The sequence below is a fragment of the Glutamicibacter sp. NPDC055354 genome (assembly GCF_053644955.1).
Genome location: NZ_JBSHMB010000001.1, coordinates 1954551 through 2009456, shown reverse-complemented (window position 1 = coordinate 2009456; position 54906 = coordinate 1954551). Strand labels below are relative to the sequence as shown.

General features: G+C 61.3%; 56 protein-coding genes and 1 pseudogene (1 of these 57 cut by a window edge). 35 read left to right on the top strand and 22 right to left on the bottom strand.

Annotation, left to right across the window (positions count from 1 at the left end):
• Positions 1–159 precede the first annotated feature (159 nt).
• Genes ACWICV_RS09315 through ACWICV_RS09305 form a run of 3 tightly spaced genes read right to left on the bottom strand, consistent with a single transcriptional unit; the run spans position 160 to position 3178 of the window.
• The gene (locus tag ACWICV_RS09315; RefSeq protein ID WP_454090370.1) at positions 160–2418 is read right to left on the bottom strand and encodes a heavy metal translocating P-type ATPase; all 2259 of its coding nucleotides are present in this window, start codon (positions 2416–2418) and stop codon (positions 160–162) included.
• Between the two features lie 56 nt (positions 2419–2474).
• Positions 2475–2789 (bottom strand): heavy-metal-associated domain-containing protein, encoded by a 315-nt coding sequence (locus tag ACWICV_RS09310; RefSeq protein WP_365942782.1) that lies wholly within the window; start codon positions 2787–2789, stop codon positions 2475–2477.
• A 59-nt stretch (positions 2790–2848) separates the two neighbouring features.
• Entirely contained in the window at positions 2849–3178 is a 330-nt protein-coding gene (locus tag ACWICV_RS09305) for a metal-sensitive transcriptional regulator (protein WP_105656113.1), read from the bottom strand.
• A gap of 96 nt (positions 3179–3274) precedes the next feature.
• On the opposite strand from ACWICV_RS09305, the gene ACWICV_RS09300 reads away from it, so the two are divergent.
• Both ACWICV_RS09300 and ACWICV_RS09295 read left to right on the top strand, forming a co-directional pair.
• Positions 3275–4417 carry a lipid II:glycine glycyltransferase FemX gene (locus tag ACWICV_RS09300; RefSeq protein ID WP_133834168.1) on the top strand — a complete coding sequence of 381 codons (1143 nt, stop codon included), beginning with the start codon at positions 3275–3277 and terminating at the stop codon, positions 4415–4417.
• Positions 4418–4430: 13 nt separating this feature from the next.
• Positions 4431–5705: a carboxylate--amine ligase gene (locus ACWICV_RS09295; RefSeq protein WP_454090371.1), complete on the top strand. Its 1275-nt coding sequence runs from the start codon at positions 4431–4433 to the stop codon at positions 5703–5705.
• 12 nt (positions 5706–5717) lie between these two features.
• Here the strand turns inward: ACWICV_RS09295 and ACWICV_RS09290 are convergent, their stop codons facing one another.
• Positions 5718–7142 (bottom strand): DUF4232 domain-containing protein, encoded by a 1425-nt coding sequence (locus tag ACWICV_RS09290; RefSeq protein ID WP_454090372.1) that lies wholly within the window; start codon positions 7140–7142, stop codon positions 5718–5720.
• Positions 7143–7251: 109 nt separating this feature from the next.
• Here ACWICV_RS09290 and ACWICV_RS09285 point away from each other — a divergent pair, with 109 nt between their 5' ends.
• Both ACWICV_RS09285 and ACWICV_RS09280 read left to right on the top strand, forming a co-directional pair.
• Complete coding sequence (locus ACWICV_RS09285; protein ID WP_105662056.1) at positions 7252–7710, top strand: GatB/YqeY domain-containing protein; 459 nt, start codon at positions 7252–7254, stop codon at positions 7708–7710.
• Positions 7711–7825: 115 nt separating this feature from the next.
• Positions 7826–9073 (top strand): MFS transporter, encoded by a 1248-nt coding sequence (locus tag ACWICV_RS09280; protein ID WP_454090373.1) that lies wholly within the window; start codon positions 7826–7828, stop codon positions 9071–9073.
• Here ACWICV_RS09280 and ACWICV_RS09275 read toward each other — a convergent pair.
• Positions 9070–9834 (bottom strand): DUF2786 domain-containing protein, encoded by a 765-nt coding sequence (locus tag ACWICV_RS09275; protein WP_454090374.1) that lies wholly within the window; start codon positions 9832–9834, stop codon positions 9070–9072. The two genes, ACWICV_RS09280 and ACWICV_RS09275, sit on opposite strands and share 4 nt — an antisense overlap.
• Before the next feature lie 408 nt (positions 9835–10242).
• The gene (locus ACWICV_RS09270; protein WP_105656120.1) at positions 10243–10908 is read right to left on the bottom strand and encodes an IclR family transcriptional regulator; all 666 of its coding nucleotides are present in this window, start codon (positions 10906–10908) and stop codon (positions 10243–10245) included.
• A gap of 169 nt (positions 10909–11077) precedes the next feature.
• Here ACWICV_RS09270 and ACWICV_RS09265 point away from each other — a divergent pair, with 169 nt between their 5' ends.
• The 3 genes from ACWICV_RS09265 to ACWICV_RS09255 all read left to right on the top strand — a co-directional run bounded on the left by ACWICV_RS09265 (position 11078) and on the right by ACWICV_RS09255 (position 14720).
• Complete coding sequence (locus tag ACWICV_RS09265; RefSeq protein ID WP_454090375.1) at positions 11078–12976, top strand: FAD-dependent monooxygenase; 1899 nt, start codon at positions 11078–11080, stop codon at positions 12974–12976.
• 112 nt (positions 12977–13088) lie between these two features.
• Entirely contained in the window at positions 13089–13808 is a 720-nt protein-coding gene (locus ACWICV_RS09260; RefSeq protein WP_102599184.1) for an AAA family ATPase, read from the top strand.
• An 84-nt stretch (positions 13809–13892) separates the two neighbouring features.
• Positions 13893–14720, top strand: a complete 828-nt coding sequence (locus tag ACWICV_RS09255) for a PspA/IM30 family protein (RefSeq protein ID WP_105656123.1) — start codon at positions 13893–13895, stop codon at positions 14718–14720.
• Positions 14721–14806: 86 nt separating this feature from the next.
• On the opposite strand, the gene ACWICV_RS09250 is transcribed toward ACWICV_RS09255, so the two are convergent.
• Genes ACWICV_RS09250 through ACWICV_RS09240 form a run of 3 tightly spaced genes read right to left on the bottom strand, consistent with a single transcriptional unit; the run spans position 14807 to position 17636 of the window.
• Positions 14807–15670: a hypothetical protein gene (locus tag ACWICV_RS09250; protein WP_454090376.1), complete on the bottom strand. Its 864-nt coding sequence runs from the start codon at positions 15668–15670 to the stop codon at positions 14807–14809.
• A complete protein-coding gene (locus ACWICV_RS09245; protein WP_332727922.1) occupies positions 15667–16356 on the bottom strand; it encodes a response regulator transcription factor in 690 nt (229 codons plus the stop codon). Before ACWICV_RS09245 ends, ACWICV_RS09250 begins: the two co-directional genes overlap by 4 nt.
• Positions 16344–17636, bottom strand: coding sequence for a histidine kinase (locus ACWICV_RS09240; RefSeq protein ID WP_454090377.1), 1293 nt, complete (start codon positions 17634–17636; stop codon positions 16344–16346). Before ACWICV_RS09240 ends, ACWICV_RS09245 begins: the two co-directional genes overlap by 13 nt.
• Before the next feature lie 59 nt (positions 17637–17695).
• On the opposite strand from ACWICV_RS09240, the pseudogene ACWICV_RS09235 reads away from it, so the two are divergent.
• Positions 17696–18208 (top strand): annotated as a pseudogene (locus ACWICV_RS09235) (GNAT family N-acetyltransferase); the annotation flags it as partial.
• A 222-nt stretch (positions 18209–18430) separates the two neighbouring features.
• On the opposite strand, the gene ACWICV_RS09230 reads toward ACWICV_RS09235, so the two are convergent.
• On the bottom strand, positions 18431–19189 hold the full coding sequence (locus ACWICV_RS09230; RefSeq protein ID WP_105656128.1) for a FadR/GntR family transcriptional regulator: 759 nt from the start codon (positions 19187–19189) through the stop codon (positions 18431–18433).
• Positions 19190–19376: 187 nt separating this feature from the next.
• Between ACWICV_RS09230 and ACWICV_RS09225 the strand changes: the two genes are divergently transcribed.
• The 5 genes from ACWICV_RS09225 to ACWICV_RS09205 are packed head-to-tail and all read left to right on the top strand — an operon-like array spanning position 19377 to position 25934.
• Positions 19377–20897 (top strand): ABC transporter substrate-binding protein, encoded by a 1521-nt coding sequence (locus ACWICV_RS09225; protein ID WP_454090378.1) that lies wholly within the window; start codon positions 19377–19379, stop codon positions 20895–20897.
• A 33-nt stretch (positions 20898–20930) separates the two neighbouring features.
• Positions 20931–21878 (top strand): ABC transporter permease, encoded by a 948-nt coding sequence (locus ACWICV_RS09220; protein WP_133834157.1) that lies wholly within the window; start codon positions 20931–20933, stop codon positions 21876–21878.
• Positions 21878–22729, top strand: coding sequence for an ABC transporter permease (locus tag ACWICV_RS09215; protein ID WP_105656130.1), 852 nt, complete (start codon positions 21878–21880; stop codon positions 22727–22729). The genes ACWICV_RS09220 and ACWICV_RS09215 overlap by 1 nt, the downstream gene beginning before the upstream one ends.
• Before the next feature lie 3 nt (positions 22730–22732).
• Positions 22733–24490: a dipeptide ABC transporter ATP-binding protein gene (locus tag ACWICV_RS09210; RefSeq protein ID WP_454090379.1), complete on the top strand. Its 1758-nt coding sequence runs from the start codon at positions 22733–22735 to the stop codon at positions 24488–24490.
• A 28-nt stretch (positions 24491–24518) separates the two neighbouring features.
• Positions 24519–25934 (top strand): amidase, encoded by a 1416-nt coding sequence (locus ACWICV_RS09205; RefSeq protein WP_454090380.1) that lies wholly within the window; start codon positions 24519–24521, stop codon positions 25932–25934.
• Positions 25935–26013: 79 nt separating this feature from the next.
• Here ACWICV_RS09205 and ACWICV_RS09200 read toward each other — a convergent pair whose 3' ends face one another.
• The 3 genes from ACWICV_RS09200 to ACWICV_RS09190 are packed head-to-tail and all read right to left on the bottom strand — an operon-like array spanning position 26014 to position 29093.
• Entirely contained in the window at positions 26014–26793 is a 780-nt protein-coding gene (locus ACWICV_RS09200) for a FadR/GntR family transcriptional regulator (protein WP_454090381.1), read from the bottom strand.
• A 50-nt stretch (positions 26794–26843) separates the two neighbouring features.
• Positions 26844–27614 (bottom strand): SDR family NAD(P)-dependent oxidoreductase, encoded by a 771-nt coding sequence (locus tag ACWICV_RS09195; protein WP_105656134.1) that lies wholly within the window; start codon positions 27612–27614, stop codon positions 26844–26846.
• A gap of 30 nt (positions 27615–27644) precedes the next feature.
• Positions 27645–29093 carry an aldehyde dehydrogenase family protein gene (locus tag ACWICV_RS09190; RefSeq protein ID WP_454090382.1) on the bottom strand — a complete coding sequence of 483 codons (1449 nt, stop codon included), beginning with the start codon at positions 29091–29093 and terminating at the stop codon, positions 27645–27647.
• A 207-nt stretch (positions 29094–29300) separates the two neighbouring features.
• Between ACWICV_RS09190 and ACWICV_RS09185 the strand changes: the two genes are divergently transcribed.
• The 3 genes from ACWICV_RS09185 to ACWICV_RS09175 all read left to right on the top strand — a co-directional run bounded on the left by ACWICV_RS09185 (position 29301) and on the right by ACWICV_RS09175 (position 32013).
• Positions 29301–29960, top strand: a complete 660-nt coding sequence (locus ACWICV_RS09185; RefSeq protein WP_400341356.1) for a GntR family transcriptional regulator — start codon at positions 29301–29303, stop codon at positions 29958–29960.
• Complete coding sequence (locus ACWICV_RS09180; RefSeq protein ID WP_454090383.1) at positions 29957–31069, top strand: 3-isopropylmalate dehydrogenase; 1113 nt, start codon at positions 29957–29959, stop codon at positions 31067–31069. The genes ACWICV_RS09185 and ACWICV_RS09180 overlap by 4 nt, the downstream gene beginning before the upstream one ends.
• Positions 31070–31173: 104 nt before the next feature.
• On the top strand, positions 31174–32013 hold the full coding sequence (locus tag ACWICV_RS09175) for an SGNH/GDSL hydrolase family protein (RefSeq protein WP_105656138.1): 840 nt from the start codon (positions 31174–31176) through the stop codon (positions 32011–32013).
• 4 nt (positions 32014–32017) lie between these two features.
• On the opposite strand, the gene ACWICV_RS09170 is transcribed toward ACWICV_RS09175, so the two are convergent.
• Positions 32018–32440, bottom strand: a complete 423-nt coding sequence (locus tag ACWICV_RS09170) for a VOC family protein (RefSeq protein WP_454090384.1) — start codon at positions 32438–32440, stop codon at positions 32018–32020.
• 198 nt (positions 32441–32638) lie between these two features.
• Positions 32639–33061 (bottom strand): acyl-CoA thioesterase, encoded by a 423-nt coding sequence (locus ACWICV_RS09165; RefSeq protein WP_105656140.1) that lies wholly within the window; start codon positions 33059–33061, stop codon positions 32639–32641.
• A gap of 243 nt (positions 33062–33304) precedes the next feature.
• On the opposite strand from ACWICV_RS09165, the gene glsA reads away from it, so the two are divergent.
• The 7 genes from glsA (at position 33305) to ACWICV_RS09130 (ending at position 38780) form a co-directional block, all read left to right on the top strand.
• Positions 33305–34333 (top strand): glutaminase A, encoded by a 1029-nt coding sequence (gene glsA, locus ACWICV_RS09160; protein WP_454090385.1) that lies wholly within the window; start codon positions 33305–33307, stop codon positions 34331–34333.
• 338 nt (positions 34334–34671) lie between these two features.
• Positions 34672–35226 carry an alternate-type signal peptide domain-containing protein gene (locus ACWICV_RS09155; RefSeq protein WP_332489206.1) on the top strand — a complete coding sequence of 185 codons (555 nt, stop codon included), beginning with the start codon at positions 34672–34674 and terminating at the stop codon, positions 35224–35226.
• A gap of 25 nt (positions 35227–35251) precedes the next feature.
• Positions 35252–35827 (top strand): hypothetical protein, encoded by a 576-nt coding sequence (locus ACWICV_RS09150; RefSeq protein WP_402696837.1) that lies wholly within the window; start codon positions 35252–35254, stop codon positions 35825–35827.
• Positions 35824–36393 (top strand): signal peptidase I, encoded by a 570-nt coding sequence (locus ACWICV_RS09145; protein WP_454090386.1) that lies wholly within the window; start codon positions 35824–35826, stop codon positions 36391–36393. Before ACWICV_RS09150 ends, ACWICV_RS09145 begins: the two co-directional genes overlap by 4 nt.
• Entirely contained in the window at positions 36390–37076 is a 687-nt protein-coding gene (locus tag ACWICV_RS09140) for a hypothetical protein (protein ID WP_454090387.1), read from the top strand. The genes ACWICV_RS09145 and ACWICV_RS09140 overlap by 4 nt, the downstream gene beginning before the upstream one ends.
• Positions 37073–37648, top strand: a complete 576-nt coding sequence (locus ACWICV_RS09135) for a hypothetical protein (protein WP_332489202.1) — start codon at positions 37073–37075, stop codon at positions 37646–37648. Before ACWICV_RS09140 ends, ACWICV_RS09135 begins: the two co-directional genes overlap by 4 nt.
• Position 37649: 1 nt before the next feature.
• Complete coding sequence (locus tag ACWICV_RS09130; RefSeq protein ID WP_365942766.1) at positions 37650–38780, top strand: signal peptidase I; 1131 nt, start codon at positions 37650–37652, stop codon at positions 38778–38780.
• On the opposite strand, the gene ACWICV_RS09125 is transcribed toward ACWICV_RS09130, so the two are convergent.
• Positions 38777–39382, bottom strand: coding sequence for a TetR/AcrR family transcriptional regulator (locus ACWICV_RS09125; protein ID WP_454090388.1), 606 nt, complete (start codon positions 39380–39382; stop codon positions 38777–38779). The genes ACWICV_RS09130 and ACWICV_RS09125 overlap by 4 nt on opposite strands.
• 140 nt (positions 39383–39522) lie before the next feature.
• Here ACWICV_RS09125 and ACWICV_RS09120 point away from each other — a divergent pair, with 140 nt between their 5' ends.
• Entirely contained in the window at positions 39523–40500 is a 978-nt protein-coding gene (locus ACWICV_RS09120; protein ID WP_454090389.1) for a nitrilase-related carbon-nitrogen hydrolase, read from the top strand.
• Complete coding sequence (locus tag ACWICV_RS09115; RefSeq protein ID WP_454090390.1) at positions 40493–41524, top strand: agmatine deiminase family protein; 1032 nt, start codon at positions 40493–40495, stop codon at positions 41522–41524. Before ACWICV_RS09120 ends, ACWICV_RS09115 begins: the two co-directional genes overlap by 8 nt.
• A gap of 4 nt (positions 41525–41528) precedes the next feature.
• On the opposite strand, the gene ACWICV_RS09110 is transcribed toward ACWICV_RS09115, so the two are convergent.
• Positions 41529–42704, bottom strand: a complete 1176-nt coding sequence (locus tag ACWICV_RS09110; RefSeq protein WP_454090391.1) for an FAD-dependent oxidoreductase — start codon at positions 42702–42704, stop codon at positions 41529–41531.
• Positions 42705–42817: 113 nt separating this feature from the next.
• Here ACWICV_RS09110 and ACWICV_RS09105 point away from each other — a divergent pair, with 113 nt between their 5' ends.
• The 3 genes from ACWICV_RS09105 to ACWICV_RS09095 all read left to right on the top strand — a co-directional run bounded on the left by ACWICV_RS09105 (position 42818) and on the right by ACWICV_RS09095 (position 45529).
• On the top strand, positions 42818–43555 hold the full coding sequence (locus ACWICV_RS09105; protein WP_454090392.1) for a sulfite exporter TauE/SafE family protein: 738 nt from the start codon (positions 42818–42820) through the stop codon (positions 43553–43555).
• 78 nt (positions 43556–43633) lie between these two features.
• Positions 43634–44797: a hypothetical protein gene (locus ACWICV_RS09100; protein WP_454090393.1), complete on the top strand. Its 1164-nt coding sequence runs from the start codon at positions 43634–43636 to the stop codon at positions 44795–44797.
• 69 nt (positions 44798–44866) lie between these two features.
• Positions 44867–45529, top strand: coding sequence for a GOLPH3/VPS74 family protein (locus ACWICV_RS09095; protein WP_454090394.1), 663 nt, complete (start codon positions 44867–44869; stop codon positions 45527–45529).
• A gap of 39 nt (positions 45530–45568) precedes the next feature.
• Here the strand turns inward: ACWICV_RS09095 and ACWICV_RS09090 are convergent, their stop codons facing one another.
• Positions 45569–46234 (bottom strand): GntR family transcriptional regulator, encoded by a 666-nt coding sequence (locus ACWICV_RS09090; RefSeq protein ID WP_105656154.1) that lies wholly within the window; start codon positions 46232–46234, stop codon positions 45569–45571.
• A 167-nt stretch (positions 46235–46401) separates the two neighbouring features.
• Between ACWICV_RS09090 and ACWICV_RS09085 the strand changes: the two genes are divergently transcribed.
• The 6 genes from ACWICV_RS09085 to ACWICV_RS09060 all read left to right on the top strand — a co-directional run bounded on the left by ACWICV_RS09085 (position 46402) and on the right by ACWICV_RS09060 (position 51705).
• A complete protein-coding gene (locus ACWICV_RS09085; RefSeq protein WP_105662047.1) occupies positions 46402–47523 on the top strand; it encodes a type III polyketide synthase in 1122 nt (373 codons plus the stop codon).
• A complete protein-coding gene (locus tag ACWICV_RS09080; protein ID WP_454090395.1) occupies positions 47523–48236 on the top strand; it encodes a methyltransferase domain-containing protein in 714 nt (237 codons plus the stop codon). Before ACWICV_RS09085 ends, ACWICV_RS09080 begins: the two co-directional genes overlap by 1 nt.
• Complete coding sequence (locus ACWICV_RS09075; protein WP_454090396.1) at positions 48229–49362, top strand: FAD-dependent oxidoreductase; 1134 nt, start codon at positions 48229–48231, stop codon at positions 49360–49362. Before ACWICV_RS09080 ends, ACWICV_RS09075 begins: the two co-directional genes overlap by 8 nt.
• Positions 49363–49394: 32 nt before the next feature.
• Entirely contained in the window at positions 49395–49715 is a 321-nt protein-coding gene (locus ACWICV_RS09070; RefSeq protein WP_454090397.1) for a hypothetical protein, read from the top strand.
• Positions 49716–49913: 198 nt separating this feature from the next.
• Entirely contained in the window at positions 49914–51125 is a 1212-nt protein-coding gene (rlmN, locus tag ACWICV_RS09065) for a 23S rRNA (adenine(2503)-C(2))-methyltransferase RlmN (RefSeq protein ID WP_454090959.1), read from the top strand.
• 94 nt (positions 51126–51219) lie between these two features.
• Positions 51220–51705 (top strand): carboxymuconolactone decarboxylase family protein, encoded by a 486-nt coding sequence (locus tag ACWICV_RS09060; RefSeq protein ID WP_454090398.1) that lies wholly within the window; start codon positions 51220–51222, stop codon positions 51703–51705.
• Between the two features lie 49 nt (positions 51706–51754).
• Here the strand turns inward: ACWICV_RS09060 and ACWICV_RS09055 are convergent, their stop codons facing one another.
• The 4 genes from ACWICV_RS09055 to ACWICV_RS09040 all read right to left on the bottom strand — a co-directional run bounded on the left by ACWICV_RS09055 (position 51755) and on the right by ACWICV_RS09040 (position 54000).
• A complete protein-coding gene (locus tag ACWICV_RS09055) occupies positions 51755–52000 on the bottom strand; it encodes a hypothetical protein (protein ID WP_105656161.1) in 246 nt (81 codons plus the stop codon).
• Between the two features lie 101 nt (positions 52001–52101).
• Complete coding sequence (locus ACWICV_RS09050; RefSeq protein WP_400289421.1) at positions 52102–52581, bottom strand: hypothetical protein; 480 nt, start codon at positions 52579–52581, stop codon at positions 52102–52104.
• Between the two features lie 12 nt (positions 52582–52593).
• Positions 52594–53847 carry a metallophosphoesterase family protein gene (locus tag ACWICV_RS09045; RefSeq protein WP_454090960.1) on the bottom strand — a complete coding sequence of 418 codons (1254 nt, stop codon included), beginning with the start codon at positions 53845–53847 and terminating at the stop codon, positions 52594–52596.
• 24 nt (positions 53848–53871) lie between these two features.
• Positions 53872–54000, bottom strand: a complete 129-nt coding sequence (locus ACWICV_RS09040; RefSeq protein WP_286134044.1) for a hypothetical protein — start codon at positions 53998–54000, stop codon at positions 53872–53874.
• A 238-nt stretch (positions 54001–54238) separates the two neighbouring features.
• On the opposite strand from ACWICV_RS09040, the gene ACWICV_RS09035 reads away from it, so the two are divergent.
• Positions 54239–54906: the 5' portion of a pyridoxal phosphate-dependent aminotransferase gene (locus ACWICV_RS09035; RefSeq protein ID WP_454090399.1), read on the top strand. The gene runs 529 nt beyond the window's last position; only the first 668 of its 1197 coding nucleotides appear in the window; its start codon is at positions 54239–54241; its stop codon lies beyond the right edge, outside the window.

Sequence of the window (54906 nt, the reverse complement as noted above, 5' to 3'; positions counted from 1 at the left end):
ACTTCGGGCCCCGGATAACCGCTTGGCCACGCCAATCGTGGAAAGTGGCTGGCGAAATGGGGGATTCTCCGCTTCGTAATGATTCGGGAAGCAAGGGCATGGATGCGGCAAAGCGGGGCATCGGTTCAACCGATGCCCCGCGTGGGGAGGTACGGAGGGCTACTTCCCGAACCGTCGCAGCCGCAGCGAGTTCAGTACCACCAGCACCGAGCTGGCTGCCATGGCCGCTCCGGCGATCATCGGGTTCAGCAAGCCCAGGGCCGCAATCGGAATGCCGGCAGTGTTGTAGGCGAAAGCCCAGAACAGGTTCATCTTGATGGTGGACAGGGTTCGGGCCGACAGGTCGATGGCCTGCGTGACCTGATGCAGGTCGTTACCCATCAGGGTGATGTCCGCGGCTTCGATGGCCACATCGGTGCCCGAGCCCATGGCGATGCCGAGGTCGGCCTGCGCCAGTGCTGGCGCGTCATTCACGCCATCGCCCACCATGGCCACGACCTTGCCCTGCTCTTGCAATGAGGTGATCGCCTGGGCCTTGCCGGCAGGGAAGACCCCGGCGAATACGTCCTCGGCCTTGATGCCTACCTGGGCGGCAACCTCGGTAGCCACCGACTGGTTGTCGCCGGTCAGCAGCACCACGCGCAGGCCGCGCTCCTGGAGTTCGGCAATAGCTTTTGCGGAGCTGTCCTTGATCTTGTCCGCCACCGAGATCACTGCCTGGAACTGCTGGTCCACCGCGACCAGGATGGCGGTCGCGCCGGCCTGCTCGGCTTCCGCGAGCATGGCCTTGGCGGAGTCATCCAAGGACGCGCCCTGGGCTTCGAGCCAGCTGAAGCGGCCTACGGCAACGCGATGCCCGTTGACCGTGCCGACCACGCCGCCGCCCGGATCGGAATCGAAGTCGCTGGCTTCGGGCAGCGGGCCCAAGCCGGCTGCGGCCTTGGCGATGGCCTGGGCGATCGGATGCTCGGAATGGTGTTCCACGGCACCGGCCAAGGCCAGGACCTCATCGGGATCGACTCCGTCGATGGCCCGGGTGCCCTGATGGGCCATGACCCCGGTGGTCACGGTGCCGGTCTTGTCCAGCACGATGGTGTCCAGCTTGCGGGTATCTTCCAGGACCTGCGGGCCGCGGATCAGGATGCCCAGCTGCGCGCCGCGGCCGGTACCGACCAGCAAGCCGATCGGGGTCGCCAGGCCCAATGCGCAGGGGCAGGCGATGACCAGCACGGCGACCGCAGCGGTGAACGCCTGGTAGGGATCGCCGCTGGCAAAGAACCAGATCACGAACGTGAGCAGCGCAATGGCCAGTACGATCGGTACGAAGACGGAGGAAATCCGGTCAGCCAGGCGGGCAATGGGCGCCTTGCCCGACTGGGCTTCGGAGACCAGCTTGCCCATCTGGGCCAAGGTGGTGTCCGCGCCAACGCGGGTAGCTTCGATCACCAGCCGGCCCGAGGCATTCAAGGTCGCGCCGGTGACTTCATCGCCGGGCCCGGCCTTCTGCGGGACCGATTCGCCGGTAAGCAGCGAGGTGTCTACCGCGCTGGCGCCGTCAATGACCACGCCGTCAGTAGCGATCTTCTCGCCGGGGCGCACCACGAAATGGTCTCCGACCTGCACCTGCCCGGCAGGGATCTTCACTTCCGCGCCGTCGCGAAGCACCACTGCATCCTTGGCGCCCAGGTTCAGCAAGGACTTCAGCGCATCGGATGCCGAGGACTTGGCGCGGTGCTCCAGGAAACGGCCCAGCAGCAGCAAGGTGGCCACGACGCCGGCAGTTTCAAAGTAGAGCGCATGCTCGGACATGGACATGCCGATATGGGCGGTCAGCTGCGGATCGAGGATCAGCTGCACTGCAGAGAAGAAGTAGGCCGCGAGCACACCGAGGGAAACCAGAGTGTCCATGGTCGAGGCCAGGTGCCGTGCGTTGACGGCCGCTGCCTTGTGGAAAGGCCAGGCGCCGTAGAAGACCACGGGAGTGGCCAGCGCGAAGGCGACCCAACCCCAATGCGGGAACTGCGCTGCGGGAATCATGGAAATGATGAACAGCGGAATGGTGAAGATCGCGGAGACCAGCAGGCGGCGCAGCAGGTGGTTGGGCACCAGGTGCTCGTGCCCGCCGTGATCATGCTCCCCGTGTCCCTGGTGATCCGAACCGGCGGGTTTGGGCGGGTGCTTGAGGGAAGCGGTATAGCCGGCGGCGTGCACCGTATCGATCAGTGCTTCATCGGTGACATCGGCTGGGACCTGGACCTTGGCGGTTTCCAGGGGCAGGTTCACCGTCGCGCTGACACCGGGCAGCTTGCCGAGTTTGCGTTCCACCCGATTCACGCACGAGGCGCAGGTCATTCCCTGGATGTCCAGATCGACGGTGCGCAATTCGGGGATTGTTTCATGCGGGGCATGGGAAGTCATGATTTACGACCTTGCACTTTCTTGCCGTTGAGGCTTGGTGCCTGGCTTTTTTGCGGCTAGGCGTTAATTGCTTCGACGGTGTAACCAGCCTCGTCGATGGCATTGCGAATGCTCTCTTCGCTTACGGTTGCGCTGGTGGTGACGTTGGCGGTGGACACGCCCTTCGCATCGAGGAACACTTCCACCTCTTGCACCCCATCAAGCTCCTTGAGCTCCTCGGTGACAGAGGATACGCAGTGGCCGCAGGTCATGCCGGAGATCTTGATTTCCATATGGCTAGTCAGCGGGGTGCTCTGCTCGCGGGGAATGATCTGCAGGCCCTGGTTGGAGTTCTTTTCCGAGGAGCATCCGCAATTGCAGTTGTGGCTCATGATCTTGCTCTCTTTCGATGAATTCTGTGTGAATTGGAAATGGGTGCGTTGGGGCGCGCTCAGCGCACCAAACGGGAGATGGCGGCCGTGGCCTCGGCGATTTTGTCTTGCACGATGGATGGATCACCCGTCTCGATGGATGACTTGGCCGCATCAACCACGCAATGGCCGATATGGTCATCGATCAGCTGCACGCTGACCTTGTGCAATGCCGCGTTGATAGCGGAGATCTGGGTCAGGATGTCGATGCAGTACTTGTCTTCATCGACCATCTTGGCCACTCCGCGCACCTGGCCTTCAATGCGCTTCAGGCGTCGTTCCAACGCGCTTTTATCCGCGTGATAGCCGTGGTGCTCAGCTGTTTCATGTGGCGTGTGGTTGGTATCCATATAATGATTATACCCCCTAGGGGTATTAAGTCAAGTACCCCCTAGGGGTATCCAGCATCCCCCAGCCGGAGAGGGAAGCACGGTAGGATTTCACCCGTGAGCCACAACGAACTTCATGTGCGTCCGATTTCCGGCACCGAGCACTCAGCATTCCTTGAGACCGCCCAAGACGTCAGCTTCCTGCAGCGTCCCGAATGGGCCCAGGTCAAGGGCGGCTGGCGCGGTGAATCCCTCGGCTGGTTCGAGGAAGACGAGCTGGTGGGCGCGGCACTGGTGCTGCATCGTGCAGCCCCGGTCATCAAGAAGACCCTCGCCTACATCCCCGATGGCCCGGTCATCGACTTCGGCACCTATGCTCCTGGACAGGTAATCCAGCCGCTGGCCGCCTACCTGAAGAATCGTGGCGCATTCCAGCTGAAGATGGGCCCGGGACTGGCCGTGCGCACCTGGGGTGCCGCCGCGGTGCGCAAGAACCTGGGCAAGGAAGGGTTCACCCAGCTCGCTGACCTTGAAACCCAGAGCACCTCAGGCACCGCGCTAGCGCTGAATGACGCCTTGCTGGAAATGGGCTTCTCCAAAGAAGATGTGGGACTGGACTTCGCTGCGGGCCAGCCGGAATTCGTGGCCCGCGTGGCGTTGCAAGATGATGACGGCAACCAGCTGGACGTGGACCAGGTCATGGCCAGCTACTCGGCGACCACCCGCAACGAGACCCGCAAGGCGCTGAAGAGCACCCTGGAAATCGAAGTTGGCCAGACCAAGGACATGGCCCGCTTCCATGCCCTGTACAACCACACCGCGGATCGCCAGGACTTCACCGGCCGCCCGCTGGGCTACTTCGAGAAGATGCACACCGTGCTCAACGAAGCGGTGCCGGGCTCCTGCACCCTGTACATCGCCAGCAATGAAGGCGTGGACCTGGCCGCATCCATTGTCATCCGTTCCTCGAACCTGGCCTGGTACCTGTACGGCGCTTCCTCCTCGGAGCAGCGCAAGCTGTTCGCGCCGAAGGCGATCATGCAGCACATGGTCATCGATTCCATCGAGGCCGGTTGCCGCTACCTGGACCAGGGCGGCGTGAGCGCGACTCTGGACAAGGAGCACCACCTCTCGGGGCTGACCAAGTTCAAGACCAACACCGGCTGCGACATCGTGCAGACCAACGGCGAGTGGGACCTGGCGCTGAACAAGCCCCTGGCGTGGGCCTTCGAAAAATACATGAACTGGCGCAAGAAGTAGGGAAAAAACCACTTTGGCAATCGATCCAACCCAGCCATTTGTCCCGGTCATCCTCGGCGGGGACATCGGCACCTACACCTTGGCGCGCGAATTCTACGAGGCCTACGGGGTGCGCTCGGTGGTTCTGCCGGCTGCCGGCAACGGCGTCATCGAGCACTCGATAGCCATCGAACTGCGCCCCATCGGCTCCATGGCCGACGAGGGACGCGTAGTCGCGGCCCTGGTCGAGCTGGCCGATGAGCTGAAGGCCGCGGCGGATCGGCCGCTGATGCTTTTCGGCTCCCTGGACTTCCACATCATGCTGATCGCCAAGAACCGTGAGCAGCTTGAGGAACAGTACGTCATCCCGTACCCCCAGCTGGAAACCATCGAGGGTGCGGCACTGAAAGAGAACTTCTACGCGCTCGCCGAAAAATTGGGCATCGCCCATCCGCGCACCGCCGTGTATTACCCGGGAACCCCGCTGGATTCGCTTGTAGGTTCCTTCGACTACCCGGTCATCGGCAAGCCATCGAGCTCCGCGGATTGGATCGCCGCCAAGTTCGAGGGCAAGCAGAAGATCCACACCATCGACAGCCGCGCCGACCTCGAAGCCCTGGTTTCCAGAATCGATGGCAGCGGCTACGACTCGGGCTATATCTTCCAGGAGTACATTCCGGGTGGAGATGACGCGATGCGCCTGTGCACCTACTTCGCCACCCAGGAAGAAAAGGTCATCTTCGCCGGCTACGGCGAAGTGGTGATCGAGGAGCATGCCCCGCTGGTGCTGGGCAATTCGGCCGCCATTGTCAGCGGTCGCAACGATGCGATGGCCGCCGATGGCGCGCGCATGCTCGAAGAACTGGGCTGGCGCGGAATTGCCATGATCGATGCCAAATACGATCACCGCGATGGCCAGATCAAATTCTTCGAGATCAACCCGCGCCTGGGCCGCAACCACTTCTACCTGACCGCAGCCGGGGTGAACCCGGCCCGTTTCTATGTCACCGAGTTCCTCGGCGCGCAGTTCGATCAGTCGAACCCGGAAACCGACGCGGTGGTGGACACCGGGACAGGTGTCTTGCAGCTGTCGCGCCAGCGGCTATTCACCGTGCTGCCGCACCACTTGCTGCGCCGCTTCCTGGACAGCGGAACCGGCCGCAAGGCGGAAGCACTGCTCAAGGCCGGCAAGGTCTCGAACCCGTTGAAGTTCGCAGCCGAGAAGAACCCTCGCCGCAAGCTCTACCTGCTGTTGAATGCGGCCAACCACTACCGCAAGTTCAAGGCGTTCCCGCCGCGCACCCAGTAGGCTTGCCCAGGCCTAGGGCCTAGGAGTGGCCGGTGGTTGCGGTTTGAAGGCGTCTCCAGGAATTGCCCACCCGTCGCGCGCCTGGACCCAGGGGCTTTGGGCGATCTGCGCCCCGTCCAGGATGTCAAGGGACGTCGGCTGGCCATCGTATTGGGGTGCGAGCTGGACCGGTTTCATTCCCTTGGCTGCGGCGATGACCAGGGCAACGGTTTCATCCGGATCCTGGGACGTTGACATGGCATTCCAATCCAGCGTCGAAATCACCGCTTCGCCGGAAGGGATGGCAACGCGTTCAAGGAGGATATCCGGTTCGGGCTGCAGCTCGATATCCGGCTGGGCATCGCCGGCATCGTTGAGGAAATCGATCTGCGGGTAGGACTGCAACGCGCACGAGCGAGCAGAAATGTTCTTGGCGTAGACCGCCATGTACCGTGAACCGGCAGCTGCATCGGGTGCGCCGAGGGCTATTTCCAAGTCCCCCTCTGCGCACAACGGAGCTGACTGATTCGCTGGCCAGCTTTTGACCTTGTCGGGAAGAACCACAGGCTTGGGGATCAGCCATTGTGGTTTCTTGTTTCCAACCCAGCCTTCAGCAAGGACCTCGTATCGAGGCGATGCCAGCTTGTAGGGCATGGGCTCGCCAAAGGGACCATGCCGCTCCAGCCATAAGCGGGTTTCCTTTTCCGCCTCTGCTGGCGCCTCGTTGCCGAGGACCAGGTTCAATCCGGAATGATCAATGCTGGCGCTCTCGAAGACACCTCGCTTGGCCGCCTCGATAAGAAGCTGGAGCTCGGGAATATCAGTGCGATTCGCGGGCGAATAGCGCACGGATCGGTCTGCTAGTGCCAAATCGGTGGGGTGCTTGGCCTGTGCAGCGAATTTTCCCAGCGCCAGCAGCTGCTCCAAATTAAACGCCGTGGCCGAGTAGTTAGCCGCACTTGCCGCGCCGAGCTCGCGTAGGCGGAATGCGAATGAAGCCCTCTCACCGAGAAGACCAGGATTCGCTTGCTCTTCGCCTCCAAAGTGCGAAAAATTGTCGGAGACTTCCAGTGGGTAGGTTTTCGTCTTTGAGCCTGGGATATTCTGGGGTTCACCGGCGACAAAGGCCAGATCGATGTCCCGCAAGTTCAGGGCATGGGCCCCAGCCTGGATCTGTTGTGCCATCTCCCGCACGATTTCTTCCGCTTGTGCAGGATCGAGCTGATCCGAGAGCACGAATTGCAGGTCAACTGACAGATCCGGTGCGGCCAAGGCATCGTGATCCATGACCTCGGAGGACATCTGGACGCCAAGGACCCCGTCCCGGTCCTCGACGGCTGCAACGAAATCGCAAACTTCATCGGGCGCGTCGCAGGAATTCCATGGCTGCCAGATCACCAGGATGGCTGCGATAAGAGCCAGTGCGATGACGCTAGCTCCAGCGCGCAGTGAATTCATCTGGCTACTGTATCAAATGCGACCACATGCTTGACCGCTGGTACTCCGGAAAACGGTAACCGGATAATGCGAGTAAAATTTCAAGCACACGTATTGAAAGCGAGTTCCCATGAGTTTGAAAGATCGCCTGCGCGATGACAGCATCGCCCATCTGAAGGCCGGCAACGAGCTGGAGAAGACGACCCTGCGCAATATCCTCAGTGCCATCGGCACCAAGGAAAAGTCCGGAAAGAACCCCAGCGAGCTCAACGACCAGGATGTCGAGAACCTGCTTCGCAAGGAAGTCGGCAACCGCGAGGAAACTGCTGGCCTGGCCGCCAAGGACGGCCGCACCGAATTGGCTGAACGCGAATTGGCCGAAGCCGCCTTCATCTCCACGTACCTGCCCAAGATGCTTGACGAAGCGCAAGCCCAGGACATTGTCGAGAGGATCATGGCCGAACTTGCAGCCGATCACGACCTGACCATGAAGGACATGGGCCAGGCCATGAAGCTGGTCGGCGCCGAAATCGCTGGCCGCTTCGATGGCAAGGCTGTCTCCCAGATGGTGCGCGCCAAACTGGGCTAGCCAACACTGGACTTTTCATTCGGCACGGGCCGTCCCACTTTTGGGGCGGCCCGTTGCCGTAGTCCAGGCAACGGGGATGGGATCCGGGTTTTGAAGCAGATAGTCTGTGGATACCATGCCTGACTTCCCGAAAAACCGCGCCACCCTGTCCAAGGGCTCTGGCGCACTGCTGATCCTTGCCATCATCCTGGCCTCGCTGAACCTGCGTCCTGCCGTCACCTCCTTGGGGTCCCTGCTTGATCTGGTGATTGGCGACCTGCAGATGAATGGCATCGTGGCCGGAATGATCACCGGCATCCCTCCACTGTGCTTCGCGCTGCTGGGTCCCTTGGCGCCGCGGCTGGCCGGGAAGCGCGGACCGGAACTAGTGGTGGCCTCAGCCATGGGTGCTGTCCTGTTGGGCATTGCCCTGCGCGCGGTGGCTCCGGGGACCGGATTCTTCCTGCTGTGCACCGCATTGGCCCTTGCGGGCATCGCGGTGGGCAACATTCTCATGCCGGTACTGGTCAAGCGCTGGTTCCCGGGAAAGATCGGGATTGTCACCGGCGCCTACACTACGGCGGTTGCCTTGGGTGCTTCCGGAGTTGCGGGGGTCGCCATGCCGGTGAATCAGATGCTCGGCGGAAACTGGCGCGTGGGCTTGGGATTCTGGGCAATTCTGGCCTTGCTGGCGCTGGTGCTGTGGCTTTTGGTGTACTTCGGGATGCGCAACCAAATCGCAGCCCAGCAGCAGCATCTTGCCAGTAACTCAAATGATGCGGCCGGCATCGGGCCGATGAGCAAGAACGCCACCGCATGGTGGGTGGCGTTGTTCTTCGGCGGGCAGTCCGCCGTGGCTTATATCTTCATGGGGTGGCTGCCCAAGATCTTCATCGACTTGGGAGTCTCGCCGGCATTCGCTGGATCCCTGCTGGCGATCCTGCTGGGTGTGGGCGTGCCTTTGTCCTTCGTGATGCCGGCGCTCGCTGCCAAATTCTCGAACCAGGCGCCACTGGTGATCTTCAACGGTGCCGTGGGCATCATCGCGATCATCGGCATGCTGCTTGCTCCGGTCCAGGGAGCGGTGCTGTGGTCGGTGCTGCTGGGCATTTGCGGGTCGAACTTCCCGCTGGCCTTGACCATGATCGGCTTGAAGGCCCGCACCGCCGCGGGTGTCTCGAAGCTCTCCACCTTCGGCCAGTCTGCGGGCTATCTGCTGGCGTTCCCCGGTCCGTTCCTGGTCGGGGTGCTGCACGAAACTTCGGGTTCATGGGTTGCGCCAATGTGGCTTATTGCCGGCTTGATCGTTTTCCAGACCCTGGTCGGCATCATGGCCGGGCGTCCGCGCTACATCGAGGACACGCAACTAGAGCAAGTGCGCTAGCTGGCGACTTCGCCGGTCGCGGCTGAGTCGACGTGCTTGCCGAAACCGAGATCTGCCTGGCTTCCTGCGACTCGTCCGGCCAATGAGGCATTGGCGCTTCCGGCTGCGGCGCGGTTCCTGCTGCGGCGCAGGAACGGGTACTGGCTGCTGACGAATTCGTCGACCTGTTCCTTGCGGCTGGCCAGGACCAGTTCGGTCCCGTTGCCGCTGTGCACGCTTTCTTCCTGGTAGAGGATGGCGATGCGCGAAGCGACTTGCAGGTAGAAGCTGCGCTGGAATTCGCGGCGTTCAATGGTTTTCTCGGAATCGGTGTACCAGTTCGCGTAGAGCTTGCCCTCCTGTGCCCACCAGTGGGCCATGGCAGCAGACGCCTGGACAACCAAGGAAGCGAAGAGGTTCTTGACGGTAGCTACATCCGATTCATGGCCGATGATGTACAGCCTGCACGAGGTCGAGTAGTTGCTTTGCAGCATGGACACCGTGCGGAAGGCCCGGCCCACCGCGGACAGGCCATCGCGCTGTCCCAGGCGGTAGACGCCGCGCATATCGAAGTGCTCCTCGATAATGGCTTCCTTCTTCTTGCCCCGGTGGGCCGAGTCGGCATCCAGTTCCGCACGGCCGATGCCATAGCGCACCATGAGCCGTTCGGCATGTTCCTGGAAGGCCTGCGCTTCGTGCGGAAAAGTGGTGTTCTCGGCCTTGTTCAGCAATAGAGCAATGCGTTCTTTCAAGCGTTGCAGCTTTTGCTCAGAGGTGCTCATGGCTTCTTCCTTGCTAGCGGTCCGGCGGTGGCGAAGCGGTCATATTCGGTTCTCTGCATTAGTTTGCCACGAGGTGCAGAGCCCTGCTTGAGGGGCTGTGGGTAACTGCCGCCAGTGGACCCTAGCCGGTTGTGCAAACCGCGCGTAGAGTGAAGGCACCAAGCAGGTCCAGCAGGCCCGCGAACTTCGCTTCGCGGCTGGTCATCGGAGGTTGTGATGGGTGATTTTCGTGCATACACCATGGAAGAGCGGGCCACGTACCTGGCTCCTTCATGCGATCGCTGCGGGCAGCACCGCCACATAGTGTGGGAGAAGGTTGAAGGAACCCAGACCTACCGTCCGCGTGATGCGGGGTGCTCCAATGAGGCCTGCACCGCCTAGCTAGCGCAGCGTGCGGGCAGGTACCGCTCACGAGCGGATGCCCAGGCTTGCCGAGATGCGTGCCGAGGCGGCCGTAAGCACGGCTGCAATGTGGTTGCGATCGCGTTCCAGTGGCGGGTAGATGACGGCGATGGCCGCGGGCTTGCCCTGCGGGAGCACCAGCGGAACGGCAATCGAGGTTAGTCCCGGGATCACTTCGTCATGGCTGAATTCGAAGTCCTTGGCCGGGTGCTCCTGGGGATTGAGCATGGAACGGATGACCCGTCCCGGTGCGCCGTTGTCGATCGGATGGCGGGTGCCCGGGCGCTGGGCCACGGTGGCATCGGCGAGCCGGGGTTCTGCGGTGCTCAGGGTAACGGCTGCCTCGCCATCGAAGACGACAAGCAGCGCCGTCATCTGCAGCTCATCGGAGACGGTGGCCAGATGCGGTGCGGCCGCGGCCTGCAGGGACTTGGCGACGTTGCGCGCCAGCGCGCCCAGGCGGGCTCCCAATTCGAGCTCGCCTGCCGGATTGCGTTCCACGAATCCGTACTGCTCGAAGGTCTTGACCAGCCGGTAGGCCATGGAGCGGTGCACGCCCAGCAGTCCGGCGAGTTCCGAGACGCTCAGCGGCGTCGCGGATTCCCCGATCAGGGTCAGTGCCTCTAGCCCGCGGCCCAGGGTCTGCGAACCGCCTTCGGTGGTTTTGCTCATGTTCCAATCATTCCATCTGGCCTGCGCAGATGCCTGCCGCGCTGTTCCCGGTGTGATCCACGTCTTGCCTACAGCCTACGTGAAAGCTACGATTGTTTCTATAGTTAGGACAGTGTCGCAATTATAGAGACAATGAAGTTCAGCGGCACAGCGATAGGGGAGCCACATTATGCAGATTCACCACAGGGGATACGTTTCCGGGGATCCACGGGTCAAGGAAGCGGCCGGCTACGGCATCGACCGCGCCGAGCAAATTCCCGATGAAATGGATGTGCTGATCGTTGGAACCGGTCCGGCGGCCGCCGTGGTGACCGCGCAGCTCTCGCGCTTCCCGAGCATCAACGCCCGCGCCATCGAGATGCGCCCGGGCCGGCTCGACGTCGGCCAGGCCGACGGCATCCAGGCCCGCTCGGTGGAAACCTTCCAGGCTTTCGGCTTCGCCAACGAGGTTGTCGAAGAGGCCTACCGCAATGTCGAAATGTGCTTCTGGACCCCGGACCCGGAGAACCCCGCGAACATCAAGCGCCATTCGCGTGCTGCCGACGACTCCACCGGAATGAGCGAGTTCCCGCACATCTACGTGAACCAGTCGCGCATCCTGGACTACTTCCTGCGTGACGCCGAACGCGCGCCGGGCAAAATCACCCCGGACTACGGCGTGGAATACCTCGGCTGCGAGATCGACCCGGACGCCGAATACCCGGTGTCCGCGCGCATCAAGTACGTGGCGGGGCCGCGTACTGGCGAAGAGCGCACCGTGAAGGCCAAGTACCTGGTTGGCGGCGACGGCGCGCGCAGCCAGGTGCGCCGCTCGCTGGGCCACAAGCTGCACGGCGATGCGGCCCTGCATGCCTGGGGCGTCATGGACGTCATGGTCAACACCGACTTCCCGGACATCCAGGTCAAATGCTCCATCCAGTCCCATGACGCGGGCAATATCCTGCTTATCCCGCGCGAGGGCGGCTACCTGGTCCGCTTCTACGTGGATCTGGGCGAGTTGACCGCCGAGGATGCCGGGGCCATCCGCAACACCCGGGTCGAGGAAATCGTGGCCACGGCCAACCGCATCATCCACCCGTACACGATGGACGTGAAGAACGTCGCCTGGTTCTCGGTCTACGAGGTGGCACACCGGATCACCGACGGCTTCGACGACGTCTCCGATGAGGAGCGCGGCACCCGCTGCGCGCGCGCCTTCATCATGGGCGATGCCTGCCACACCCACTCGGCCAAGGCCGGGCAGGGCATGAACGTGTCCATCCAGGACGGCTTCAACCTGGGCTGGAAGCTGGCCGCCGTGCTCGAAGGCCGCGCCCCGGATGCGCTGCTGGATACCTACGCCGGGGAACGCAAGGTCATCGCGCAGAACCTGATCGACTTCGACAAGGAATGGTCCACCCTGATGGCCAAGTCCGTGGACGATTGGGAAGACCCTGACGAGCTGGAGAAGTACTACACCAAGACCCAGGAATTCCCTGCCGGGTTCATGACGCAGTACACCCAATCGCCGATCACCGCCGGCCTGGAGCACCAGGATCTGGCCCCGGGCTTCCCGGTGGGCAAGCGCTTCAAGTCCGCCGAGGTCATCCGCCGTTCGGATAACCGCTGGCGCCACCTGGGCCACTTCCACGAGGCTGACGGACGCTGGCGCATCTACGCCTTCGCCGATGCGGCAGCACCGGCACTGGAAGGCACCGCAATGGCCGACTTCGCCGCTTGGTGGAGCGCCGATCCGGCATCGCCGCGCAACCTGTACACCCCGGCAGGCGGGGACGAGGATGCCGTTTTCGATACCAAGGCCATCTACCAGCAGGACTATACGCAGGTCGAGCTGCATGATGTGCCCAAGGCCTTCCAGCCGCTGAAGGTCCCGTACGGCCTGCACGACATCAACCAGGTATTCGCAGCCGGCCACGGCCGCGACATCTTCCGCGACCGCGAAATCAGCAAGAACGGCGCCATCGTGGTGGTTCGCCCGGATCAGTACGTCGCCGGGATCTTCCCGCTGGATGCGCGTGAGGAGATCGCCGCGTTCTTCGCCGGGAACATGCTTCCGGTCAACGGCTAGGAAACCCTATTGGCTCTTTTGGCCGCACCCTGCTGAACCATGGGTGCGGCCAAGGGGCCAAGCCTGCATAACTGCCGCCAAGCTGTCGCGCGCTGCTGGTAGCCTCGGGTGCATGAGCGCACTTTTCGACACGCTGCCGGTTCGCCGCATCACCGAACATCCCAAGGCACCCATGGATCGTTCCGACTGGGCCGCCCAGATCCCGGCGGTGCAGCAACTGCTTGACGAGGGCCTTGAACTCGGCCAGCTGACTGTGCTGGTGGGGGAGAACGGCGCGGGAAAATCAACGCTCGTCGAGGCGATTGCAGCGGCCTTTGGGCTGAATGCCGAGGGCGGAACCCGCAACAGCATGCACCAGACCCAACCCACCGAATCCGGGTTGTCCTCGCACCTGCAATTGGAACGCGGAGCCGGTGCGTCCAAGGCCGGAGTGTTCTTGCGCGCAGAAACCATGCACGGGCACTTCGCCTATCTGGGCTCCATCGGCTCGCGCGGAAAGCACAATTTCCAGAGCCATGGCGAATCCTTCGTCGAGTTCTTCACCGAGCGCTCGTATGTCAATGGGTTGTGGGTCTTCGACGAAGCCGAGTCAGCGCTGTCCTTCAATGGCTGCCTCATGCTGCTCTCGCATATTGCAGATCTGCTGCGTTCCGGTTCCCAGGTAATTCTCTCCACCCACTCGCCAATTCTTGCTTCCTTGCCGGAGGCGCGAATCTATGAAATCGGGGAGTGGGGCATCCGCGAATCGGACTACGACGAGTTGGACATGGTGCGGAACTGGCGGCTTTTCCTGGATGCCCCGGGACGGTACCTGCGCCATTTCAATGACTAGATTGCCGACGCAGCGTGGTCTTCGGTTAGAGCGGCGCAGCTAATTCCCCTAAGCTTTAAGCAACGGAAGACGAAGGGACGCACTATGGCCAAGAAGCGCTCAATTTGGGCTCGAATGTTCGGTATCGGCAAGGCTAACGCCAACGCCGCTTTGGATGCTCTGGAGGATCCGAAGAAGATGCTGGACCAGTCGGTTCGCGAATACACCAACAACATTGCCCAGGCCGAGCAGGCGGTTGCCCAGACCATCGGCAACCTGCGCATGGCCGAGGACGACCACGCCAAGTTCCAGCAGGAAGCCAAGGACTGGGGCAACAAGGCGCTGGCCGCGTCGAACAAGGCTGACGAATATTCTGCCGCCGGTGACAGCACCAACCAGCAGAAATTCAACCAGCTGGCCACGGTGGCCATCCAGCGCCAGATGGACGCCGAGAAGCGCGCCAAGAACTTGGGATCCACGATCACCACCCAGCGTGATGTCGTCGCCAAGCTGAAGACCGGTCTGAACACCATGCAGACCAAACGCCAGGAACTGGTGGCCAAGCGCGATGAGCTGGTGGCCCGCGCGCGCAATGCCAAGACCCAGAACCAGATGATGGACACCCTCAAGGCCCTGGACATCAACGACCCGACCAGCGAGATCAGCCGCTTCGAGCAGCAGATCCGCCAGGACGAAGCCAAGGTCCGCGGTGCGCAGGAACTGGCGGCCTCTTCCCTGGATGCGCAGTTCGCGCAGCTGGAAGACCTCGGCGCCGAGACCGAAGTTGATGCGCGCTTGGCAGCCTTGAAGGCCAGCAACGCACCGCAGGACATCCTCGAGGAAGCCGACGGCGCAGCGCAGATCGAAGCCGGCGCACCGCAGGTTTCCGAGATCGAAGCACGCCTGGCTGCCTTGAAGAAGAACCAGGCCTAGGTCCTAGCCACAAGCGGCAAAGCGTCCCTTCCCGGATCACTACTGATCCGGGAAGGGACGCTTTGCCTTTTTCGTGGGAACCGGGTCTAGCGGCCAACCGATTCCTGGGCGGTGCCTGCTGTATGCAAGGTGGCACTGCCTGCGGAGACATCGATCGTGATCTTGTTAGGGGAGTTCGGATCGGTGGCGAGCAGGTTCTCGACGGATCCGGCGGCCGTATTCTGCCGCAGGTCGTAGGTGGCCTCGGGCAGTTCCAGCTCCAGCGAGCCGGCGCTGACACTGCCCTCGATGCTCTTGGGCGCCGTGCCCGAGAGTTCGCCAATGAGTTCGCCGGCCGAGATATCAAACCGGGCGCTTCGGACATTGTCCAGGCGCACCGTTGCTTCCCCTGCGCCCAAGTCGATATCGGCGGTGTGCGCGCTGCCGGTGAGGTTCAGCTCCCCGGCACCGACTTCAACCACCAGGTCCTTGTAGGCGCCGACTGCGTTGAAGGATCCGGCGGACAGCTCGAAGTCCGCATCCAGCCTTCCGTTGTCCATGGATTGCGGAAGCACCAGCGTTGCCTCGTTGTCGTCGAATCCGCAGCCGAAGAAGCAGAAGTTGTCCCAGGCATTCGGGGCTTCGACGATGAGCCGATCGCGCTCCCGATGCAGCTTCCAGCTCGCGGACTTGGCGCTTTTGACTTCAAGTGTTGCCTTGTCGGTGTCCGCAAAGACCAGATCGAAGCGTCCCGCGCTCGCCGAAACTTCCAAGGCGGTCACCCCGGAGACCTCTGCTTCGTGGATCGAATGCTCCCGGGAGACCGAAGCAAAGGCGCTGCGTGCCGTGGCGATGACCAAGGTGAGAATGACCAGCCCGCCGAGCACCGCGAGGATGATATTCAGCGGCTTGCCGTTGTTGGGTGGCGCCGGTGGGTTTGGCGGTAGCGGCATGGTTTGCGTGGTAGTCATGATCCTGTCCTGTCTGTGCGGTTGGTGCCCAGGGTTTCAATATGAGCCAGGGCTGCCAGCACGCGCCGGTTGCCCGTTCCGTCGGCTTCCAAGCCGAGTTTCTGGAAGATGGAAGTGATGTACTTTTCTACGCTGGCCTCCGAGAGGAAGAGCAGCGCGGCGATCGCCTGGTTGGATTTTCCTTCGGCCAGTGCGGCCAGGACTGTGCGTTCCCGGTCGGTCAGCTTCTGCATGCGGTCATCGTGATTGCGTCGAGTCAACAGCTGTGCCACCACTTCCTGGTCCAAGACGGTTCCACCACCTGCAATCTGCTCCAGCGAAGCAATGAACTCGCTGACATCCGCAACACGGTCCTTGAGCAGGTAGCCGATCGCTCCGGACTGGGTGGAAATCAGTTCCGAGGCGTAGCGCTCCTCGACGTACTGGGAGAGCACCAGCACCGGCAGATCCGGATACTTCTTGCGCAGTTCCAGCGCCGCACGGATGCCTTCATCCGTGTAGGTCGGCGGGAGACGGACATCCAGGATGCAGATCTGCGGGAAATCATCGGCGGACGAGTTGTCCAGGAAATCCATCAGCCCGCTGGTTTCGGGCAAATCCGCGACAACATGGTGGCCGCTGTGGGCCAGCAACCTGACCAGCCCTTCACGCAGCAGGACCGAATCCTCGCAAATCAGTACGCGCATGGCACGTTCACCTCCACTGCAGTTGGCCCGCCCTGGGGGCTGTCCAGGCTAAAGGTGCCGCCGGCGGCGAGCACCCGATTATTGATTCCATCCAGGCCGCCGCCGGGGGTGATGCGCGCCCCGCCGGTGCCGTTGTCCTCGATGCGGGCCCACAGGCTTTGCTGGCCCTCATGCTCCCGGACCCTCACGGTGATCTGGCAGCGCTGGGCCCGCGAATGCTTGGCAGCATTGGTCAGCGCCTCGGCAATGGCGAAGTACACCGCCGCTTCGGCCACGCGCGGATAGCGCCCATTGAGCTGGATATCCAGGCCCACCGGGATATGCGAGCGGCCTGCGATAGCCGAGAGTGCCGCATCCAGTCCGCGGTCATCGAGTACCGACGCGTAGATTCCGCGGGTGAGCTGGCGCAGTTCGGTAATCGCGGACTTGGTTGAAGCGTGGGCTTCGGCCACCAGTTCCTTGGCCTGGCGCGGATCGCTGTCGATCTGCTGGTGCGCAAGCCCCAAGGTCATGGCCACGGAGACCAGCCGGGGCTGGACCCCATCGTGCAGGTCGCGTTCGATGCGGGTGCGCTCCACCTCTGCGGCGCGCACCGCTCCTTCGCGCTGCACCGCGGTCGTGCGCACGCGTTCGACCAGTGCACTCTCGCGGGCAATAGAGCCGACGATTCCCACGGTGACCATCCGGTGCAAGAAAACCAAGCCGATAACCACTGCTATTCCCAGCAGCGCCGCCAGCACCAGCCAAGGTGCCTGGCTTACCGGGGTCTGGAAGCCCCACAGCCCGGGAACGGTTCCCAGCGGGTCGGCACTATCTGCCTGCAAGACCGGGGCGAAGGCAACGATGGACGAACGCACGGCCATTTGCAGGGCAGTGAGCATCAGCGAACCGGCCAGACAGGAGAAGAGCAAGCTTCCCAGCAGCGCCCACATGCGTCCGTTGGACACATTGCGTCCGAGCGAACGGACGTATTCGCCAAAGCCTTCACGGCGGCGTGGCCGCCAGGTCAGCGGAGCGACGTCCATGTCGTAGAGGTTGCTGATTCGAGTCAGCTCGAAGCGGGCCAGGCCGAAGAGCGCATAGACCAATCCGGCCAAGACGACCAGGCCCAAACCGAGGATCGGGGTCAGCGCGACGCCTACCGAGAGCCAGGCCAGCAGCAGCGAAAACAGGATCAGGCCGGCAGACCCGAACAATGCCATATGCAGCAGCGTCATGCCCAATCTCAGCGGGGGACGGGCAGGTGCGGTGCCCGGTAGAACCTTAGGTGTCGAAGTCATACCTCAACACTAGAGCGCGCAGGTCAGCGCCAACACCGAGGGAACCGGAGTTCTTCATTATGGAAAACCCGAAGAATTTGCCTCCCAGGGTGCCCTTTGGGCTTTTCGGAGCGCAGGATGGACAGATGGACACGAACCAGGATCCGCAGGCGGCAGGAACAGCGTCCATCGAGATCAGGCCGCTGGCCGAAGAACGCATGGACGACTTCGCGACGGTAGTGAATCCGAGCCGGTGGCAGAAGCATTGCTGGTGCTTGTCGCACCGGATCGGTGCCGCCGAGATCAGGGAACGAGGCGCAGGGGACCGGTTCGCCGCCATGCGCTCACTGAGCTCCGAGCCGATTGCCCCGGGAGAGATCGCTTATCGCGCAGGGGAACCGGTGGGCTGGTGCAGCATCGCTCCGCGATCGAGGATCCCACTGCTGGAAAAGTCCAAGCTCATCAGGCCCGTGGATGATCTGGAGGCTTGGAGCATCACCTGCATGGTGGTGCGCAGCGGCTACCGCCGCCAGGGCGTGAATCGGGAAATGGTCCAAGGCGCAGTGCAGTATGCGCGGGACCTCGGGGCGCCAGCGGTCGAAGCCTACCCAGTGGATCCGGCAGGGCGGATGGACCTGACCATGGCCTTCGTCGGAACCAGGAAGATGTTCGAGCAGGCCGGGTTCGAGGTCGTCGGGGTCAGCGACGCCCAGGCCAGCAGGATGCCCCGGCTGATCATGCGCAAACTGCTCGGACCCGGTGACGCTGTGTTGCATTTGCTCCGCTTTGGCACCGGGATAAGGAACCGGCGTGAATTAGCGAGGTTCCGTCAGCGCTTCAACGCCGCGCACCCCTTCATCATCCAGACGAGGTTTGAAATACGTGGAAATGGCCGTCTTGGCTGCGTTTCCGGCGGTGACTGGCTCTCTGGCTTCAATTGCATCGAAGATAGCTCGGTCCAATGCCACCACTTTTTTCATTTCTAGGGACTCGTTGTCCGCGTGGCTCATCTGGTCATTCATGACGCTCAAGATGGCACCGGATACCGCCTCGCCACAGATCCGCAACAGGCTGTTGTGGCTGGCTTCCCATACGGCCGCGTGGAAATCGAGGTCGGCCCGGTTGAAGGATCCGGAGCCCGCAGCCGCCTCAGATTCCATGCGTTCAACTGCATCGCGCATGACCGATAATTGCTCGGAACTATGCATTACGGCCGCTAGCTGGCAGGCGGAACTCTCCAGAACGATTCTGAATTGAACCAATTCCGAGAGTGAGAGGGTAGCTATGCGCGCCATATTGGCAAAGGATCTGCCCAGATTATCCGTGGAAACCGGCAAGACAACTGGACCGCTGCGGCTACCGGGACGCGACGCAATGAGGCCTTGGCTCTGTAATACTCGCAATGCCTCGCGGACCGTTGGCCGGCTGACGGAGAACTGCACCATGAGCTCGCGTTCACTGGGAAGGTGCTGGCCAGGTTCAATTTCCTTGGACAGAATCGCTTCCTCGATTTGTTGCACTACTCGCTCGTAGGTCAATGTTGGCACGGCCGGCGTGAAAGTTAGCTTGCTCAATTGGGGCCTTCCTTTAGCTGCGAGTGGAAACGGTTAGCGGACAAGGTATTGCAGTTCTCCGGGGCGGCACCACCCCAGCCAAATATTTCGACAACTGGTAAGACCAGAAAACTTAGTAGAAATATCAGCATATATGGTGTTGTATGGATCACATCACTCAATGGACATGTTGACCGATGGAGATCCCATGAAAGAGAAAAAGAACTACAGTCGGCTTGCGGCGACAGTGCTGGTTGGCTCTCTGGCGCTAACCGCGTGCTCTGCAGGATCAGGCGGGACTTCGTCGGAAGGCTCGGCCGAAAACACTTCAGTGACCGTCGCGTTAACTGGTGAACCGGTCAATCTGGACTTCACCACGACTGCAGGCGCTGCTATTCCGCAAGCGCTCATGTCCAATGTCTATGAAGGATTGGTCGAGATCGACCAAGAAGGAAAGATCCAGCCGTTGCTCGCCGAATCGTGGGAGCTGAGCAACCGGAACAAGACCTATACGTTCAAGCTTCGCGAAGGCGCAACCTTTTCCAATGGCGAAGCGTTCACTGCCGATGACGTCAAATTCAGTATCGAACGAGTCCAATCCGATGACTGGGTCTCTAGCTTGAAGACGAAAATGGAAATCGTGGACTCTGTCGATGTCCTCAGTGATTCCGAAGTCGCCATTACCCTGAAGCAGCCGAGTAATGCCTGGCTTTTCGACATGGGCACCTTGGTCGGAGCCATGTTCGATCCAAGCGGCGTTGACGAACTAGCTTCGACCGCCATTGGGACTGGGCCATACGAAATTGATGCGTGGAACCGCGGGCAGTCCATCGAACTCGCGACACGCGATGACTACTGGGGCGAGAAACCGCAGGTTGAAAAGGTCTCACTGCGCTACTTCGCCGATGCGGTAGCCACGACCAATGCACTTCAATCCGGCGACGTGGATGTCGTCTACAACATGCAGTCCCCGGAACTGCTGTCCGGTTTCGAATCGAATGACAAGTTCCAGGTCCTTGACGGCACCTCCAATGGCGAGATCGTCTTGTCGATGAATAACAAAAAAGCTCCGTTCGATGACAAGCGCGTGCGCCAAGCCGTCATGTATGCCATCGACCGCCAAGCTGTAGTCGACACCGCATGGAACGGCTACGGCACGGTGGTGGGCGGACCGGTTCCGACCACCGACCCGTACTACGAGGATCTGAACGATATCTACCCGTACGACCCGGAGAAGGCCAAGGCGTTACTCAAGGAAGCTGGAGCCGAGAACCTGCAGATCACTTTCAAGGTTCCAACTCGCCCTTACGCAACCGCAGTCTCTGAAATAGTCGTCTCTCAACTGGCTGATGTCGGAATCGACGCTAAGATCGAGTCCTCCGAATTCCCCGCGGTCTGGCTCGACGAGGTCTTCACCAAGCACGATTACCAGATGTCGGTCGTCCTGGCAGTGGAGAGCCGAGATGTTTTGGCAATGTTCAACAACCCGGACTACTACCTGGGCTACGACAATTCAGGCATTGAGGAGCTTGCCGCAAAAGCCGATGCTGCCGACGAAGCCGGATACGTGGATGGCATGAAAAAGGTGGTTCGCACCATCGTTGATGATGCAGCTGCAGATACCCTGTTCATCTTCCCGAACATCGTGGTAGCCAGGGCAGAGGTGACCGGCATTCCGGCCAACTCCGTGACCGAAGCATTGGATATGACCAATATCGGCTGGAAATAGCTTCCATAGCCGCACCGACAAAGGGAAAATCACGTGGGTATTAGATTACTGATCAACTTGGCAAGATTCGTTGTCACTTATGTGATTGCAACGGTTGCAGTCTTCCTTTTCATGCGAGCAATTCCCGGAGATCCTGCCCAGATTGCCCTGGGTGTGAACGCCACCCCGGAGCTATTGGCCAAAACGCGAGCCGAGTTCGGGACCGATCGGCCGCTGATCGTCCAGTACTTTGACTGGGCGCTGGGGTTGCCCACCGGCAACTTCGGCACATCCTACGTCACGCGGCAAGATATCAGTCCGCTGATTGTCGACCGGGTGCAAGTCAGCCTGATCCTGGTACTGCTGGCAATGGTCCTCGCCTTGGCGATTGCGATTCCCTTCGGCACCTACGCGGCGGTCAAGCACCGCAATCCGAGCGGCATCATTGTCAGCGGAATCAGCCAGGTAGGCGTGGCCATTCCCAACTTTCTCGCCGGCATTCTGCTGGTGGTCGTCTTTGCCGTGGGCCTGGGTTGGCTTCCGGCCAACGGGTGGACACCGCCCGGCGAGGACTTCGGAGATTTCATTTCCCGCGTCGTCCTGCCAGTGCTCGCTCTGGCATCCGTGCAGGGAGCTATCCTGACTCGCTATGTCCGTTCGGCGGTGATGGAAGTGATGAGCGAGGATTACTTGCGGACCGCACGGTCCAAGGGCCTCGGGAAGCTTGAATCGCTGATCAAGCATGGTCTGCGCAACGCCTCCATCCCAGTTCTGACAGTTACCAGCGTGCAGTTAGCGGCATTGATCATTGGCGCGGTGGTCATTGAACGGGTGTTTGTGATCCCAGGCCTTGGGTCCATGCTGCTCGACGCGGTGGGCAACCGCGATCTTCTTACCGTGCAATCGGTGGTCATGGTGCTCGTCGCGATTACCTTGATCATCAACTTGGTCGTGGACGTTCTCTACACAATCCTGGATCCACGCATTCGAAAGGGCGCGTAATGTCTGCAGAACCAGTTACTGCTTCAAGCACCCGTCGAAAACTCTCCGTGACGCTGCTGGTAGGCAGCATCCTCGTAGCTCTCGTGGTGCTCGCTGCACTCGTCTCCTTTGTCTGGACCCCCTTCGATCCGGTACAAGCAGTTCCCCAGGATCGCTTGCAAGGATCCAGCGTCACCCATCTGATGGGTACCGACAGGTACGGACGCGACGTCTTTTCGGGAATCCTGTACGGAGCGCGCATTACCTTGCTGGTGGGTTTGGTTGCGGTAGGTATCGCCCTGATCATTGGGACGCCGCTAGGTATTCTGGCTGGCATGCGAGGCGGCATCACCGAGGAAGTTACCATGCGTGGCGCTGATATTCTCCTCGCTTTTCCCGCGTTGCTGGTAGCGATCATGTTTGGCGCCGTATTTGGAGCCAGCACATTCACGGCCATGCTTGCAATCGGCATTGGCTCGATACCCGGCTTTGCGCGTGTTGCGCGAAGCGGCACCCTGCAGGTGATGAGCACCGAATACATCATGGCTGCCAAGGCATCCAGCCAGAGCAGCTGGCGTATCGCCCGGCGCCATGTGCTGCCCAATATCATCGGCATGGTCGTGGTGCAGTGCTCGGTATCGTTCGCAATTGCGGTACTTGCCGAAGCAGCGCTGTCCTTCCTTGGCTTGGGCACTCCACCACCAGTCCCATCCTGGGGCCGCATGCTGCAAGAATCCCAGCAATTCCTGGGGACCTTCCCGATGCTCGCCGTTTGGCCGGGCGCCGCCATTGCCGTTGCAGTGTTGGGCTTCACCTTGCTTGGTGACGGTCTGCGTGATCGGTTCGATCCGAAACTGAATGGAGATCGGTAATCCATGGATAAGAAAACAACTACCGGCGCTCTGATAGATGTCAGGGGCCTGACAATCAGCACCAAGCACCGCACGCTTGTCTCGAACTTTAATCTGCGCATGAATCCGGGGGATCGTGTAGGGCTGATTGGCGAATCTGGTTCCGGAAAGTCCATGACCACATCCGCCCTTATGGGGTTGCTCCCGGAAGGTGTCAGCGCCAGTGGCTCCATCCAGCTTGCGGGTCACCCACGGAATCTGGTCGAGGCAACTGACAGGGAACTGCAGAAAATCCGTGGCAAGGATATGAGCATGGTCTTCCAGGAGCCGCTGACCGCATTGAATCCGCTGATGAAAGTCGGTCCGCAGGTCGCGGAAATTATGACCAGTCATAAGACCGTCGCTTCAAAATCAGCGGCTCAGGCTCGTGCGGTGGAACTGCTCGGATCGGTTAAGCTCCCGGATCCGGCACGGGCCGCCCGCTCTTATCCGCACCAGCTTTCTGGAGGCCAGCGACAGCGCGCCATGCTGGCGATGGCCTTGGCGAATAACCCGGGTCTCTTGCTCTGCGATGAACCGACCACGGCTTTGGACGTTACGGTTCAACGCCAGGTTCTGGATCTGATCTTGGAATCGGTCCAAGAACGCGGCACCGGGTTGTTGTTCATCACCCATGACCTTTCGGTGGTCGCCAACGTCTGCGACCGGGTGCTGGTGATGAACAACGGCCAAGTGGTTGAAGAAGGCGATACCGGAGAGGTATTCAGCAATCCGCAACACCCTTACACCCGAGGACTGCTGGCCGCCTCGGACCTGAATGCCACAGATGCCGACGGCAGGTTATTCACCGTGGCTTCGGCCGCTTCCTACATTCCGCCTTTGGCCGAAGCGCAGCCAGTCGTGGAAGCAGCAAACGCGGAAATAAGCGATCTCCGGGAACACGATCAGGCCGCGGGGGACATTGCTCCCGAAGTACCCTCGTTGATCAGTGTCAAGGACCTGACGCGATTCTATCCTGTCGGACGCTCGTCGCTCTTCGGGAAGCGTTCGGAGGTGCATGCGTTGAAAGGCGTCTCCTTTGACGTTGCTGCCGGGCAACGTTTCGGTGTGGTCGGTGAATCCGGTTCCGGAAAATCCACCCTCTTGCGCATCTTGGCAGGTCTGGACCAACCCACCTCAGGCAGTGTTCGTGTGGCAGGAAGCGAGGTTGCAGGGGCCAAGGAGAGGGATCTGGTCCAATTGCGCCAGCAGCTGCAGATCGTTTTCCAGGATCCCATGGGATCGCTGGATCCGCGGATGCGTGTCCGCGACATTATCGCTGAGCCTTTGCTTGTTCCGGGGCAAAAGGTGGATAGCGCCAAGCACCGGAAGATGGTCGCAGAGATGCTCGGATCGGTGGGACTGCCGGCCGATGCCGCGGAACGCTTCCCGCATCAATTCTCCGGTGGACAGCGCCAGCGAATCTCCATTGCTCGTGCGCTGATCTGCGAGCCTCGGGTGCTGGTGGCTGATGAACCGGTCAGCGCTCTGGATGTCTCCGTCCGGGCCCAAGTACTGAACCTGCTTTCGGACTTGGTCGACGACTACCAACTGACCCTCGTCTTCGTCTCCCACGATCTTGGCGTGGTGCGGCATATCTGCGACAACGTCGTGGTGATGAATGAAGGGCGGATCGTCGAAAGCGGAACAACCGAACAGATCTATGACAGTCCGCAGCATGCGTATACGCGGACTTTGGTGAATTCATCCATGTCCCTGCGCAACGAACTGGCCCTGCGCTAGTAATGCTCATTTTCCTTGAGAGGCCATCATGTCCCAGCTTTCTGAACACACCACCGCACTGCACCAGCTGTCCGCGCAGGAACTTCACGCGTCCTATGCTGCGAAGGACATCTCGCCGGTGGATGTAGCAGAGTCGGTCATCAAACGGGTTCAGGAACGTGAACCGGTACTCAACGCGATGTACCAGTTCGATCCGGAAGACGTGCTGAGCCAGGCCCGCGAAAGCGAGCAACGCTGGGCCAGCAGAACACCGCTCGGTCCACTAGACGGGGTGCCGGCAACGGTCAAGGAGAATATAGCACGCAAGGGCATCCCGATGCCTTCGGGAACGGCCCTATCCAACCCCAAGGTGCCCACGCAGAACGCGCCGATCACCGATCGGATTCTTGAAGCCGGCGGCGTCCTGGTTGGCTCGACTACGATGCCGGACTGGGGCATGCTCTCTTCGGGTGTTTCCAGCCTTCACGGAATATCGCGTAGTGCTTGGAACCCTGGATGGACCACCGGTGGCTCCAGTGCGGGTGCGGGATCTGCCGCTGCTGCTGGATACGGGCCGCTGCATGTCGGCACCGACATCGGTGGATCCATTCGCCTGCCCGGCGGCTGGCAGGGGTTGGCAACACTGAAACCCAGTGCAGGATTGATTCCCCTGGATGTCCCGTACATTGGCCGGGCGGCCGGCCCCATGGGACGTACCGTGGATGACATTGCCCTTTTCATGTCAGTGCTCGGACAACCAGATATCCGTGACTATTCGGCACGGGCCTATCCGGCCATGCAATGGCAGTCAAAGCTTGGCAGCGTCCGCGGGATGAGAATCGGGTTGCAGCTTGAAGCTAACGCTGGGGTCGCTGTCGACCCCGAAATCCGATCGGCGGTGCAGTCGGTAGCGGACACTTTTGCGCAGGACGGTGCCAGGGTGGAAGAGTTGCCGCCCTTCATCGACCAAGGCATGCTTGACCAGCTTGACCGCTTTTGGCGTACCCGGTCCTGGGCCGATTTCCGTGAACTGAGCGAAAGCGAGCAGGCGAAGGTCCTGGATTACATCGTGCGCTGGTGCGAAGGAGGAGCCAAGTTCGATGGCGCCGACACGATCAGGAATTTCGGTGCGATCGACCAGATGCAGAAGGTGACCATCGCGGCTACCGCCGGGTATGACCTCATCATCTCTCCGGTCTCCCCGATGGCTGCTTTTCCTGCGGAACAACCGATGCCAGTGGTGGATCCTGACGCCACCATGGGCCATATTGCCTTCACCGTCCCGTACAACATGTCCGGTCAGCCAGCGGCTACCGTCAATTGCGGTTTCACGTCCGAGGGCAAGCCCATTGGCGTGCAGCTGGCCGGAGCAGTTGGAACCGATGACGATGTGCTTCGCGCAGCCAGCTGGTATGAGGCAGCTCGGCCAGATAGCGCCAAACCGCAGTGGTCGAACTTGGACTGAAAATCCCGTACAAGCAGGGCACAGCAACCACCGCAGTTGCTGTGCCCTGCTTGTTGTTCTGATCTGCAGTATCGGGAAATCAGCTGGTTTGCGTGGCCTGTCCGAAGGACGCCAGCGCGGCAAGAGCTGTCCGGTCATCGGCAGGTACCAGATGACCGTAGTATTCGAACAGGCTGCTGCGGGCAAGATGCTCAGCCAGATGCGCATCTCGCTTCTGGATGGCCATGAAGACCTCGTGATGATGGTCGAGGGTGCGTTGCATCAAAGCCTCGTCATCCGAACTTTGTTCAATGCTGGACGTGATGAGCTGCTCGATGGACTGGCGGACTGCTTCGCCGGTAATCTGCAGCAGTGCATGGCCGCTGGCCTGCGCGATCACGTCATGGAAATCGAGGTCTGCCTGGCTGAAAGCGCTTTGGCTCTGCGAACGCGCCGCCCGCATCCGCGCCATCGCCTTCTCGAGCTTCAATAAGTCCGCATCGGAACGTCGCGTTGCGGCCAGCGAATTGGCCGAAGATTCCATGGTCATGCGATAAATGAGCAGATCCGCGAGGCTCGACGAAGAGGTCGTGGCCAAACGGCTTATCATTTTGCGCAAAGGCGCTGACGTGGGAGAGAGGACAACCGCTCCGCGCGGATCACCCGGCCTAGAGGCAACTATCCCGTTGCTTTCCAAGACCCGCATCGCTTCACGCACCGATGAACGACTCACCTCAAACTGGGTTACAAGTTCGCGCTCTCCGGGCAGATGATCCCCGATTTTCAGTTCGCCGCTAAGTACCTGGCTTTCAATGGAACTGACGATGGCTTCAAATGCGCGCGTCTTAGTTGCAGCTGGCACCTCTGGTGTCTGTGACATCTTAAGTCGCTTTCGTGGTGGTCTGTCTGAAGAATCCTTGGCAGCACCGCCTAGTTCGGTGGGGTGAAACGACCATCGATGGCGGTCCAACCGCCATCGACGGTGAGCACCGAACCAGTCACGAAGCTCGATGCCGGCGATGCAAGATAGACAATGGCTCCAGCCATTTCCTCTGGCCTGGCCCAGCGGCCCAAGGCGCTCTTCTGGGCGTAGGCGTTGTACCAGCCGGGGTTGGCCTTGATCTGTGCGGTCAGAGGGGTTTCAACAACCCCTGGGGCAACAACATTGACCCTGACACCCTGCGGGCCGAATTCGGCGGCCGCGGTACGGGCCAGCTGGACCAGTGCAGCCTTGGTGGCCGCATAGACACTTTGCCCGGGCTCGACAACTGATGCGCGAATGGACGAGATGCCAATGATGGATCCGCCGCCATTGGCTGCCAGCCGAGGTGCGAAGGCCTGGATCAGTCCGAATGAAGCCCTCAGGTTCAAATTCACCACGCGGTCGAATTCTTCCATCGTGTAGTCGACGATGCGCTTTCGGACATTCGTGGCAGCGGTGAACACCAGGGCAGCGATGTCATTGAATTCATTGGAGGCGGCCTGAACAGATTGAATATCCAGAACGTCGAGCTCGATAACCGTGGAACCGCTGCTGAGCATGTCGGCGGTCTCCTGCGCGGTTTCGACATCGCGGTCGGCGCAAATCACGTGGGCGCCGTGGGCGTCGAGGGCCAGAGCCGCTTCACGGCCAATGCCGCTGCCTGCACCGATGACCATGACGCGCTGGCCGGCAAATTGGAAGAGCTGCGTGTAATCCATTGTGTTGTCCTTCGTTTATGTTGCCTCGGGCTACGGGCGGATGATGGCCATCCGGGTGACAGTGAATTCTTCCATTGCGAAGCGGGGGCCTTCACGGCCGATCCCGGAGTCCTTGACTCCTCCATAGGGCATGATGTCTGACCGGAATCCCGGGATTTCATTCACTACGACACCGCCAACTTCCAGTTCATCGATGGCGCGGAAGGCCGTCTTCAGCGACTTGCTGTAAATGGCTGCCTGCAGTCCGTACCGTGAATCGTTCACCAGCTCAAAAGCTGCATCGAGGTCAGGCACCGTGCGCAAGCAGATGACAGGACCGAATATTTCCTCGCACCATAGTTCTGCATCGGACGGGACGCCGCTCAGAATCGTGGGCTGGATGGATTCTCCTAGCAAGCCTCCGCCGGCCAGCACCTGTGCTCCGCGTTCTTTTGCCTTCTCGATCCATGACAGCACGCGTCCGGTGGATGCCTTATTGATCAGCGGAGCCACCCGGGTCTGTTCCGAGCGGGGGTCGCCAACCGCTATTTCGCCGATGCGCGCCAGCAGCTCCCGCTGGAAGTCGCCAGCGATTTTCTCATCGAGCAGAACGCGCTGAACAGAGATGCAGGCTTGCCCGTTGGCATAGAACCCCCCGCGTAGCACGGCATCGACTGCTGCATGGATGTCGGCGTCCTCGGCGACAATGAAACCGGTGTTAGACCCCAGCTCCAGCACTGCCTTGCGTGGTGCCGCATTCTTGGCGATCTGGTGGCCGACGGCCGCGGACCCGGTGAAGGAAACCACCGCTGAGCGAGGGTCTGCGACCAATGTCTCGCCAACGTCAATGCCGCCGGTGACCAGCTGCACCGCTGCGGTGCTGACCTGATGGGCGGCGAGGGCTTCGCGGATCAAGTGCACAGCCCACAACGTGGACAGAGGAGTATTCGGTGCTGGCTTGATGATGATCGGGCACCCAGCCGCCAGCGCTGGCGCAAGCTTATGGCTGGCCAAGAGCAAAGGGTAATTGAAACCGGCGATGCCGATCACGAGTCCTGCCGGTTTACGGGTCCAGTACCCGATCATGCCATCGCCGCTGGCCTGCACATCCAGGGGTACTGTTTCGCCGCGCAGGTTCGCAACTTCTTCGGCTGCCGCGGCCCATGTGGTCAGGGTGCGCGCAACTTCTACCCGGCAGTCCACCAGGGGTTTGCCGGTTTCGAGGACCAGGAGATTCTCGAGCTCTTCGCGGTGCTCGGAAATCTTGTGATGGACCGCCAAGAGGATTGACCGCTTGGTGCCGGTGCTCAGCCTCTCGACTTCCTTGGCGACGCCTTGGGCGGCGTCCAATGCCTGGCTGGCTAGTGCCGCAGAGCCTACAGGCGCGTGCGCAACTACTGAACCATCGAAAGGGAAAATAACGGGGACTGTTTCCGCGCAGTGCACCCACCGATCGCCGATGGGCAATCCCGCAGGGTAAGCATCTGAGTGAGAAGTCATCGTTCCTACTTTCGAATTGGCGCCATGGAAGTCCTACTGGTCTGACCAGTAGATGACCAAAGCTAATCAGTGATCTAGCTCGCAGTCAACGGGTTTGAGGAAAATGACCCTTTCACACTTCTAAAACGTTGAATTCATTGACATTAAGCGAAACTCCGGGAACAGTAATGCTCACAATTCCACTTCGGGATACCGAGAAATTCGGATGTGCGAGTACAGGCGGTGGCGGTGGCTTTTGACTGGAGGAGCAACGTTTCGCTGGCTCGGGAAACTGCTGGCGTCATCAGTGAGCGGGTCTTCTTGGGACGGTATGCGCCAGGACAAGTCTTGGCGCAGCAGCGGCTCTCCGAAGAGCTTGGCGTCAGTCGGACACCCTTGCGTGAAGCCTTTGCCTTGCTAGAGCATGAAGGCGTGGTTCAGCTCGATTCCTACGGGCGAGCCACGGTTACGAAGATGGACATAACGAATCTGCGTGAAGCACTGAAATTCCGCGAACTATTGGAATCGGCAGCCTGCGGCATGGCAGTCGATAAGATATCGAGGCCCTTGCTCGCCGACATGCTTCAAGCGTTGCGCAACTCGGGAACCGCCACGCCACATAATGCTTCCAAGGTGCACCTATTGCTGCTGGGATCATCGGGCAATCGCTATCTTCAAGGATTCTCGACCCTTGTGCGGATAACCGAGGAAGTGCATTTGCCAGCTACCGCGTGGTTCCCGACGAATACCGGAAAACTGCGGAACCTCCAGGTAGGCATCCTGGAGTGTTTAGCCGAATCAGACGGTAAGGCTGCACAACGCCGAGTACGCGAATACTTCAACGAACTTCAAAACCACCTAGCCGCTAGTGAAAGGCCTATCCAATGAAAACCTACAGCGTTGCCGTCATCCCCGGAGACGGGATCGGCCCGGAAGTCATGGGCGGAACACTTGACGTTTTGGCTGCAGCTGAGAAGAAATTCGGCTTCGCGCTGGATCTGACTACTTATGACGCAGGTGCTAAGCATTATCTGCAGACCGGCGAGCTATGGAACCCGCAGTTGACTCGAAAGCTGCGGGGCCATGATGCCATACTCTTCGGCGCGATGGGGGATCCAGCAGTGCAGCCAGGCATACTTGAGCGCGGATTTATCCTAGCGATGCGCCAGGAATTCGAGCAGGCGGTGAACCTGCGCCCGGTCAAGCTCTACCCGGGCGTCGCCACCCCCATTGCCGGGCTGACACCGGAACGTTGCGATCTGGTGATCGTCCGTGAGAATACCGAAGGTGCCTACATTGGCCAAGGTTCGACAGTCCACGCAAATACACCTCACACTGTGGCGCTCCAGGAATCAGTCAACACCCGGCAGGGGATCTCGCGAGTAGTGGAGTATTCCTTCAAGCTGGCTATGAGCCGGCGTAAGAAACTTACCTTGTGCCATAAGAAGAACATACTTATCGAAGCTGGGAAGCTTTGGCAGGAAGTCGTGGACCACGTTTCTGGGCGCTATCCCGAAGTTGAAGTCGACTACGTTCATGTCGATGCCATGTGTTTCCATCTCCCTGTTGCCCCGGAAAGATTCGATGTAGTAGTTACCGATAATCTCTTCGGAGATATCATCACGGACCTTGGAGCTGTCATCCAGGGCGGCCTGGGCGTCGCAGCAAGCGCGAATCTCAATCTGGATGGAAACTCACCTAGCATGTTCGAAGCCATCCACGGCTCGGCTCCCGACATTGCCGGAAAGGGCTGGGCCAATCCTGTCGGTGCGATCCTGTCTGGTGCGATGATGCTCGCGCATCTAGGAGAAGAGCGGGCCGCAATGGCCATTGAATCTGCTGCCGTCAGCGTGGTGCGCGAGCTTCCCGAACTAGCCGGACCGAACATGGGGAAGGGCACCTCTGGCATTGCAGACGATATTGCTCGGCTTGTATCCGAGGATTTCGTTATGGTTCCGGGTTTATCGGTGATGAAGAGCTTGTCTGCGGCACGATGAGCTTATGCCAATAGACCGACTGCACACCATTGTCATCTAAAAGTGTGGTGGAGTTCGTTTTCCCGTCATTGCTTAGTCAACTGTTCCTTGTAGATTAGCCAATCATGGGACGGCTGTTTATGGCGATCGGGGATTCCTTTACCGAAGGCGTGGGGGACTGGGAACCCAGGCTGCCCAACGGTGTACGCGGATGGGCCGATCGCGTGGCCAAGCAGTTATCCAAAGCGGATCCCGAGTGGCAGTACGTGAACCTGGGAATCCGCAGCCGACGGCTCCAGTCGATTATCGACGAGCAGATCCCCATAGCCCTGGAACTCAGGCCGGAGGTGATCACCTTTTATGCCGGCGGCAACGACATCCTGGAATTCCGCAAGGACATGAAGGAATTCCTTGCCCGATACTCGCAGGCTGTCGAAGCCCTGGTTTCCACGGGTGCCAAGGTCCTGCTGTTCACCGGGTTCGATATCCCCGTGCACCCGGTGCTCGCCCCGTTCAAGCGGCGCAACTGGCGCTTCAATGACCACGTGCGCCGGCTCGCTGAACGCTATCCGGACTCAGTAGTGCTCGTTGACTACTGGAATTGGGAGGCGTACCGGGATAAGCGCATGTGGGATATCGACAAGCTGCACATGAATCGTGCCGGCCATCGCTACATGGCCATCAGGATCCTGGAGATCCTCGGGTATCCACACCAGCTGGTTTTCGATCCCTTTGGCGCCGCGGACCGGGTCGGATTCTGGCAGGCCACGCAGCGCGACGTGGAGTGGCTGAGGCAGTGGGTGCTGCCGATGTTCGGGCGGCGCATGCGCGGCATTACCCTGGGGGACCAGCTGCGTCCCCGCTGGCCGGAGCCGATGCATCCGGCCAAGGGGATGAAGAAGCAGTTCCGCAAGCGCCGCAAAGCAGAAGAGCTGCGGCACCTGCGGAATTCCGAGGTCGGCTAGCTGCCTAGCTGCCTGGGTTTTCCATTGCTTCTGGACTCATCCACGCGATTTCCCAGACGTGGCCATCCGGGTCCTGGACGGCTGCCTGGTACATGCCCGGGAATGGCTCATCTGCCGGGCGGTAGATGCTGCCGCCACCGGCCTCGGCCCGTGCGACGAAGTCGTCGACGCCTTGGCGGGTTTCTGCCGACAGGGCATTGAGGGTTTCGCGCAGGCCGCTTCCGAGCGCCGGCTTATCGCCGTTGACCAGGAAGCTTGCGAAGAACTCCTGGCGCAGCACCATCACGAGAATATTCTCGGCGATGATCCATGAGGTGGCATTTTCATCGGAGAACGTCGTGTTCTTGGTGAAGCCCATGGCCTCGTAGAACTTGTCGGCTCTGGCTAGATCGGCGGTCGGTAGGTTGACGAAAATCATCTGGCCCATGGGTTTCTCGCTTCTGCGTCGGGGGAATTCCTCAGTGCAAAAACAACTTTGCTGGACGCATGAACCGAGCGCAAGAGCTATGCGGGATTAACCTTGAAATGAAACAAGGCCCCGCTAGAGCACGCAGTTAAGCGCGGCCGAGCGGAGCCTTGAACCAAACCCTTGAATTCTTGAGGGCTTCGGGCATTCAAGCGGGGACTAGATCAGTGCCTTGGTGATTTCCAGCGGGATGCGATCGCGGGTGTAGGTGATGTGGTCGTAGCCGTGCGGTGCCGGCTTGCCGTCTTCGCCGATGTTCACGAAGACGATCTTCTCGATGGTCAGGATCGATTCCTGGGTGAAGATGTTGCGCACCTCTGCGCGCAGGGTGACCGAAGTCCGGCCGAAGTCGATAGCGGTCAGGCCCATCTCGATCAGGTCGCCTTCCTTTGCGGAGGCGATGAAGTTGATCTCGGACATGAACTTGGTGACAACGTGCTTGTTGCCCAGCTGGATGATCGAGTAGATCGCAGCTTCTTCGTCGATCCAGCGCAGCAGGCTGCCGCCGAACAGCGTGCCGTTTGCGTTCAAGTCTTCTGGGCGAACCCACTTGCGCGTATGAAAAGTAATACCCTTAGCCATACACAAAATGCTAAGTCAGATCGGGTGCATTGCGCTGTAAGGTGCTCCACAATGTAGGGGAAAACACATGCGATTCATGCATTGAATACCAAGTGGACGCGTGATTGGGGCGGGTGCCGGGAGAATTGGCCCAATGCTTCCTGTCTGCTCACGGCTGTTCCAAGGTGCTAAGCGGCAATGCTGTTGATAAGGTCAAATCAAGCAGCATGAATCAACGGACCGAGGACTAAAAGGCAGGTGAAGATGACCTATCCTTCGGAAGGGAATAACGAAACTATTCCCACCGATTTCGACGACGTCGTTCAGCAAGTTTCTACCGGTGAGCTGGAACATGATCGCATCGATTCCCTGCTCAAGGAAGCCCATGAGCGATACGCGGATGCAGACGACGGGCTCCTTGCCCACTACATACCGATCCTGGGCCAAGCGGACCCCAATCTCTTTGGCATCGCCATGTCCCACGTCGGCGGCTCTGTCCACATGGTTGGCGATTGCGATCACCAGTTCTCGATCCAGTCGATCTCCAAGATGTTCGTCTACGCGCTAGTGGTGCAGGAGCACGGGCGCGAGGTCGTTCGCGAACGCATCGGCGTGAACAATACGGGCATGTCCTTCAACTCTGTGATGGCCGTCGAATTGAACAACGGCTTGCCGATGAACCCCATGGTCAATGCCGGCGCCATCGCCACGACAGCAATGATGCCCGGCAAGACCGCTGCCAAGAAGTGGGAGAACGTCCGGGAAGGGCTCTCCGCCTTTGCTGGCCGGGCGCTGAGCCTGGATGACGAGGTCTACCACTCCGAATCGCTGGCCAACGAGCGCAACAAGGCCCTGGGTCATTTGCTCAAGAGCTACGGGCGGCTGGAGAACGAACCTGCGGATGCCGTTGATGTGTACACCAAGCAGTGCTCGCTGAATATCAGCGCGCATGATCTTGCCGTCATGGGCGCGACGCTGGCCGATGGCGGAGTGAACCCGGTGACCGGAAAGCGCGTCGTCGATGCAGACGTTTGCCGCGATACCCTGGCGACCGTGGCCTCCAACGGCTTGTACGAGCGTTCTGGCGAGTGGCTATTCGAGATCGGGATCCCGGCGAAGTCCGGGGTTTCTGGCGGCATTGTCGCGGTAGCTCCGGGCAAGGGCGCCATTGGCGCGTTCTCGCCGCCCTTGGACATGGCCGGGAACTCGGTGCGCGCGCAGCTGGCCATCGGGCAGCTTTCGCGTGCCATGGGCCTGAATCTGTTTGCGTCGGCGCCAGATCGGGAAAGCTGATCCCGGGCGTTTCACGCATTATCCAAAAGGCGGATTGATTCGCTAACTAGCTAAACTTTTATGGACAGGTGGATGGCCTTTGCCGTCCATCTTTCGCCATTCGGTGCCGGATCGTTTCGAGAGTTGAAATCCTCGCGCAAAGGAACTGGTCAGCTGCTGGTTAGCAAGAATTTTCGATGCCATGAGAATACGTTTTCACGGCGGTTGTCTTGTTTCCTTTAGCGGTGCAGGCCGGCGGCAGCGACATGTGACGTCCGGGGGTTGTAAAACCTACTAAACAAGCTTTACTTAAAGTGTGTGTCACTGGGGGCACCTGAAACTTTGAGGATGCGTAATTCATGAAGAAAGTAACCAAGGCAACCATTGCTGCTGTTGCAGCCGGAGCGCTGTTGCTCGGCGGCGCTGGAACGATCGCGCGCTGGCAGGCGCAGCAGACTATTGACGCGGGCACCGTGGAAACCGGCCACCTGAACTTGACGACCAACGGGGAGGGCAGCTGGCAGGACATCAGCAATCCGGAAGCGCCCGAGCCGTTCGACCCGGCAACCCAGCAGCTCGTTCCCGGGGACGTTGTTGCGTTCAGCCAGACCGCCACCATCGATGCCGAAGGCAAGAACATTGCTGGATCGCTGAGCGTCGACCAGGCGGCTACGGCGCTGGGAGCGTTGGAAGGATACGTGACCGTCGCTCTGCAGGTCGATGCATCGGCGCCGGGGATTACGGAGGAAGCTGACGGCACACTGAGCTTTGCCGATCCGGGCACCTATTCAGTTCCATTCCTGATCACCGTCACCTTTGCCGAAGGAGCGGTGGGGGACACCCCGCCGTCGACCTACGACCAGCCGCTGGATCTTGAAGCGCTGACGCTGACCTTGGACCAAGTCCGCGCTTAGTCATGGAACGTGGATTGGCTGGTGCATGCCCAAACCCTTGAAGTTCGCCATGGTCGCGGTTGTGCTCTTGCTGCTGGGTATCAGCGCGCAAGGCACGGCCGCAACTTGGCGCGCCGAAAGCACGGTGGATCCGCCAGCCTTGAAAACCGGTTCGCTGGCATTACTGGCCGGTGGCGAAACCGAGCACCAGTTCGCCAATCTGTCCAGCAGCGAGCTGATCCCCGGGGCGTTTACGCAAGCACCACTGGTGATCACCAATGCTGGCACTGTGGACTTGACCTATCAGCTGGATGGGGCGGTCAATGCGACCGCTTCGCCGACTGCCGCTGATCGTGCCCTGTCCAGCGCTTTGCAACTGAGCATCTATTCCGGCATGGACCAAGCGGCCTGCGAAGCCGACCAGCCGTTGGCCGGGGAACGGCTGTATGCCGGGCCGCTGGGATCCACCGCCTCCTTCGCAGCTGCCAGGGTGCTGCGCGCAGCGCCGGCGATGGCGAATGAGGCCTTGTGCATTCGTGTTTCGGTTCCCTCTGGAGCACCTCAAACGGCTTCCGGCGGGAAAGTAGCGCTCAAGCTGGGGTTCGCGGGGCAGCAGCGATGACAATTGGGAATCGCGTCCGGCGCAGGGAACAGCAGGAACGCACAGGGATCCGGTGGTGGTGCGGGCAGGTGCTTTCCTGGCTCGTGCTGTTCATCGTCCTTGCCCTGATTGCCGTCATGATCGTGGTTCCGAAATTGGGCGGGGCGACGGCGTATACCGTGCTCACCGGATCCATGCGGCCGCATTTGCCGCCCGGTACTTTGGTGGTGGTGAAGCCGATTGACCCGGAGCACCTTCGCATTGGCGAGGTTGCCACCTACCAGCTGGAATCAGGTGAGCCTGAAGTCGTTACGCACCGTGTTTCCGCTATCGGCGCGAGCCTGGGCGGGGAAGAACAATTCATTTTCCGCGGGGATGCAAACAACACCGATGACGCTCCAGTGCAACCCGAACAGATCCGGGGCGAGCTCTGGTATTCCGTCCCGCTCCTGGGATACGTGAACAGCGCTCTGTCACTCCAGCAGAGAACGTGGCTGACCTGGATCGCAACGAGCGGATTGATCGTGTATTCGCTGGTGATGTTCGGCGGGGCATGGCGTGAACGGCAGGGGAAAGGGCATCGATGAAGCTCCGTTTTCTTGCAGCCAGTGCGGCCATGACGGCCGTGATTCCCTGCGCGGCACTCGGCCTGGCACTGCCCGCATCAGCCGCGGAAACTGACCAGGGCCTAAGCTACAGCTTGGACGGCCGGGTCTATTCCGATGCCCCACCGCAGGTATTTGGAGGAGGTCCGGTCTTGGCGCCTGGCGTTGAATCCACAGGATCCTTGTGGATTCGCAATGACCGGGAGTCGGATATCGAAGTCCGCATCCGGACGATCGAGCCCGCTGCGTCAACCCGGATCTATTTCGAAACAGCCGGATCCTCGGTAGTCCGGTTGGAACCTGACAAAGCCGCGGAATTCGGACTGAGGGTCGGACTGCCCTGGTCGGCGAAAAATGATTCGGAGGACCAGCAGGTGCCTTCGTTGCAGGTGCGCATCGACGCCGTCGAATTAGCAGGCGGAGATGGGCAAGCTCCGGATTCTTCGCGGCCGCCTGACGAAGGGGATTCGCCCGACAGTGATGCGCCGAGGGAAGAGCTGCCCCAATCGGATCCTCCCGAGCAGCATGATGGGCTCGGAGATACCGGGTTCCGCGGTGCGGCGCTGCTTGCGGCGGCAGGCATCGCGGGTATCGGGGGATTATCGTTGCTTGCTGCGCAACGCAGGAAACAAAAGGAACTTGAAACGGACGGAGTGGAAGAATGAGCGACCGTTCAATGCGCATCAAGGCAATTCTGTCCTTGGGCATCCTCGTAGGATTCGGCACCGTCTCGACGCTGGCCTCATGGACCGGACAAGCGACAGCTACCTCGAACGTCAGCACGGCCACCGTTGCCCTGGGAGTTGGAGCTACTGCGACCAGCGCAACCTCGGCCAGCTACCAGATGCCCATCAGCGGCAATAACCTGTTTCCGGGCTCGACATCGGCATCCGTCGTGACAGTGAAGAACACCGGTTCCATCTCGGCGCCCTATGTTTTCGGCGGAAGAATCACCGAATCGGGCAACGCTGCGCTGGGGGCGGCACTCAATATCGTTGTAAAAACAGGCGCCACGGTCAGCGGCACCGGCTCCAGCGTTACTTGCTCGGGCGGAACCACGCTGCTGTCGAAGAACGCTGGATCCCAGTTCGGCAGTGCCTCGGCCGCCAGGCCCTTGGCCGCCGGCAGCAGCGAAACCCTGTGCGTGCAGTACTCGCTGCCAGTAACCGCGGCCAATACCCTGCAGGGCGCCACGACGGCAATCACCCTGGACTTCACCTCGACGGTGGGTTCATGAGATGAAGTTGAATCGAACTGGACCCCGCACAGGATCTTCGCTGACGCTGTTCCAGCGCCTCGTGCTGAACGCCTGCGCCGCGGCCGGGACCCTGTGCCTGGTCATGGCGGTGCTGGCGTTGGCTTTCGGGATCAAGCCCCTGGTTTTCGCCTCGGGATCAATGGGACCGGGCATCCCCACTGGTTCGCTGGGTCTGGCTGTTCCGACCGCGGTAGAGGACGCCGCCATAGGCGACGTGGTTTCGGTGGTGATCAGTGACGAAGTGCGGGTGACGCACCGGGTTGTCGAAAAGACGGACGCGGGGCTGATCCTCAAGGGAGATGCCAATCCAGTCGCGGACCTGCAACCGTATGCGGTGGACAGCGTCGACAAGCTGCTGGCCAGTGTACCGGTCCTGGGCTACGTCGTATCGTGGCTGTCCCAGCCATGGGCCTATTCTCTCGGCGGACTGCTGTGCGCCTACCTGCTCTATGTCGCGTTCATCAAGAGGGATGGTGGAAGCGGCCGACTTTCATCCGGGCAGGGCGTGAATGAGGCCGAAATGGACCCAGGCCCTTTTGCTGGTCGCGAGCATCAAGCCACTGAATTTCGGGTATCCGGAGCTAGTCGGGAATCCATGTCGCAACGATCTCGGCGACGGACCCTGATTCAGATGGCTGGCATGTTTTCAATGCTCACGTTGTGCCTTTTGCCGATTCAAATCGAACAAACCCAGGCAGCTTTCTCCAGCCAAGCGGCGGCTTCCGCCACGGCTACTGCGCTCACGGCTCTGCCCCCAGCCAACGCTAAATGCACAGGCAATGTCGGGGACCAGCAAACCATCCGATTCGATTGGTCAGTTTCCGGACCAGAACCAACGTCCTATACCATCACCGGACAACTCAATGGCAGCTCGACGGTAAAGACAGAGTCGCTTGCTGGCAACACGCGAAGCTACACGACATCCCTGTCTTCGAGCCAGGGTCTACTGGGTGCCCTGCTGGATTTGCTCGTAGGCTTCGACAGAAAATTCACGGTGGCGATCAGGGCGAATTACGGATCATGGAGTTCAGCCCCCGTGAGCTTTACTCAAATTCATGGCAGCGCCGGACTTCTGGGCATCAACAAGCGTTTAACCTGCCAACCGCACTAGCCTGGCAGCGAATATAGACCATTGATAATCAGATCAAGGCCCACCGCAAAGGTCTTTGACGCCCGGTCCTCGTCGCCCAGGGCAGTGGCCAGTGACTCGCTGAAAGCGCGTGTCGACTCTCCGTCGATTTCCCATACATTCTCGGGTGCCGCCGCGTCCAAGGCGGATCCGAGCACAAAGGAGTCGACGATCGTGATGGCCTGCAGCCGCCGCTTCGGTTCGAACCCGGCCATAGCGAAGGCCTCGGCCAGTGCATCGTAGACGCGCAGCGTGGTGTTGTCGCGGACTGTGTGGCTGGTGAGCAGCGGGATCAGCCGTGGGTGCCTTGAATACGACTCCCAGTAGGACGTGGAAATTTGCCGTACGATCTCCTGCCAGTCGCTGGAAGCATTATCTGGCAGGCTGATCGCCGACATGGCCCGGCCTCTCATCAGCTCGATGATCTCATCCTTGCCGGACACGTGGTTGTACAGGGACGAAGCGGAGACCGAGAGGGCCTTGGCCAATTGCGGAAGCGTGAACTCGCCATGGGCGTCGACGAGCTTGAGTGCGGCATCGGCGATCGCGGCGGTGCTGAGCTTCGGCTTGGAAGGCCTGGCCATGAATTCTCCCGTTGTTGAAGGTTCTGGGTAGAGCTTACACAAATAAACGAAAGTCATTCGTTTAATCTCTTGCGTCGAGGGCTTTGCTGGACCTAATCTGTAAACGAATACCATTCGTTTAATATCTGAAGGGGAGCCCAATGCAAGAGATCCTGGCCCTTGAACCACCCGTTTCCCCAGCGCGTGCCGAAGCCAAGTCGCGCGGCGCGATCACCATTGCGCTGGTGCAGCACCGCTGGCGTGAAGACCCGCGGGAACTGCGCGGGGAACTGGAGGACGGCATTGCCCGCGCGGCCAAGCATGGCGCGCGCATCGTCTTCCTCCCGGAATTGACCCTGGGCAAATATCCGGCCTTCGAGATCCCGGACGCCGACGCCGCGGACGAGACCGCCGAGGATCTGGAGAACGGGCCGACCGTGGCCTTCGCCCGCGAGATGGCCGCGAAGTACAACCTGCACGTGCACATCTCGCTGTTCCGCAAGGCTCCGGCCGCCGACGGGTTGGGACTGAACACCGCAGTGGTTCTTTCCCCGCAGGGCCGGATCGTCGCGCTGACCAACAAGCTGCATATTCCGCGGACCGCAGGCTACTACGAGGACAAATACTTCCGCGAAGGGCCCAATGACGAGCCCTATCCGGTGCACCGCATCGCGGCGCTCGGGGACCTGGCCATGGGCCTGCCCACCTGCTGGGATGAATGGTTCAGCGAGCCGCCGCGCATCTATTCGCTGGCCGGAGCGGACCTGCTGGCCTATCCCACCGCAATCGGTTCCGAGCCGGACCACCCGGACTTCGACACCGAGCCGCTGTGGCGCCAGACCATCATCGGCAACGGCATTGCCAACGGGCTGTTCATGGTTGTCCCCAACCGGTGGGGCGACGAGGGAGCACTGGACTTCTACGGTTCGTCATTCATCTCGGACCCCTACGGCCGCATCCTGGCCCGCGCTCCGCGCGATGCCTCAGCGGTGCTCGTGGCCACCTTGGACCTGGACGCCCGGCGCGACTGGCTGGCGCTCTTCCCATTCCTGCGCACCCGCCGTCCCGATACCTACGCGGCGCTGGCGGCGCCGCGCGAAAACGCCCAGCTGGGAGAACGGACGCAGACCCATGCCTGAGTTGCGCATGCCGGCAGAAACCGAAGCCCATGAGCGCATCTTCATGGCATTTCCCTCCGGCGGCTACACGCTGGGAGAAACCGAAGCGCAGGCCGAAGCGGCCCGCGCCGCCTGGAGCGCCGTGGCCCGGGCGGTCAGCGCTTTCACCCCGGTCACGATGGTGGTGGACCCGGCCAGCGAAGCCGCAGCCCGGCGCCATCTGGGCGATGCGGTCGCCTACTGCCTGCACCCGCTGGACGATGCCTGGATGCGCGATTCCGGCCCGAGCTTCGTGCGCACCGCACAAGGCCAGCTCAAGGCGGTGAACTGGAACTTCAACGGCTGGGGTGCGCAGAGCTGGGCGTCCTGGGACAAGGACCGCCTGGTGGCGGGCCATGTCGCGCGCCTTGCCGGCGCAGAAGAGATCCGGGCGTCGATCACCAATGAGGGTGGCGGGATCCACGTGGACGGCGAGGGAACAGTACTGGCCACGCGCAGCGTCCAGCTGGATCCGGGGCGCAACCCGGGCCAGACCGAGAAGGACATCGAGGACGAGTTCGCCCGGCTACTCGGAACCCGGAAGACCATTTGGCTCGATCGCGGGCTGAGCCGGGACAACGAGGAATTCGGCACGCGCGGCCACGTGGACATCGTCGCCTGCTTCGCCCGGCCCGGCGTGGTGCTCTACCACGACCAGCAGGATCCTCGGCACCCGGACCACGTGATTTCGCAGGCCGTGCGCGCACGGCTGGAGCAATCAACCGACGCGCAGGGACGGACGCTGGAGCTCATTGCCGTGCCGGCGCCGACCGTGCTGCGCGATGCCGAAGGCTGGGTGGACTATTCCTATATCAACCACCTGGTGACCAACGGCGGGGTCATCGCCTGCAGCTTCGATGATCCCAACGACCACCAGGCCGCGAGCATCCTTGCCGCGGCCTATCCCGGACGGGAAGTGGCCAGCGTGGATGCGCGCGAGCTGTTCGCCCGCGGCGGCGGCATCCACTGCATCACCCAGCAGCTGCCCGCCACCGAACGGGGATAGGCGCCTAGCCCAGGCCGACCGCGCGGCGGCGTTCCAGGAAGACCGGTTTCGCCGCCGTGCGAGTCGCGGAAAACAGGGGGTCGGCCGCACGCCGGCCCAGGGCCAGGTCGGCCAGGTATTCGCCGATGGCGGGCACGAATTTGAAGCCGTGGCCGCTGAATCCCGCGCCGACGGTGACCGGCCCCAGCGAATCGAGGATGAAGTGCTCATCGACGGTGTTGGCGTAGGTGCAGGACACCGTTTCGTAGCGCGAAGGATCCGCACCCGGAAGCCAGCGTGCCGCGTAGTCCTGCAGTCCGCGCAGCTGTTCGTCGCTGGCCTGGTGCGGCCGGTGCTCCGGATCGATGATCCGTCCGGAACCATGCCAGCCCACCTTGATGCCTTCCCCCGGGGTGCGCATGCCGTAGATGGGCCCGAAGACGCGTGATCCGATATCCCGTGCCGGATCCAGGGTGTGGTTGAACCCCGGCCAGTGCGCCGGCAGGTCCTTCTGCGCGAAATGCACCGGGTGCTCTTCGGTGACGTGGATGGCAGGAAGCTTGAACGCATCGCCCAGCAGCTGCGCGGTCCAAGCCCCCGCGGTGACGATGGCATGGCGGGCCCGGATAGCCGACATGGTGCCCTGGTGCTGGACTTGCACCTCGACACGGTCATCGGCAAGCACCTCCAGAGCGGTCACCCGGTGCCCGTATTCCACGGCAGCTCCGTGCGCTACGGCAAGTTTCTGCAGCGAAGCCACCGCAAGATCGGCATTGATCTGGCCGCCGGCGGGGATATGCAGGACTTCGGTCTCGAACTTCATTCCCGCGAAACGCTCTTCTGCCGCAGCGATGCTCAGCAGCTCGCTGCCGAATCCTGCGTGGGCGAGGACCTGGTGCATTGCCCGTTGTTCGGCAACGATTCCGTGATTGACCAATCCGGTGCGTTCCAGCAGCCGAGTGCCGGCTTGCTCGGAAAGCGAATCCCACAAAGCGCCGGAACGCTGCAGCAGGCGAAGATACTCCGGTTCGGTGTAGGCAGGATTGAAGTTGCGGGTTGCTCCGTGCGAGGCGCCTTCCAAATGGCCCGGGGCAAAGCGTTCCAGCAGCAGGACCTCGTGCCCCGCAGAGGCCAGGGACCACGCGGCCGCCGAGCCCATCGCGCCGCCGCCGATAATCAGGAAATCTACGTCATTGCTCACCACTACAGCGTAAAACTCCAACTGAAGCGGGCTCCATTCAATTGACTCATTGGCCGTGGACTAACGTAATAGAGGATGGCGATCGAGAAAGCGGAGGCAGAGTGGAGCAAAGCGTGCAACTAGCGGCGGTAATCGGCTTGGCAGCTGCGGTTTTCGTGGGCGCCTCAACGCAACGGATCTCTGGAATGGGGTTCGCGCTGGTCTCATCGCCCTTCCTGGTCATGGTCTTGGGACCCCATGAGGGGGTCATGCTGGTCAACCTGCTCGGCGCCTGCAGCAGTTTGCTGATCTTTGCGCAGGTCTTCCGTCAGGTCGAGTACCGGAAGGTCGCCTTCATGCTCATACCGGCCATGCTCATGACCGTTCCCGGAGCTTGGCTGGCGAACTCGCTGGAGGGTCCATGGCTTTCCATCGGCATATCGTTCATGGTGATCCTGGCACTGGTTTCGAGTTTCATGATTCGAAATCTAGCGCTGGCCCAAAGCAAGGGATTGGCCATCGGCGCCGGGGCAGTTTCCGGATTCATGTCGGTGACCGCCGGTGTTTCCGGCCCGGCCATCGCGGGATACGCTGTGGCCAGCCGCTGGCCGCAGGCGCAATTCGCCATCTCCGTGCAGCTCTACTTCCTGGTGCTGTCGCTGACGTCCCTGGCCGCCAAGGGCGGCATGCCTCAACTGGATTGGCAGCAGTGGGGTGCCTGTCTTGGTGCGATGGTGCTGGGCATCTTGCTGGGCAATTACCTGGCTCCGAGGATCCCGCAAAAATTCAGTCGCGCATTCGTGATACTGATTGCCTTCGGCGGTGCCGTGAGCCTGATGGCCAGCGGCTTGGTCGACTTGGCCTCCCACTAGCGCAGTGCGCTGCTGCGCGGTGTGCGGCGGCGCCGCGGGCGGTACACGTTTTTCAATGAAAATGAGAGAATGTACTCCGTGCATTCCCAATATCCCGATGTAACTCTCAGCAAACGAGTCAGCGAGCTAGACATTGAGCGCCGTGCCCTGTGGGCTGGTCTGTTCTGTTCCCTATTCGGGTTGGTTGTGGGGCTCATTGTCTTTGCCGGTGAACGTCCGCCGCTCTTTGGCGATCTGTCCGTGGGCATCGTCTCCGCCGTTTGCGGTGCTGTCTCGGCCGGAACCAGCAGCGCCTATGCTTTCCGTTCGATGCTGAGGGCACGGGAACCGTGGTTGAAGAAGATTCCCAAATGGCGCCAGATCGTCACGGCCCTGGGTCTCGTATTGGTGCACGTAGCCAGTTCTGTCATGATCCTGCTGGTGGTCTTCCACTTGTTCCAGCAGGCCTTCTACGGGTTGCATTTGGATGTGCTGGCAGGCGCGTTGGCGGTCAGCGTCGCCACGGGCATCTCCGCTTACCTCTCCTTGGAAGCAACCGCGCGGATCAACGCGGAATCACTTTCCGTGGTGCTGGGCATCTTCATGGGCGCCGGGGTGCTGATCAGCATGCTGCTGGCCGAAGACCAAGGCTGGTGGCAGAGCATGTTCTCTTCGCTGGGAACAACGCAGGCCGGCATGGGCTCGTTCTGGACCTTCAACCTCACGCTGGTGATTTCCGGTTTGGTGCTGGCGGCCTTCACCGAGTTCCTGACCCGCGACCTGGTCCGCCTGGCGCAGTCCTACCGTTGCCGCCCGGCGCTGGAAAGGTACAGGATTGCACGAATGGTGCGTCCGCGGCCGTGGCTTGTGCGCTGGTGCTTGCTGATTGTTTCGGTGGGCATTATCGGCATTGGCTTGGTTCCCTTCGATCTGTCCATGGAAGTGCATTCGGCCTTCGTGCAGCTGGTCTCGGCGGCCATGATCTTCTTGCTGCTGGGCACCGTCGTGCTGCTGCCTGGCTACCCTGCGGTGTTCCATATGCTCTCCTACGCGGCCATTGGTGCGATCTGGGCGGCCTTCCAGCTGTGGACCGAATGGTCGTACTACAACCTGACCGGTTTCGAGCTTTCGGTCGTGGCCATCATGTTCAGCTGGATCTCGGTGTTCATCCGCACCACGTCGGCGATGACCCAGGACCGTTCCGAACCTCGCACCACCCATTCGCCGTCCGAAGTTGCCAAGGCGAAGAAGTCCGCGGCCTAGGGCGGCCGAGCCTGAATATCCGTCGGAAGGCTGAAGCATTTCGCCTCCGCAGGCCGGTAGCCTGAAAATATGTTGATTGCGGAAAAGCTCTACTTGCTAATGGCCGATGACTCCGAAAAGCCGGAGACAGTTGTATCAGCTACGGGATACGGCATGAATGCTGCCATCATCACCGACTTGATGATCGCTGGGCGTGTGGCGTTGAGCGAGGATCAGCAGCGGCAGATCCACCTCATCGGTGCCGGCCCTTGCCCGGATCCAGTTCTCGCCGCGCCATTGGAAAAGCTGGAAAAGAGAGGCAATCTGAGCCTCGACGAAGCGGTGAAGATCAATTCCTTGTGCGATGCCCGCTCGCTGACCGATTCCTTGGCCAAGGCCGGGATTATCGAATACGGCGAACGCACACTGCTGGGCTTGGGCAAACAGCGGGTCCGCATCATCAACCAGCAGATCCAGCGCCAGATCCGGACCGATTTGCAGGGCGCCCTGCACGGGCAGAAGATCCCGGGAACCAGCGATACCACCGTGCTCGCGATCTTGCAGGCGATAGGCCTGGTGAACGATGTGCTGGAAGACGAGCTGGCACCCATGTCGGGAAGCCAAGCGCAGTCCCGGATTGCGGAACTCGCGCAGGATTCACCGGCAGCCGATTCAGCGCAACGGGCAGTGGCAGCGATGAACGCCGCCATCGTTACCCAGCGCGTCATTCCGCCCGCGCCTGGCAAGAAATAGCTGGACGGCGCTCGCAAGGAAAGACTACTGCGCGATGATTCAGCGCAGGGTGCTCAATCCCGCATCCATGACCACCTGGATAGTGGAACGGTAATGGCTATTGAGCAGCTCGCCGAGGAGGGCTGCATTACGATCCAAGGCGGCATCCAGGATTTCCTGGTGCTCCTTTTCAACGTTGCGCTTGCCTGCGGCCTTCGACGGGGCAGCCCAGCGGCGGTACAGCTCGGTGAAGTTCGAAAGGTCGGCAGAGAGCTTGAGCATCGGCTGGCAATCGCACGGTACCAGCAGTGCATGGTGGAATTCGCGGTGCGCCTCGGACCATGCGGGGTTGACGGTGCCGGGTTCCTCCGGCAAACGCCGCGGGGTGCGCGAAAGCTTGTGGTGGGCTGCGATCAAGTTCGATTCCCACGCGACATCTCCGCGCTCCACCGCCAAGCGGGCGGCCAGTGCCTCGGTGGAACACCGCAGTTCGGTGATATCCGCCAGTTCGCGCAGGTTCAGATCCGGCACGAAGAAACCGCGGTTTGGGCGGATGACCACCAGGTTTTCCCCCGCTAGCCGGGTCAGCGATTCGCGGATCACGGTGGTGCTGGTTTCGAACTGTTCTGCCAAAGTGGTTGGTTGAAGGCGGTCGCCGGGGGACCAGAAGCCATCAAGGATGGTTCGGCGGATACCCTCCAGGGAATGAACTGATGCCTTTGCCAAGCTGACCTCTTCATGCGTGATCGATTGAATCTGATGTTAATAACAATAATCATATTCTTCGCAGGGGATAGATAATCCACGCGCACGGCGGAACAGAATGCCCGGGCTATTGCTGGTAATTCGCCAAAGCTGTTTACCTTCCGCCGCATCGGTCCTAGGCTCGGGTCATGTCAGTGAAGATCCGCACGATTCAAACCGCAGTTCCCGCAACGACCCTGGCCCAGGAAGAGATCCGCGATGTCTTCGCCAGCCAGCCGAACCTGAGCCGGCTGGGTGAACGGCTCATCGCCACCTCGTTCAACTCCGCCGCGATCAGCACCAGGTACAGCTGCGTCGATGAATTCGACCTCTCCCTGCCCGAACCCGAAACTCCGCTGTTCTACGACCGGGTTGAAGGCCGGTTGCTCTCCCCGAGCACCGCCGAACGCAACGGCATCTATGCGAAGCAGGCCAGCGCGCTGTTCACGAACGCCGCGAAAAAGGCCCTCGACGCCTGCCCGGACCTTGCCCCGGAAGATATCACCCACGTCATAACCGTCTCCTGCACCGGGTTCTACAACCCGGGCCCGGACTACCAGATCGTGCGGGCGCTGGGGCTGGCACCGAGCACCGTGCGCCACCACCTTGGTTTCATGGGATGCTACGCGGCGTTCCCCGCCCTGCGCGCGGCCCGCGACTTCTGCCTGGCCGATCCTCAAGCCACCGTGCTGGTGGTCTGCGCCGAGCTGTGCACGTTGCATGTGCACAGCTCCAATGACCCGGACACCATCATGGGTTCGGCCATCTTCGCCGACGGGGCCGCGGCGGTGATCGTCTCGGCGCAGGGCAGCGGGCTGCTGCAAATGGACGGCTTCGAAACCGTGCTCACCCCGGTGGGCGAGGAGGCCATGGCCTGGAATATCGGCGACCACGGATTCGAGATGGTGCTGGGCACCTACGTTCCGCACATCATCGACGAGCACATCACCGGGGCGCTGCAGCCGCTCTTGGCCAAGGACGCCGACCCGGAACTCTCTGTGGACCGGATCCAGCATTGGGGTCTGCATCCCGGAGGCCGGGCCATCCTGGACCGGGTGCAAAACCGGCTGGGCCTGGATGACCAGCAGCTGGTGCCAGCCCGCGCGATCCTGGATCGCTACGGGAACATGTCCAGCGCCACGGTGCTATTCGTGCTCAAGGAAATCCTCGAAGCAGCCGCTGCGGACCAGGGCGAAAGGGTCTGCTCCATGGCATTCGGTCCGGGGCTGACGGTGGAATCCGGGCTGTTCACCATATGCCGGCAAGGATAATGCTCCGGCTGTCGCGGGCAGCGGAAGCCATCGAGGAAATGGACCGCCCGGATTGCGACCCGGTGCTGCTGCGCCGCACCTACGCGCAGTTCCCTCTGGTCAACCGGGTAGTAGCCGGCTGGCGGGGCAATTACGTGCAGTACATCCGCCCGTTGCTGGCGCGCCGGGTCCGGGCCAGGATACTGGACGTGGGCTGCGGGGGAGGAGACATTGCGGCGAATCTGGCGCGCTGGGCGCTCGCCGACGGGTTCGAGGTGGCAGTGTGCGGTATCGACCCGGATCCCCGGGCCATCTCCTACGCCCGGCAAGCGCTGCAACGCTGCAAGCTGCCGCGCGGGGTGCTGGAATTCCGGGAAACGACCAGCACCCGGCTAGCGGCCGACGGCGAGCAGTTCGACCTGGTGCTCTCCAACCACCTGCTGCACCACCTGGGCACGGACCAGCTGCGCCAGCTGCAGGACGAGACCGAGCAATTGTGCACCGGGATCGGAATGCACAGCGATATCCGGCGCTCCCCGCTGGCGCTGGGGCTGTTCGGGCTGGCGACCTTGCCGTTGGCAGGCAGTTCGCTGATCCGGCGCGATGGCCTGACCTCCATTCGGCGCAGCTTCGTGCCGGGGGAACTGAGGCCATTGCTCCGCCCTGGTTGGGAGGTGCGCACGCAGCGGCCCTACCGCAACCTGCTGCTCTGGGAAGCTGGCGGCCGTGGATGACGCCGCGATCATCGGGGCCGGACCGGTAGGACTGGCCCTGGCCATAGAGCTCGCCCAAAGCGGGCGTACCGTTCGGGTCTTCGAGCAGCGCAGCGCACCGGTAGCCCACTCGCGCGCGATCGGCCTGCACCCTCCAGCGCAAGAAGTCCTGGCGCGACTCGGCGTGGGACCGGCGGCGCAGCGCGGCGGGGTGCAGATCCGCGGCGGACTGGGAATCTCGCGCGGGCGGAGCATCGCTTCGATGGATTTCTCCACTATTGGCGGCCAATACCCGTATGTGCTGTCCTTGCCGCAGCAGGACACCGAGCAATTGCTGCGCGAGCGCTTGGAACAGCTGGCACCGGGGACATTGATGATGGACTGCGCTTTCGAGCAGGTTCTTAAGCAGTCAGAGCAGGCGGTGGAATTTGCCGCTGGCGGCGTGGTTCACCGGGCCCTGTGGCTGGCCGGAGCCGACGGGGTCCGTTCCGCGGTCCGCAGGGATCTCGGCGTGGGCTTTGCCGGAAGGGACCATCGGGACCGCTACCTGATGGGGGACTTCCCGGAGACCACTGGACTGGCGCACACTGCCGCGCTTTTCCTGCATCAGCAGGGGATTGTCGAATCCTTCCCGCTGCCCGCTGCGCGGCGGCGCTGGGTGGTGCGCATCGAGCAAACGCAGGTCGATGATTCGCCGGGCATGCTGGCCGAGACCATCTTGGACCGCACCGGATACCTTCTTGACGCCGAGGCCTGCACGATGACCAGCAATTTCGGCACTGCCACCCGGATGGTGCCCTCGATGGTCCATGGGCGCGTGGTGCTGCTGGGCGATGCGGCCCACCAGATCAGCCCGATCGGCGGGCAGGGGCTGAGCTTGGGGCTGGCTGATGCGCAGGCGGTGGCGCACCTCATTGCTGCCAGGGCGCCCATGGGAGCACTGGATGATCGCCGGCTCGGGGCAGCGCGCAGTGCGGCCCGGCGTGCGCAGGTGAACATGCTGTTGGGCCGTGCCCTGCCGCGTTGGGCTGTCCCTTTGCGGGATTCGGCGTTTTCCCGGCTTGCCTCCAGTGCCTGGCTGCATGAGAAGGTGGCGCGCGACTTCACGATGACCGGTCCCGGACAGCGTTCGGTTCCCGTCGCATGACGAAATGGCAACGTTTCGAAGACTGATTGCGAATGGAGCATCTATCTGGATGGCGCCCAGTGGCGCAGGAAGTGCACATCGACAAGATGCTCGCCAACGGCTCGGTCAGCGGAGAAGTCAGGGCTTACCTGGGTGAAACCGACCACGGCGAGTCCATCTGGGGCGAAACCTTCCAGCTGGAGGCGGTCATGGCTGGCACCGGTGATGCGGTGGTCACCTACGAGCATCAGGATGGATTCCGGCACTGGAGCAAAGACCGACCGGCCTCTGCCACCAGCGGGCATCTGGGGGACATGGACCTTGCCGGTGCCGTGGGCAACCTCGGCCACCTGAAGGAATCCTTCAAGTACTGAACACCCGAAGGCAGCAGTGCCGCGCCGCCAGTCGATTGGCGGCGCGGGACTGTTTTCGCGTGCCCAAACTCACCGCCAAATACTCGCGGATACATGAAACAATAGGTAGCAATGACTTCCATCGATTCCACCCCACTTTCCGCTGAAGAACGCAAGGCACTGCGCAATGAGCAGGCCGCGGCCCAGCGCGCCCAGCAGATGCGCATCTCCAAGTCCCGAGCCGAAGCCGAAGGCCGCGCCCAGGTCGTTCCAACCGCCGAAGGCTGGAAGCAGGAGATGGGTGCCGATGGTCGTCCAGAGCTGCAGTTCGCCACCAAGCGCCGCGTTTCCCAGCCGCCAACGCACCTGGCTGACCTGTCCCTGGCCGAGCGCCAGGCCAAGCTGAAGGAACTGGGACTGCCGGCCTTCCGCGCCAAGCAGCTCTCCGTGCACTACTTCCAGCACTACACCACCGACCCGGAGAAGATGAGCGATCTTCCCAAGGAGCGCCGTGCGGAACTGGCCGAGGCCATGTTCCCGAAGCTGCTCACCGAGGTCAAGCGCCTGGAAACCGATGATGGCAAGACCATCAAGTTCCTCTGGCGCCTGTTCGACGGCTCGCTGGTCGAGTCCGTGCTGATGCGCTACCCGGGCCGCATCACCCTGTGCATTTCCTCGCAATGCGGCTGCGGCATGAACTGCCCGTTCTGCGCCACCGGCCAGGCGGGCTTGACCCGCAACATGTCCACCGCTGAAATCCTGGACCAGATCGTCCAGGCCAACCGCGTGATCGCCGAAGGCGGACTGGGCGGACGCCAGCACCCCGAGGAGCGCGTGGGCAACATCGTGTTCATGGGTATGGGCGAGCCGCTGGCCAACTACAAGCGCGTGATGAACGCCGTGCACCGCATGGTCGCCGATGCCCCCGAGGGCTTGGGTATGGCCGCCCGCGGCATCACCGTCTCCACCGTTGGCCTGGTTCCGGCGATCCGCAAGCTGACCGAGGAGGATGTCCAGGTCACCTTCGCGCTGTCGCTGCATGCGCCCGATGATGAGCTGCGCGACGAGCTGATCCCGGTCAACTCGCGCTGGAAGGTCGACGAGGCACTGGATGCCGCGTACGACTACTACGTGAAGACCGGTCGCCGTGTCTCCATCGAGTACGCGCTGATCAAGGACATGAACGACCACGAATGGCGTGCAGAAATGCTGGCCAAGAAGCTGAACGCGCGCGGCCGCGGCTGGGTGCACGTGAACCCGATTCCGCTGAACCCGGTGCCGGGCTCCATTTGGACCCGCAGCGAACCGGATATCACCTCCAAGTTCGTTCGCCGCCTCGATGAGCTCGGCGTGCCAACCACGCTGCGCGATACCCGAGGCAAGGAAATCGACGGCGCCTGCGGCCAGCTCGCAGCCGACGGCGACAAGTAGCATTTACCGTGGAGACCAGCTTTCGCTGGTCTCCACGGTGCGTTAACGACCCCTCTTCGTGCAGGAGGTCTACGACTGCATGTATGGTTCTGATATGGCCGTTTCAGACCCGCTTTTCCTTGATAAGACCAATCCAGAGCTATGGAACTCGATTGGCAGATTTTCCAAAGATGTCGCCAAGTCCTACCGCGCAGCCGGAATCAGCGACCGCACCGCCGAGCTGGTGAACCTGCGCGTCTCGCAGATCAATGGATGTGCCTACTGCCTGGACCTGCATGCCCGCAAGGCACTGGACACAGGGGAGAGCCTGCAACGCATCAACCTGCTGAGCACATGGGATGAATGCGGCGGCCTGTTTAGCGAAGAAGAATGCGCAGCACTAGCCATCGCTGAAGCCGCTACCGACCTGCCCAAGCCAGAAGAGCGTATCGCCGCGGTGGCATCGGCCCGTCTGGTGCTCAGCGTGGAGCAAGTGGCAGCCATCCAATGGATTGCCGCCGCCATGAACGCCTTCAACCGGATTTCGATCCTTTCCCGTCACCCGGTCAAGGAACGCGAACTGGAAAAGACGGGCAAATAGCAAAAGGCCGCCGTTTGCCCGGGTAGGGGAAACGGCGGCCAATACCAACTCAGGCGTTGGCTTTGCGCACGGCTTCGGTGTAGCGGCGTTCGAATTCTTCGGCGCTGACCACTTCTCGTTCCACGCGGAAGGAAGACTCGTCAATCCCCAGAACCGCAGCGATCAGTGAGCGGGTGTAAAGGGCGATCTTGCGTGATTTCCGGGTGGACGTCACATGGTCCAATTCCGGAACCCAGATGTTCCACCAGCCGCCTTCCTTGCCGACTACTGCCTTGAAAACGCGTTGCTCACTCATCTGCTGCCTTACTCTCTACGATGCTCTGACCAGCGTCTTGCCGTCTGCTTCAATACTCCACTACGTGCAGCCGTGGCGACAAGTCGTCGCTGCCGTGGGCACTACTTCGCCAGCGGCACGCCATCCTTGCCTACCGCGAAGCTCACGACGTCGTCATAGGCGCGTCGCTCGGTCTTTCCCAACTGGTATTCCGAATCCTGCTGGGGGAAAATGTGAACCGGGGTCAAGGTCAGTTCTGCGCCTTTCGCGGTATTGGCGATATCGATCTGCAGGTGCCCGTAGTGCAGTCCGCCGGAGACCAGCTGCGGAACGCCGTCCTCATCCTTGGCCCAGGTCTCTGGCTCGTCGGCAGGAGCTGACCACTGCGAGTGCGAGTTGAAACGCAGCGGCTCGTACTTGCCTTCGGCATTCTGCACCAGCTTCTCGCCGCGCAAGCCATCGGCGGCTACACCGACATCATACGAGTGGAAGCCGCGGCCATCCCCATCCTCGTCCACCCAGGAACGCTCGAACATTTCATCGTGGCCGGAGATGACCGCTGCCACGCCATGCTCCTCGAACATCGGGGTGTAGGCGCGCATCGCGGTGCCCGACTAATTGTCAGGGTGCTCGTGGTTCGGTGGGGTGCCGTGCACGCCGTTGGAGTAGGCCGAGTGGTGGAACTGGACCAGCACAATCTGGCCGTTGGCGCGGGCGTCGGCTAGTTGTTTTTCGGCCCAATTCCACTGCGCAGAGGCGGCATCCATGTTGGGAAGGTCAAAGTCTTGCGCGGTAGCGCCGGGGAACAGGTCCTTGAATCCCTGGACATAGGATTCGAAGGTGAACTCGCCCTGGGTGTCGGTGGACAGATTCCCTGCGGCCATATTCGTATCATCGCCAGAGAACTTCTCTCCGGAGAGCTGTCCGGTCCTGGTGTCCTCGTCCGGACGGCCGTTGGTGGAATCCAGGGTCAGCACGGTCACCGGTCCATGATCTACCCGGTAGTACGAGCCCTTGTACTCGGGGTGCTCGGGGTCCTGCGGCAAGGAGAAGTAATCCAGGAAGCGGTTGCGTGAGATGACCGCGGGGGTGCGGTCGGTTTCCGTGCCGTAGCCGCCGTTCAGCGCCGCATAGGTTTCCCAATTGCCCAAAGCTGGAAGCAGCGGAACGCTGGAGGCCAAGTCCGAATGCTCGCCGGCCACATGGCCGAAGAACTCATCCCACGCCGGCTGGTATCCCGAACCCTGGGTGAGATCGCCTGCCATCATGACCAGGTCCGGATCGGCAGCTTCGATGTGCTTGAGGTTCTCGTTGAATGCGGTGGACTGGTCCAGCGGGTAGCGCAGGGTCGGTTCGCCGTTGCGGGTGGTCATGCCGAACTGCTGGTCCCATTTGGACCCCGCGCCCGGACGCTGGATGGAATCTGCGGTGTAGCCGTTGACCGGGGAGAGCTCCCACTCGCGGTGTTCGGTGCGTCCGCGTGGTTCGGTTTCAGAATCTGAGAACGCAATGATGCGCACGTTTTTCCACGCCCCGCCCTTGGGAGCTGTTTTGAAAGCCGCGCTGTGGGTTTCTCCTGATTGGGTCACGGTGTAGTTGTAGGACTTTCCGGGCAGCAGGCCCTGGAAGGTCACCGAGTGCTTGTAGTTCGAATTCGACTTCAACCACGAGCCCTGTTCCAAGCCCTCGATCTGCTGATCAAGTTCGGCCCGGGTGTATTCCATGAGATCCAGGTACTGTGGTGCGCTGCTCTGCTTCCCGGACTTTCCCAGTCCCGGTCCCGAGAGGCTTATCGTGCCCGGCTCATCGGTTTCGCTGATCCAGTTGATGGTCATCGACGTGGCAGCAGGAGCTTGGAGGTAGGGCAGTACGCGGAAACCCGGTTCTGGGGACTAGGCCGTTACCGCTGGAAGCGCGGAAGCAGCGGTTCCTGGCAGAGCAGCGGCGCTGGCTGCCGGCGCCAAGACCAACGGGATCAATACAGCGGCGGCAAGGGCCGCCGAGAGGGGCTTGTTGTTCATAGTGCGTTCTCCTGTGCGAGGTGTCGCCTGCAAAAGGCGGGTACCTTGAGGATGCCCGGGGCGCGTGCCCCAAGGGTGGATATGAGGCAAACGAAGGGTGAACTGGGTCGGTGAGCCTGCTCACCGGCTGTCTCGCGCACTAATACCAAGCTGGAGCCGATAGCCTTGAAGCAGATAGCTGAGAAGACCAAAGCGAGGGCGCTTCGGTTTTCCACGCCTGCGAAAAGAAGGACAAACAGTGCAAGCCTCCCAGCGTTCCAAGGTAGCTCCCTTTGAAGTGATGCAAATTGTTGATCAGGTCGCCACGATGCGGACCTCCGGCCACGACGTGATCTCGTTGTGCGTGGGAGAACCTGGCGGCGGTGCTCCAGCGGCCGTGAATGACCTGGCCGCGAAGCTGCATGCCGAGCATGCCGACTTCGGGTACACCTCAACTGCGGGACTGCTCGAAACCCGACAGGCCTTATCGAAGCACTACCTCGATACCTATGGCTTACAGATCCCCGCAAAGAACTTCGTGATGACCACAGGTTCCTCCGGTGCATTCCAGCTTTCGTTCTTGGCAGCCTTCGATGCTGGAGACGTGGTGGCGCTGGCCCGTCCCGGCTACCCGGCCTACGCCAATATTCTGGGTGCCCTGGGGCTGGAAGTTGTCGACCTGCCCACCGGTGCAGCGCAGCGTTACCAGCCCACCGTGCAGCTGCTTGAGGCGGCCAAGAAGGAGCATGGACGCCTCGATGGGCTGGTTGTTGCGTCGCCGAATAATCCCACCGGAACCATGTTCAGCGCAGGCGAGCTCTCGGACTTGGCCACCTGGTGCGAAACAAATGATGTGCGGCTGATTAGCGATGAAATCTATCACGGCATTGAATTCGTCCCAGACCGCAAGGCACATACCTCGTGGGA

What these genes read in the sequence shown, in the direction of transcription:
- ACWICV_RS09315 (WP_454090370.1), bottom strand. Translation starts at nt 2,418, where the DNA reads ATGACTTCCCATGCCCCGCATGAAACAATCCCCGAATTGCGCACCGTC.
- ACWICV_RS09310 (WP_365942782.1), bottom strand. Translation starts at nt 2,789, where the DNA reads ATGAGCCACAACTGCAATTGCGGATGCTCCTCGGAAAAGAACTCCAAC.
- ACWICV_RS09305 (WP_105656113.1), bottom strand. Translation starts at nt 3,178, where the DNA reads ATGGATACCAACCACACGCCACATGAAACAGCTGAGCACCACGGCTAT.
- ACWICV_RS09290 (WP_454090372.1), bottom strand. Translation starts at nt 7,142, where the DNA reads ATGAATTCACTGCGCGCTGGAGCTAGCGTCATCGCACTGGCTCTTATC.
- ACWICV_RS09285 (WP_105662056.1), top strand. Translation starts at nt 7,252, where the DNA reads ATGAGTTTGAAAGATCGCCTGCGCGATGACAGCATCGCCCATCTGAAG.
- ACWICV_RS09280 (WP_454090373.1), top strand. Translation starts at nt 7,826, where the DNA reads ATGCCTGACTTCCCGAAAAACCGCGCCACCCTGTCCAAGGGCTCTGGC.
- ACWICV_RS09275 (WP_454090374.1), bottom strand. Translation starts at nt 9,834, where the DNA reads ATGAGCACCTCTGAGCAAAAGCTGCAACGCTTGAAAGAACGCATTGCT.
- ACWICV_RS09270 (WP_105656120.1), bottom strand. Translation starts at nt 10,908, where the DNA reads ATGAGCAAAACCACCGAAGGCGGTTCGCAGACCCTGGGCCGCGGGCTA.
- ACWICV_RS09265 (WP_454090375.1), top strand. Translation starts at nt 11,078, where the DNA reads ATGCAGATTCACCACAGGGGATACGTTTCCGGGGATCCACGGGTCAAG.
- ACWICV_RS09260 (WP_102599184.1), top strand. Translation starts at nt 13,089, where the DNA reads ATGAGCGCACTTTTCGACACGCTGCCGGTTCGCCGCATCACCGAACAT.
- ACWICV_RS09255 (WP_105656123.1), top strand. Translation starts at nt 13,893, where the DNA reads ATGGCCAAGAAGCGCTCAATTTGGGCTCGAATGTTCGGTATCGGCAAG.
- ACWICV_RS09250 (WP_454090376.1), bottom strand. Translation starts at nt 15,670, where the DNA reads ATGACTACCACGCAAACCATGCCGCTACCGCCAAACCCACCGGCGCCA.
- ACWICV_RS09245 (WP_332727922.1), bottom strand. Translation starts at nt 16,356, where the DNA reads ATGCGCGTACTGATTTGCGAGGATTCGGTCCTGCTGCGTGAAGGGCTG.
- ACWICV_RS09240 (WP_454090377.1), bottom strand. Translation starts at nt 17,636, where the DNA reads ATGACTTCGACACCTAAGGTTCTACCGGGCACCGCACCTGCCCGTCCC.
- ACWICV_RS09225 (WP_454090378.1), top strand. Translation starts at nt 19,377, where the DNA reads ATGAAAGAGAAAAAGAACTACAGTCGGCTTGCGGCGACAGTGCTGGTT.
- ACWICV_RS09215 (WP_105656130.1), top strand. Translation starts at nt 21,878, where the DNA reads ATGTCTGCAGAACCAGTTACTGCTTCAAGCACCCGTCGAAAACTCTCC.
- ACWICV_RS09210 (WP_454090379.1), top strand. Translation starts at nt 22,733, where the DNA reads ATGGATAAGAAAACAACTACCGGCGCTCTGATAGATGTCAGGGGCCTG.
- ACWICV_RS09205 (WP_454090380.1), top strand. Translation starts at nt 24,519, where the DNA reads ATGTCCCAGCTTTCTGAACACACCACCGCACTGCACCAGCTGTCCGCG.
- ACWICV_RS09200 (WP_454090381.1), bottom strand. Translation starts at nt 26,793, where the DNA reads ATGTCACAGACACCAGAGGTGCCAGCTGCAACTAAGACGCGCGCATTT.
- ACWICV_RS09195 (WP_105656134.1), bottom strand. Translation starts at nt 27,614, where the DNA reads ATGGATTACACGCAGCTCTTCCAATTTGCCGGCCAGCGCGTCATGGTC.
- ACWICV_RS09190 (WP_454090382.1), bottom strand. Translation starts at nt 29,093, where the DNA reads ATGACTTCTCACTCAGATGCTTACCCTGCGGGATTGCCCATCGGCGAT.
- ACWICV_RS09180 (WP_454090383.1), top strand. Translation starts at nt 29,957, where the DNA reads ATGAAAACCTACAGCGTTGCCGTCATCCCCGGAGACGGGATCGGCCCG.
- ACWICV_RS09175 (WP_105656138.1), top strand. Translation starts at nt 31,174, where the DNA reads ATGGGACGGCTGTTTATGGCGATCGGGGATTCCTTTACCGAAGGCGTG.
- ACWICV_RS09170 (WP_454090384.1), bottom strand. Translation starts at nt 32,440, where the DNA reads ATGGGCCAGATGATTTTCGTCAACCTACCGACCGCCGATCTAGCCAGA.
- ACWICV_RS09165 (WP_105656140.1), bottom strand. Translation starts at nt 33,061, where the DNA reads ATGGCTAAGGGTATTACTTTTCATACGCGCAAGTGGGTTCGCCCAGAA.
- glsA (WP_454090385.1), top strand. Translation starts at nt 33,305, where the DNA reads ATGACCTATCCTTCGGAAGGGAATAACGAAACTATTCCCACCGATTTC.
- ACWICV_RS09155 (WP_332489206.1), top strand. Translation starts at nt 34,672, where the DNA reads ATGAAGAAAGTAACCAAGGCAACCATTGCTGCTGTTGCAGCCGGAGCG.
- ACWICV_RS09150 (WP_402696837.1), top strand. Translation starts at nt 35,252, where the DNA reads ATGCCCAAACCCTTGAAGTTCGCCATGGTCGCGGTTGTGCTCTTGCTG.
- ACWICV_RS09145 (WP_454090386.1), top strand. Translation starts at nt 35,824, where the DNA reads ATGACAATTGGGAATCGCGTCCGGCGCAGGGAACAGCAGGAACGCACA.
- ACWICV_RS09140 (WP_454090387.1), top strand. Translation starts at nt 36,390, where the DNA reads ATGAAGCTCCGTTTTCTTGCAGCCAGTGCGGCCATGACGGCCGTGATT.
- ACWICV_RS09135 (WP_332489202.1), top strand. Translation starts at nt 37,073, where the DNA reads ATGAGCGACCGTTCAATGCGCATCAAGGCAATTCTGTCCTTGGGCATC.
- ACWICV_RS09130 (WP_365942766.1), top strand. Translation starts at nt 37,650, where the DNA reads ATGAAGTTGAATCGAACTGGACCCCGCACAGGATCTTCGCTGACGCTG.
- ACWICV_RS09125 (WP_454090388.1), bottom strand. Translation starts at nt 39,382, where the DNA reads ATGGCCAGGCCTTCCAAGCCGAAGCTCAGCACCGCCGCGATCGCCGAT.
- ACWICV_RS09120 (WP_454090389.1), top strand. Translation starts at nt 39,523, where the DNA reads ATGCAAGAGATCCTGGCCCTTGAACCACCCGTTTCCCCAGCGCGTGCC.
- ACWICV_RS09115 (WP_454090390.1), top strand. Translation starts at nt 40,493, where the DNA reads ATGCCTGAGTTGCGCATGCCGGCAGAAACCGAAGCCCATGAGCGCATC.
- ACWICV_RS09095 (WP_454090394.1), top strand. Translation starts at nt 44,867, where the DNA reads ATGTTGATTGCGGAAAAGCTCTACTTGCTAATGGCCGATGACTCCGAA.
- ACWICV_RS09085 (WP_105662047.1), top strand. Translation starts at nt 46,402, where the DNA reads ATGTCAGTGAAGATCCGCACGATTCAAACCGCAGTTCCCGCAACGACC.
- ACWICV_RS09080 (WP_454090395.1), top strand. Translation starts at nt 47,523, where the DNA reads ATGCTCCGGCTGTCGCGGGCAGCGGAAGCCATCGAGGAAATGGACCGC.
- ACWICV_RS09070 (WP_454090397.1), top strand. Translation starts at nt 49,395, where the DNA reads ATGGAGCATCTATCTGGATGGCGCCCAGTGGCGCAGGAAGTGCACATC.
- rlmN (WP_454090959.1), top strand. Translation starts at nt 49,914, where the DNA reads ATGCGCATCTCCAAGTCCCGAGCCGAAGCCGAAGGCCGCGCCCAGGTC.
- ACWICV_RS09060 (WP_454090398.1), top strand. Translation starts at nt 51,220, where the DNA reads ATGGCCGTTTCAGACCCGCTTTTCCTTGATAAGACCAATCCAGAGCTA.
- ACWICV_RS09055 (WP_105656161.1), bottom strand. Translation starts at nt 52,000, where the DNA reads ATGAGTGAGCAACGCGTTTTCAAGGCAGTAGTCGGCAAGGAAGGCGGC.
- ACWICV_RS09050 (WP_400289421.1), bottom strand. Translation starts at nt 52,581, where the DNA reads ATGCGCGCCTACACCCCGATGTTCGAGGAGCATGGCGTGGCAGCGGTC.
- ACWICV_RS09040 (WP_286134044.1), bottom strand. Translation starts at nt 54,000, where the DNA reads ATGAACAACAAGCCCCTCTCGGCGGCCCTTGCCGCCGCTGTATTGATC.